The sequence below is a fragment of the Sorangium sp. So ce1504 genome (assembly GCF_051521635.1).
Lineage (GTDB): Bacteria > Myxococcota_A > Polyangia > Polyangiales > Polyangiaceae > Sorangium > Sorangium cellulosum_B.
In genome coordinates this window covers 10390214-10447736 of the sequence record NZ_CP150365.1, presented here as the reverse complement: position 1 = coordinate 10447736, position 57523 = coordinate 10390214, and the positions used below count along the sequence as shown (strand labels likewise).

The window sequence follows — 57523 nt, the reverse complement described above, 5'->3', positions numbered from 1 at the left end:
CTTGTCCCGCTTGTCGCGCGGGAGGTCGAGGGCCCGAGCCAGTCGAGTGCGGAGCATGCGCGTGTAGATCATCTCGTCTATGAAGCCGAGCTCGGCCGCCTTGTACGAGGCGGCGAATTTCGCCTTGTCGTCGCCGACGAAGCGTGCGCGGGCGACGGCCGGGTCGGCCGCTTGCTGGATCTCGCTGCGATACACGATGCTCTCGGCGCCTTCCGGGCTCATGACCGCGAGCTCGGCCGTCGGGAAGGCGAGGTTGTAATCGATCCCGATGTGCTTGGAGGCGATGACGTCGTAAGCGCCGCCGTAGGCCTTGCGGGTGATCACCGTCGCCTCGGGCACGGTGGCTCCGGCGAACGCATAGAGGAGCTTCGCTCCGTGAGTGATGATCCCGCCCTATTCCTGGTCGAGCCCCGGGAGGAAGCCGGGCACGTCGACGAACGTGACGAGCGGGATAGTGAAGCCGTCGCAGGAGCGAACGAAGCGCGCCGCCTCGACGTCGAGGCAGCCGGCGAACACCTGGGGCGGGTTCGCGACCACCCCGATGGGCGCGCCTCCGATCCGGGCGAGCCCGACCACGATGTTCTGCGCAAAGCGCTCGTGGATCTCGAGGCGGCGGCCGTCGTCGGCCCCGGCGCCCCATCATGCCCCCCGGAGGGATCGAGATCCCGCCGCGCGCGACCGCGCGACGCCATGGCAGGGCGACGATCCCTTGCAGCCTGTACGCCAAGGGAGCGAGGCCGGCGGAACCGTGCGAACCGTGCGAAACATGCGAACCGTGCGAAACATGCGAAACATGTGAAACGCGCGCGACCTGGAGACGCGGGGACGTGCGAGGCGCGCGGGACCTGCGACGAAAAATGACCGCGGTCCTCGAGCGGCTCCGCCCTACTCTCTTGCGCGGGCGAGGGGACACCACGTACGCTGAGCGGCGCTCAGCTGCCGATGGTAAATGCAGGAATTCCCGATACGTAGACCATCTGAAGACCGGGACGCGGGGGCCGCCATCGCCGCTGCGGACCCGCCGCGCCGCGACTTCGAACGGGGCAGCTCGGGCCGGCGTGGCAGCAGAGCGGTCGCCTGCCACGGCAACTGACGTGCGGCGCCTCGTGAGATGCGCACGGAACAGCGTCACCGGCAGCCCTCGATCGTTCGCGGGAGCGCCACGCGCTCCTGGCTCGCGGCGCCTTGCGCTCGACGGCCTCAGCGTGGCCTTCCGCCTCGCGTCGCGGGGTGAGATCGTTTCGGACGAGAGGTCGCTCGAGTGAAGCTCGCTCAGACTCGTGAGGCTCGTGCCCTGGCCGTCGCCGCCGTGGCGCGAGGGCTCATCGAGCCCAACGCCCTTTGGGATATGGCTTGCCGATGGACCCTCGGCGGCGCGTCGACGCCCCAGGAGCTCTTCGAGGGGATCCTCACGCCGGAGCAGCTGGCGGCGCTGCCGGAGCTGCTCGCGCAGGAGGGCCGCAGCCCGCCCGTCGCGCGCGCCCTCTCGCCGCAGAGCGAGGACCAGGACGCGCTGCGCTTCGACACGCAGCGGGAGATCGACCTGCCCGGAGAGGACGTCGGGGCCGATTTCCCGACGCTTGCGACCTCCGCCACGCGCGCCGTGAACTCCGGCGGCACCCGGTACGAGGTGGGCGAGGCGCTCGGGGCCGGGGGCGCCGGGAAGGTGGTGAAGGCGCGCGATCGGGAGATCGGGCGCGTGGTCGCGCTGAAGACCTTGAAGCCGGGGGCCGAGGAGGACTCCGCGGTAGGCAACCGCTTCCGGACCGAGGCGCGGATCACGGCCCAGCTCGAGCACCCGAACATCATCCCGGTCTATGACCTCGGCACGCTGCCGAACGGTCAGCCGTACTACTCCATGCGGGTCGTCAAGCGGCAGAGCCTGCAGAACGTGCTGACGAACCCCGAGCTCCGCAGACAATGGCCGCTCGTCCGGCTCATCGGCGCGTTCGTGCAGATCTCCCGGGCGCTGGCCTACGCGCACCGGCGAGGCGTCGCCCACCGCGACATCAAGCCGGAGAACGTGCTGCTCGGCGACTACGGCGAGGTCTACCTGGGCGACTGGGGCAACGCGAAGCTGCTCGCGAGGGCGGAGGTGAGCGAGCCGATCTCCGTCGATCCGAGCGGGCAGGACTTCGGCCGCAGGCGGCACGAGGCGATCGCGAGCGCGCTCTCGGGCACGCCCGGCTACATCGCGCCCGAGCAGATCCGAGGGGACCACGCGCGGATCGATCACCGCGCGGACATCTTCGCGCTCGGCGTGGTGCTCTACGAGATCCTCACCGGCGAGCACCCGTTCGACGCGCCGACCGTCCTCGCCGTGATCCTCGCGACGCAGACGCGCGACCCCAGGCCGCCGCGCTCGATCGCGCCGAGCTGCCCGCTGCTGCTCGAGGACCTCTGCCTGGCGATGCTCGCGAAGGACCCTGATCAGCGGCCGCCGACCGCCGACCGCGTCGCGGCGGAGGCGGAGGCGTTCCTTGAGGGCGCCAAGGAGCGGATGCGCCGCCGCGAGGAGGCCATCAAGCTCTGCGAGCTCGCCAAGGCTCCGCTCGAGCGTGACCGGCGGCTCGACGGCGAGCGCGAGCGGCTCGTCGAGGAGGCGCGGCGGCTGCTCAAGGACGTGAAGGAGTACGAGGCGATCGAGCGCAAGCGGGCGGGGTGGCAGCTCGAGGACAGGGCCGCCGGGGTCGAGCGCGAGCAGGCGCGCGCCGCGGCGGAGGCGATCGATCTCTATACGAAGGCGCTGGCGTACGATCCGGACCTGGTCGAGGCGCGCGCCGGGCTCGCGGACCTCTACTGGTCGCGCGCGGTGCGGGCGGACCAGGAGCACCAGCACGCGGCGCGCATCTACCACGAGGCGCTCGTGGCGGAGTTCGACGTGGGCCGCTACGCCGCGCTGCTCACCGCCGATTCGGTCCTCTCGTTCGACTCGTCGCCGCCCGGCGCGAGCGTCGTCGCGTACCGTTACGTCGAGAAGGATCGCATCCTGGTGGCGAGCGACGAGCGCTCGCTCGGCCGCACCCCGCTCCGCGAGGTGCACCTCAAGCCGGGCAGCTACCTCTTCATCCTGAAGCGCGCCGGCTGTCGGGACGTGCGCTACCCGCTGCTGCTCAAGCGGGGCACCCACCACCGCGTCGAGGTGAACCTCTACACCGACGCGGAGATCGGCGAGGGGTTCGTGTACATCCCGGGGGGGACCTTCATCGCCGGCGGCGACGCGCAGGCCGACGATCCGCTCCGCCGCGCCGAGCTCCACGTCCCCGACGTCGCGATCGCGAAGTTCCCCGTCACCTTCCGCGAGTATTGCGAGTTCCTGAACGAGCTCGAGACGCGCGATCTCGATCTCGCCCTCAAGCGCGCGCCGCACGGGACGCGCGGCTCCGAGGGCTACGTCGCGCGGCCCGCCAGCAGCGGCGGCTGGGAGCCGTTGCCCAGCGTGGTCGAGGGTGACGCGCAGAAGCGGTTCCCGGCGGAGGAAGGGCACCTCTGGAACCTGCCGGTCATCCTCATCGACTGGTTCGACGCCGTGGCCTACTGCCGTTTCCGGAGCGAGCGCGACGGGATCGAGATCCGACTGCCCACCGAGCTGGAGTGGGAGAAGGCGGCTCGCGGGACCGACGGCCGGTTCTACCCGTGGGGAGATCACTTCGACCCGACGTTCTGTCTGATGCGCTCGTCGCGGCCGTTCCTGGCGCAGCCAGAGCCGGTAGGGACCTTTCCCATCGACACCTCGCCCTACGGCGTGCGCGACATGGCGGGCGGCGTGCGCGAGTGGGTCGCCGATGTGAACGGCGAGAGATCGTGGGCGGAGACGTCGGGTGAGCTCGAATCGACCGCCGACGCCGGCGGAGACGCGCCGCCGTGGCGCATCGCCCGCTCCGGGAGCTGGGCCGCGGACTCGCAGCAGTGCAGGAGCGCGTCGCGCACCCGCTTCTTCGGGATCGCGCGGGCGCTGAACCTGTCGTTCCGGGTCGCGAAGCCGCTCTCGCGGGGCCCGGGTCGCTGAGCGGGCGGCTCAGCCGCCAGGCCCCGCCGGAGGGTCGACGTACTCGACCTCGACGCCGCGGTGCGTGCGGAGGACGGTGCGCCCCGGCCGACGGTCGACGACGTAGTCGGGCCCGATGGGCACCTTGCCCATCCCGCCGGGCGTATCCACGATCAGCTTCGGCAGCGCGATGCCGGTGAGCCGGCCCTGGAGCTGATCCATGAGGGAGACGCCGGTCGCGAGCGGCGTGCGCAGGTGCGCCGTGCCGCGTACGGGGTCCATCTGGAGCAGGTAATAGGGGCGCACCCGCCAGCGCACGAGACCCCGGAAGAGCGTGGCCAGCGTCGTCGCGTCGTCGTTGATGCCGCGCAGCAGCACGGTCTGGTTCATGACGGGGAAGCCGTGATCCGCGAGGCGCTTGCACGCGCGCTCGGCGGCGGGCGTGAGCTCCTTCGGGTGGTTGAAGTGCGTCATCACCCAGAGCGGGTGATACGGCTTGAGCGCGCGCACGAGCTCTGCGGTGATCCGCTGCGGCAGCGTGACCGGCACGCGCGTGGCGATCCGGATCGTCTCCACGCTCTGGATCTGCCGCAGCCGAGCGATGAGCCGCACGACGCGGTCCGTCGAGACGGCGAGGGGATCGCCGCCGCTCACGATGACATCGCGCACTTCCGGGTGCGCCTCGAGGTACGCCATCGCCGGCGCGAGGCGCTCGAGCGCCACCGCGCCGCCGCCGTCGCCGACCATGCGTGATCGGGTGCAGAAGCGGCAGTAGACGGCGCAGCGGTCGGTCGCGAGGAGCAGCGCGCGATCCGGGTACCGCTGCACGAGGTGGGGGGCGACCTCGTGCGCGACCTCGCCGAGGGGGTCGACCAGATCGCCTGGCACCTCGGCGGCCTCGTCGGCGAGCGGCACGCACTGCCGGCGGATCGGGCACGCCGGATCGCCGCTGTCGCAGAGGCTCAGGTAATAGGGGGTGACGCGGATGGGCAGCCCCGCCTTTTCGGCGCGCCTGGCGCCATCGAGCTCCTCCGGCGTCAGCGACAGCGCCCCGTGGAGCTCATCGGCGCTCGAGAGAGCGTGACGCAGCTGCCATGTCCAGTCGCTCTTCCGCGTCTTCACGCGGGCTGGTCGCGCTCCCTGCTGCCCGCTCGCGGCGAGCGGCCCCGGTCGCTCCGGCAGCGCGACGGCGCGGGCGTTCGCGCTTTCCTCGCCGGGTCGCCGGGCGAGCCGCGCGGCGGCGACGAGCTCGCTACTTGCCCGCATCGCTCGACGGCGCCGCGACAGCGCCGGACCGCTCCGGCTGTGGCGTGCGGGGCTTCGCGGGATCGGGCTGCGCCGCGCTCCCGGTCTCCATGAGCTGCTCCGGCAGCTTGACCGAGGAGAGCGCCGCATCGTTGATCTCGACGGGGAACTTCTTCCGCAGCTCGTTCTCGAGAGCGCGCTCCTGGTCCTGCATCTTCTGCTGCATGAGCGCGACCCGGATCGAGCGTTCGGCCTCCGCGAACTCGCGCCGGTGCCCGCTGGTGAGCCCGTTCAGGCGGACGATGAAGAACCGTCCGTCGGCCTCGACGACCTCCTCGCCGACCGCACCCACGCCGCCGATGCGAAAGGCGGCCGCGCGGACCGGCTCTGGGACGCGGGGGTGGGCGCCGCGCGGATCGCCGGGCGGGCTGACGATGCCGAGCTCTCCGGCGAGATCGAGCGGCGAGGCCGCGCTCTTGTCCTTCGGCGCCGTGAGCGAGTGCTTGAGGAAGAGCTCACCCCACGCGCTGCTGCTCCCGGCCTTCTGCGCCTCCTTGAGGACCTTCTCCCCGAGCGCTCGGTCGCCGACGACGATGGCGGCGACGCGCCTGCGCTCGGGCTCGCTGAACTTGTCGGCGTTCGCCTCGTAGTACGCGCGCACCTCGGACGCGGGGATGTCGGCCGGCGCGGGCAGGCCCTTTCGCGCCCGGGCGATCATCGCCTCGCGGAGGATCTGCCGGATCGTGTCCTCGACCGCGGGGTCCTTGTCGAGGCCTCGGCGCCGGGCTTCCAGCGCGAGCAGCTCCGCGTCGATGAGCTCGCTGAGCAGCTCGCGGCGCCGTTCCTTCGTCTGGTACCGGAGCCGATCGAACTGGTCCATTCGCTCCAGCGTCCTGCCGAAGTCGCCCAGCGTGATCACCCTGTCCCCGACCTTCGCGAGCACGCGCGCCGACTGCTCGGCGGTGAGGCCGAAGACCGGATCCCCCGCGTCCGAGGGGACCTGGAGGGCGGGCTCATCGCAGCCCGCGACGAGCGCGACGAGCGAGATGGCGAGCAGGGGTCGGCGCACCGGAGCTCGGGTCATTGCTGGCTCGGGGTCTAGCACGGTTTCCGCGTGGCTCGAGGTCGCAGCGCCTCGTTCGGGCTGGCGCGTCGGCGGACGCCTCGGCTCGTCGCGCGCCCTGATCGCTCGAACGCGCGCTCAGTCGACGATCGTGCCGATCTCTTCGCCCCTGCAGACGCGGAGGATGTTGCCGCGGGTCATGAGCTTGAACACCCGGATGGGCATCTTGTTCTCGCGGCAGAGCGTGACCGCCGTCGAGTCCATGACCCCGATCCTGTCGGCGAGGAAGCGGTCGTAGCTCAGGTGCGCGAACATCTGCGCGCCTTCGTGGCGCACGGGATCGCGGTCGTAGATGCCTTCGACCTTGGTCGCCTTGAACAGCGCCTGCGCCTGGATCTCCATGGCCCGCAGCGCTGCCGCGGTATCGGTCGAGAAGAACGGGTTGCCCGTGCCCGCGGCGAAGATGACGATGCTGCCCTTTTCCAGGTGCCGCATCGCCCTGCGGCGGATGTACGGCTCGGCGACCTGCCGGATCTCGATCGCGGTCATCACGCGCGTCGGCACGCCCGTCTTCTCGAGCGCGTCCTGGAGGGCGAGCGCGTTGATGACGGTGGCGAGCATGCCCATGTAGTCGCTCTGGGAGCGGTCCATCCCCGCGCTCGCGCCCTTCAGCCCGCGGAAGATGTTGCCGCCGCCCACGACGACCCCGATCTGCACCCCCATCCGCTGGAGCTCGGCGACCTCGCCGGCCACGTGGTGGAGCGTCTCGGGACGAATGCCGAACCCCCCTTCCTCGCCGCAGAGCGCTTCGCCGCTCAGCTTGAGCACGATGCGGCGGTACTTCAGCCCGGGGGCCGGACGAGGGGGAGGGGGAAGGAGAGAGTCCTGGTCAGCGGCCACGGTGCGACCTCGTAGCCGGGACCTGCGTGGAGGGCAACGAACAACGTGAACCATCGCTCGGGCGAAGCGGCAGCGCGCGCCGCAAAGGAGGAAGAGCGGGAGGCAGAACCAGAGGCAGCAGAGGAAGCACAGAAAGCTGAGGAAGCAGAGGAAACAGAGGAAACAGAGGAAACAGAGCAGGAAGACCCGCCGGGGCGGCATGCACCTTGCGCTTGCCGGGGCGGGGAGCTAGTCTCGGCCCCCCTATGGCGCGTGTGACTGTGGAAGACTGCCTCGAGCGCGAGGAAAACCGTTTTGCTCTCGTCGTGCTCGCGGCCAACCGGACGCGGCAGCTCATGAAGGGCTCGGACGCTCTCGTGAAGACGAAGAACAAGCCTGCCGTGACCAGCCTCCGAGAGATCGCGGCGGGCAAGGTGCACTTCCACCGGAGCTCCCACGAGGTCGTATCCGAGTGGCTCCAGCAGATGAACGCTGGCGGCCAGCGCTGATGCCGCATCGGAAGAGCGCGCGTCCGGTGATGCGCGCCTCCCTAGGGGCTCCGTTTCGCAGCTCGCTCCCTTGACCGTGCCAGCGCTGCGCTTGATCTGTTGCCTCGCATGAGCGGGACGGCCACGAGGCGGCCGGCGCGCGTTTCGGGCTCCGGCCAGCGTCGCGATCCGGAGCTCGAAGCAGGGACGTCGGCCCACTACGAGGATCCGGCGTACTACGCGAAGACGTACGCGCGCCGTAAGGATGACGTCCGCTACTACGTCGACCTCGCCGTTGCGTCTGCGGGGCCGGTGCTCGAGTACGGCTGCGGTAACGGGCGGATCACGCTGCCTGTCGCGAGGGCGGGGGTCCAGATCACCGGCGTGGACCTGTCGGCGCCGATGCTCGGCGATCTGCGCGTGCAGCTTGGACGCGAGCCGCGCGGTGTCTCCTCTCGCGTGAGCCTCCGGCGGGGCGACATGCGGGCGCTGCGGCTAGGGCGCCGCTTTCCGCTCGTGATCTGCCCGTTCAACGCCTTCTTGCACCTGTACACGCGCGTGGATGTGGAGCGGTTCCTCGCGCGAGCGCGCGAGCATCTGACGCCGAAGGGCGAGCTCGTCTTCGACGTTTCCATGCCCGAGCCGGCAGAGCTCGCGCGAGATCCGGATCGCGCCTATGCCACGCCGCGGTTCCGGTACCCCACGAAGGATGGCCCTGGCGAGTTCGTCCGGTACACGGAGCGGTTCGACTACGACAAGGTCCGGCAGATCCTGTTCGTCTCCATGGAGTTCTCGCCCGTCGACGGCGGCGAGCGCTGGATGACGCCGCTCGCCCATCGTCAGTTCTACCCGCAGGAGCTCGAAGCCTTGCTCCACTACAACGGCTTCGAGCTCACGGAGCTCCGCAGCGATTTCTGCGCCGAGCTGCCCGACAACCAGACGAGCATGCTGCTCTATCATTGCCGGCCACGCCGTTCTGCCAGGGCTCGCCGCCCTGGACATGACGGGGGCCGCTGAGGGCGCGCGAACGCCCGGCGCCTGCTGCGCCTCGCGCCGCCCTGCGGCATCAGGCCATATGCGACGTGTCCGCGCACGAGCACGCGTGTGCCCCTCGGTCCTGCCGCACCGAGCGTGCGCCAAGTGCCGCCGTTGCCTGGAGTCTCAGACCCCGATGTAGAGGCGGTGGGCGAAGTTGCGCTCGAGCTTGGCGCGCAGCACCTTCTCGGCCGCTGTCTCGATATCGTACTCGACGCGCTTGAACTCGAAGCGCTTCGTGTCGCTGTCGTAGACCGTGTAGCTCGCGCGGTTGTCGTAGTCCCGCGGCTGTCCCACCGAGCCGACGCTCACGATGTACTTGCGACCCTGCTCAAGCTGGAAATCCACCGCAGGGAGCTCCTCGACGCTGTTCGGTGTGAGCGCGAACACCTTGCAGAGGTGGGAGTGGCCGATCAGCGTGATGTGACCGAGCTCGTTCCACATCGGGAGGCACTCGCGCGCCTGCTCGGGGGCGAAGATGTACTCGAACTCTTCGAGCCGGACGGGCGAGCCATGGCAGAGGTCGACGTTGATGTCCGTCAACTTCTCCTGGTACGTGAGGCTCCGGAGCCAGGCCGCGTTCTCGGAGGACAGCATCGCTGCGTGGGTGTCCAGCGCCTGCCGGGCGGCCTCGTAGTAATACGAGTAATCCATCCGACCCGCGACGGCCGCGTCGTGGTTGCCGAGGATCGTCTTCTTGGCCACCTTGCGGACGAGATCAGCGCACTCGTTCGGCGAGCCGCCGTAGCCGACCGTATCCCCGAGGCAGTAGTAAACGTCGATACGTTCGTGGCGGTAGGACTCGAGCACAGCGCTGAGCGCCTCGTAGTTGGCGTGCGTATCGCTGAAAATCCCGAGTCTCATTTCGACGCGAGGGCGGAGCTTAGCACGAAGGCCTCGACTTCCGTTAGGAATTCAAACCTGGATCCACAGATGGGCCGGTAGGACCGGCACCGAGCTTTGTCGGCTCGTTGGCGTTGTGTCGGCTGGCTCGTCGGTTCCTTTGGCTCCGGCGGCTCCGCTAGCTCCGGCGGTTCCATCGGGTCCGTCAGTTCCATCAGTTCCGTCGGTCTCGTCAGCTTTGTCGGCTCCGGTGGAGCGTGCTTCCGCTGCGCCCGGGGATCTGCAGAGGACGGTCGAGGGCCGGACACGGTCCTTGCGGAGCTTGCCGAGGCGCTCCCAGCACGACCACGTTGACGAGCGGCCACCCGCACCGGAGAAGAATAGCGTGGAGCCCATGAATACCAAACAGAACGGTGCAGGGACGTCTCCGATTTCTGCGGAGCAGCCGGCCGAGTCTGCGCTGTCCGCTGCAGCTGTCGAACCTGTCGCGCCGCCGCCGTCCAACGTGGAGGATCTCGCCGATGGGTGCGTGCGGTTTGTGGAGCGCGCCCTCGGCGTACGGCTTGACTATCGGCCGGAGACCTTGCCCCTGCTCGACCACTACCTCGAGCAGGCGCGTGGTGCGACGTCGGAGCGGGTCGAAGCGTTGCCGATGATCGCGCACATGGCAGGCGCATACTTCGGCGAGGTGATCCGGCGCCGGCACGCGTCGTGGTGGCGCCTGGATGGCGAAGACCCGACCTACTGGCAGGTGCAGTTCGGCTCGGTTTACCTCGCGTTCAGCCCCGTCCTCTTCGTGCGCGAGGCGCTCACGCGCGGACATCGAGCCGACGCCGTGCTGGACCTTGCAGAGGACTCCCTGAGCGGCGATCCGGCGGCGCTCGAGCTGGAGGAAGGCGATCGCGAGGCGGTCGCGGCCAGGCTCGCGGAGCTGCCGTCGGTCTCGGAAAACGAGTACTACGCCCCCTCGACGCGGCTCGAGGTGATCGACATCGCCGTGGACGCGATCCGTTCGCGTCGGCTCGAGGCCGGCGAGGATACCGACGCCGCGCTCGAGCCGGGCGACTACGAGCGCGGCGGCGGCTGACGCGGGGATCGCGGCGCGCGGGCGCCCACGCTCGCTCGGCGGCGCCGCGTGGACGTGCTCCGGAAGCGGCGACCGGTGGTATCGTCGCTTCCGTGTTGTGGGTCCTCTTCGGGCTGTTGTTCCTCATCTCGTGGGCGGCGTTCTTCACGTTCGACCTGCCCACCGCGATCCCGATCGCGACGAGCGTCGTCATCGCGCTCGCCGCGATCGCGCTCTTCGTGTACCGCCGGATCAACGCGCGCCGCGCCGCGTCTGCGCTTGAGCGGGCCATCGTCCGGCAGGGAGCGCAGCAGGCGCTCAACGCTCGGCCCGAGCGCCGCGCCGAGATCCAGGAGCTCCAGCGGCAGGTCCAGGGCGGCATCAGCGCCCTGAAGAGCTCGAAGCTCGGCAAGGGGAAGGAGCACGGCAACGCCGCGCTCTACTCGCTGCCCTGGTACGTCATCATCGGCCCGCCCGGGGCGGGGAAGACGACGGCGTTGAAGCACTCGGGCCTCGTCTTCCCGTACGCGCACCCGAGCAACGGCGGCGGCGTGCGCGGCGTCGGCGGCACCCGCAACTGCGACTGGTGGTTCACCAACGAGGCGATCCTCCTCGACACCGCGGGGCGCTACACGACGGAGCAGGACGACCACGAGGAGTGGATCGCGTTCCTGCAGATGCTCCTCAAGCACCGCGCTCGCCGCCCGCTCAACGGCATCCTGGTCGCCGTGAGCGTGGCGGATCTCATCGACGCGAGCGAGCAGCAAGTCGAGCTGATGGGGAAGAAGCTCCGGGCGCGCATCGACGAGGTGATGACGCAGCTCCACATGGTGCTGCCCGTCTACCTCCTGTTCACGAAATGCGACCTCATCGCGGGCTTCTCGGAGTTCTTCGGCGACATGCGCAAGAGCGACCGCGCGCAGGCGTGGGGAGCGACGCTCAAGCTGAGCGCGGACAAGGCGAACCCAGGGAGGCTCTTCGACGCCGAGTTCGACGCCCTGGCGAAGCAGATCCACGGCCGCTCGCTGAAGCGGCTCGTGATGGAGCGCAGCCGCGAGGCGCGCGAGCGCGTCTACCAGTTCCCGCTCGAGTTCTCGGGTATCCGGCGGAACCTCTCCGATCTGGTCTCGACCGTCTTCATGGTCAACGCGTTCCAGGGGACGCCCATCTTTCGCGGCTTCTACTTCACGAGCGGCACGCAGGAGGGCAGGCCGCTCGACCGGGTCCTCCAGCGCATGGGCCAGGCGATGGGGATCCGCACGCACGAGGCCGCGGCGCAGCAGAACGTGGAGTCGAAGAGCTACTTCCTCCACGACGTCTTCATGAACGTCGTCTTCCCGGACGGGGACATCGCCGCGAGGAGCGCGAGCGAGATCCGGCGTCAGCGGCTCGTTCGCGGCGCGATCAGCGCGGCGGCCGCGGCGCTCGGGGTCATCCTCGCGATCCCCAGCGTGGTGTCGTTCGCCAACAACCGCGCGTTCCTGCGCGACGTGGAGGCGGACGCGCGCACCGTCAGCGCGCTCCGATGGGAGGACACGCGACCCCTCTCGGAGAAGCTCGCCGCGCTGCGGCCTGCGCTGGATCGGCTGAAGGAGATCGACAAGGCGCGCGAGGAGGGGCCGCCGGACGGGAAGGGGTGGACGATGTTCCAGGGCGAGACGGTGTACCCGCCGCTCGTGCACGTCTACGTCGCCAGCCTCCAGAACGGCTTCGTGATCCCGTGCAAGCAGCGGCTCGAGGATCGCCTCAAGCTCGCGAAGGGCGACCACTACCTCCGCGAGCGGAACGACCTCAAGCTGTACCTGATGCTGAGCGACGTCGAGCACCTCGACGTTCCGTGGGCGAAGGACAGGTTCACCTCGCTCTGGGCCGAGGTGCTGCGGGCGACCTCGAACCTCACCGAGAGCGAGCTGAAGAAGCAGCTCGAACGGCACGTCGAGTACTACCTGACGCTCATCAAGGAGAAGCGGGTCACGCCGATCGCGCGCAAGGAGGATCTGGTCGCGAGCGTGCGCGCGACGCTCCAGGCCGTGCCACCGCGGAAGCGGTACTACGACTTCTTCGTCAACGCGATCATCGAGGAGAAGTACGACGAGACGGGTGACAACAGCCGCGCCAACCGCAAGTACCCTCCGCACACGCTCGGCGACATGTTCGCCGACCGCCCCGCCGTGCTGAAGATCATCGGCAGCAAGCTGTACGCGAAGGAGAAGCGCTGGAAGGAGGTGGACGGTCCGTACACCGAGAGGGGGCACTTCGCGGTGCTCGAGAGGCTCGAGAGCGGCGCCGGCAGCTTGATGGCTGAGCGGTGGGTCGTGGACCTCGCGCCCGGCGAGGAAGCCTCGATCAACAAGAACCTGGACGGCCTCGCGGCCGACTACGACGTCAGCTACATCGCGCAGTGGACCGACTGGATGGCGGACCTCACCGTGCGGCTCCCGGCCAACCTGAAGGAGGCGAAGGAGACGTACCAGGCGCTCACCCAGGCGGATTACCCCTACCTCCGCATCATCCGCGCTCTCGAGGACAACACGCAGTGGAAGCGGGATCGCAGCGCGATCGAGGACTCGGCCCTGGCCAAGCGGGGGAAGGAGTACCTCGATCGAAAGATCGAGCAGAAGACGAGGCTGAAGGTCCCCGTCAACGTGAAGCTCATAAGAAACCGGCCGAGCTCGGTGCCGGATGAGTTCAAGCGGACCGTCGAGTTCGGCGTGCCGGCCGCGCCGAGCGGCTCGGCGCCGATCACGGACACGCCCCTGGCGAGGTACATCTCGTTGCTCAGCGCGCTTCGCGACGAGATCCAGCGCCTCGAGGATCTGAACCCCAACGTCGACGCGCGCCTCATGGCCGATCGGTTGGTCGAGGCGACGCGACAGGCCGACGCGCTCCTCCAGCCCTTCGACGAGCGGGCCAAGACGCTGCTCCGGCCGCTGTTGCTCACCCCGATGCAGGTGGTGGCGGCGCGGCTGCCGCCGCTCGCCGCGGTGTCTCGCTTTCCCGCGGCGGCGCCTGCTGCGGGCTCGCGCTGAGCCACGCGGTGCGGTTCAGATCTCGATGCGGATCTCGTCGCGGCCTGGTTGCACCGCGCCGGTCGCTGGATCGAGCGTGAGCACCATCTCGATCGCATCCTCGCCGTTGTCGCTGTAGTACCGAGGGCGTACCCCCATCGCGGTGAAGCCGAGCTTCCGGTAGAGCCGGATCGCTGCCCGGTTCGAGCGGCGCACCTCGAGCAGGATCAGCCGCACTTGCTGCTGCTGCGCATACTCGAGCGATCGATTCATCAACGCCGTCGCGAGCCCGCGCCGCCGCGCGGCCGGGCAGGTGGCCACGTTCAGCACGTGGAGCTCGTCGGCGACGTGCCACGCGATGAGGAAGGCGAGCGCGCGCCGCTCTTCGCGCGCGACCCAGCAGCGCGTCCAGGGGCGGCGCAGCTCTTCTCGCGCGGAGAATTGCGGGACGTCGAAGGCCGCGGACGCGACGGCGTCGATCTCGTCGAGCGCAGCCTCGTCCGCAGCGTCGGCCGTCAGCTGGCTCAGCGAGGCCGAGGGCCTCGTCGCGTCGCGCTTCACCTCGCCACCTCCGTGGGACAGCCGGAGACGATCTGGACTTGCCCCACGCGCCCGCTCTTGAGCTTCGTGCAGGCTTCCCCGAGGAGCTCGACGACCGCGGGCGACTTCCAGCGCCAGCCGTTCTCCGGGTCGTAGGCGACCAGCTCGTCGTCCAGGTAGACGTTCGTCTGTCCCGCCTCGGGAGGCGGGTCGACCAGGTCGAACTCGCAGGAGACGACGATGCTGGCGATCTTCGAGAGGACGTTCCCCAGCGTGTCGAGGTTGTCCACCTTGAAGTAGAACGGGCTCACGAACTGCGCCGTGCCGCCGGCGAGCGCCATCTGGTCGAGGACATCGCCGTAGAACTCGCTCCCCGGGATGCCGACGACGTAGACCTCGATCCCGCTCGCCGCGAGCCGCTCGATCGCGGCGACCGTATCGTCGCGATCGAGGCACCCTTCGGGGCCCGAGGGGCCCAAGGGCGAGCAGCAGTTCTCCTCGGGGTCGGGGCACTGCTGTTCGATGTTGGCGATGCACCCGTCGGCCTCGCATATCGCCGAGCTGTTGCAGTTCGGACCGCCGTCGGTCGCGAGCACGACGATTGTCTTGCCGGGGAGCTCGACGAGCTTCGGCGTCAGCGCCGCGAGGGTCGCCGCGGTAGGCGTGCCGCCGAGGGGCGTGGCCCGCGTCGCCGCGCGGAACCGCGATGTCGTCGTGGAGCCCTCCTGTCCCTCTGCGAAGGGAGCCCCCGGGGTGACAGCGAAGACCTCGCCGCCCGGCCTGCACGGCGCCTCGTCGGTCGCGTCCAGGGGGAACACGGCGGCGCCGACGTTGATCAGCGGGCCCAGGTTGCGCACGAGGTCGACCGCGGCATCATGGACCCGGTCGTATCGGGTCGCGTTCGAGCTCGAGGAGGCGGGGCTGAGCATGCTGCCCGACGCATCGAGGACGAAGTAGATGTTCGGCGCTTCGGTGATCTCGACCTGGTGGATCCGGTTGCCGCAGAGCCCTCCCGCATCTGCGGCCGGTGGTCCGCTCGGCTCTTCGGTGTCCGGATCGAACCCGCCCTCCGGCTCCTGCGCCTCCTGACCGGCGCCGCTGCGCGGACGCTGCTTCGTGACCTCGTCCTCGCATGCGGTCATCGCCGCGCCGCCGAGCGCGAGCGCGGCTCCGATGCAGAGGAGCATGCCGCAGGCGCCGGCTCGCTGCTTCACGGCCGTCTTCATGGCGAGCAGCGTATCACGCCCGTTCGAGCCGGCAGCGCCAGCGCGGGCGCCGCCGCGCGCGTTCAGGGCTCGCGGTAGAACCTGGGCACGCGGCGCGAGATGCTGGTCAGCACCTCCCAGGCGATCGTCCCCGTGAGCCCCGCGATCTCTTCAGCGCTGATCGTGCCGCGCCCGAGCGGCCCATCCTGCGTTCCGAGGAACACCACCTCATCGCCCAGGCGTGCTCCCGGTACATCCGTCACGTCGAGCATCGTGAGATCCATCGACACGGCGCCCGCGATCGGCGCGCGTTGACCGCGCACGAGGGCGGCCCCGCGGTTCGAGAGCTGGCGGCTCAGGCCGTCGGCGTACCCCATCGGCACGGTCGCCACGACGCTCTCCCGGGAAGCTTGCCAGGTGTGGCCGTAGCCGATCCTGTCGCCCTTCGCGATCGTGCGCAGCGCGACGATCTCGCTGCGCACCCGGATGACCGGCTTGAGGTCGGGCGCGAGCCCCGCGCACGGCGATATTCCGAAGAGCGCGACCCCCGGACGGACGATGTCGAGCAGCGCCGCAGGGAGGCGCAGCATCGCCGCGCTGTTCGAGGCGTGCCGCACCCGCGGCGTGAGGCCGAAGCTCTTCGCTCGCTGCTCGATCTCCCCGAAGAGGCGCATCTGCTCGATCGTCACGCCGAGATCGTCGGCGTCCGCGCAGGCGAGGTGGGTCATGAGCCCGTCGAGCTTCACCTCCGGGTGCTTGGCGAGCGTCGCGAGCACCGCCTCGATCTCCGAGCTCGCGGCCCCGAGCCGTCCCATGCCGGTGTCGACCTTGAGATGGACGCCCACGCGACCGCGCTGCTCGAGCCGCACCACGCTCGCGAGGCGCTCGATCTGGCCAGCGTCGTAGACGACGGGCACGAGATCGCGCGCGATGATCTCCTCGAACCCGTCGCGCCGCGGGCCGTAGTAGCCGCCCATGACGAGGATGGGCAGCCGGATGCCGGCGTCTCGCAGCTCGATGGCCTCCTCGAGCAACGCGACGCACAGGCCGGGGATCCCTGCGCGCTCGAGCGTCCGTGCGACCGCCGGCGCGCCGTGGCCGTACGCATCGGCCTTGAGCACCCCCCAGATTTGCGGCTTCGTCGCGCCGGTCAACCCGCGCTCGAGGACGCGCAGGTTGTGCCGCAGGTGCGCGAGGTTCACCTCGGCGCGGGTCGGCCGCACGGCGTCCGCGGGCGCCGCTCGCCGTGGCCGCAGCACCCGCATGGGGCCTGCGCTCGCACCGAGCCCATCGAGGGGCGACGCCGTGCCGTTGCGATCAGGAGTCGTGCTGCTGAGCTCTTTGGGCGCGTGCGAAGCGGACATCGTGTACGCCGATAGCTCTACGCTCGATCGCGGGTCAAGATTCCAGGCCATCTTGGTGTGACAAGGTGAGGCATCTGCGCGGAGAGCAGACGACGTCGATCAGAAGCAGCGACGCATGCACCGCGTGTACTTGCCGGAGCATCCTTTTTCGCAGGCGGCGGATTTGCAGTCGTCCTGGCATTCCTTCCAGTCCGTCTGGCACGACGCGCTGCACTTCGCTCCCGGCGGCGCAACCTCCTCCGCGGTGTTCGACGCCGAGGCCGCAGCGCCGCCGTCGTTCGCGTCTGGGTCTGCATGGGCCTCTTCCGTTGCCGCCGGCGCGGCCACGTCGGCGGTCAGGAGCCTGGGCGGCGGAGCGAGCGCGCTGGTCGGCTCAGGCACGGCAGGGGCTCGGCTGCTCGGCGGAGTCCACTCGCCTTCGTCAAAATCACTGGCGTGGCTGAGCTGCCTGGCCCGCAGCGTGGCGTACTCCACACGGTCGCGCGTCTGGCCGAACGTACAGAACTGAAGCCACTCGTCCCAGCACGCGCGCCGCAGGGTCGGCTTGACGTCGGCCAGCGAGTCAAGCGCCATGCAGTGTTCGAAGCGTACGTCCCCCTCGTAGACCGCGTTGATGCTCGCGCCGCATGCGGTCACCGAGGCGGCGGCTAGGCAGAGGAGGGTCCTGAACCGCACGTCGTGGAACACCGATAGCAGAAAAGCTCGGCCCTGGTGCCAGGGCCTGTCCTATCCGCCGCGGGAACCTGCCGGTCGCCCGGTCGAGGTGCTCTCCGGTTGAACTTTGGCCTGTGATGCCGTACGTTGCCGCCCCTTCGCACCGGCGGCGGCGGCACGACGCCTCCGCGCCGGGCGCCTCAACGGAGCCTGTTCATGTTCCTCATGCTGTCGAAAGGTCCTCGGAAGACCACGCGCTCCAAGTCGAAGCGCCACCGGTCCAAGCTGAAGGCGAAGAACCGCAACCGGCGCAACCGCATCTATCAGCGCACCTGATCGTTGCACCGAGCGCGAGCGAGTCCACGGGCTCGCTCGCTGCGCGTTCTTCGATCCAATCTCTGGGGCCGGCCCTTGGAACCTAGGGGCCGCCCTTCTTCAGCTCGGTCAGCACCAGCTTGGCGACCGCCTTGAGCGTGTCGAACACCCCGACGCCGGTCCGCGCGACCCCCTCGAAATCGGGGACGTTCGTCGGGTTCAGCAGCGAGCGGAGCTCCTCGACGGTGCCGATCTCCGGCAGGTCTCGCTTGTTGTACTGGATGACGTACGGGATCTTGTCCAGCGAGTAGCCCTGCTCTGCCAGGTTCGTGCGGAGGTTCTCCACCGACTCCTGGTTCGCCTCGATGCGGCCGAGCTGCGAGTCTGCCACGAAGACCACGCCGTCGACGCCTTTCAGGATGAGCTTGCGGCTCGCGTCGTAGAAGACCTGCCCCGGCACCGTGTACAGGTGGAACCGCGTCTTGAAGCCGCGGATCTCGCCCAGCGCGAGCGGGAGGAAGTCGAAGAAGAGTGTCCGGTCGGTCTCCGTGGCGAGGGAGATCATCTTCCCCTTCGCGTCCGGGTTGGTGCGCTCATAGATGTACTGCAGGTTCGTCGTCTTGCCGCAGAGACCCGGGCCGTAATAGACGATCTTGCAGTTGATCTCGCGCGCCATGTAATTGATGAAGCTCATCGACCGCGCTCCTAGTCGTTGAAGAGGTTGTCGATGTCCTCGTCGGTGATCTCGGCGAACGGCGAGTCGGCGCCCGGCTCCTGCACCTTCTTGAGCAGCGCTTCGAAGATGTGGTTGAGCTCCTCGCTCGCCTTTCGCACCCGGAGCCTCACCAACCCGAGGCTCGACTTTGAGTCGAAGATCACCACGAGGATGACGCGGTTCCCGACCAGCTGGATGTGGATGTTCGCCTTTTCACCCTCGTGGAACTGAGTGGCGAACTCGTTCTCCTTGAGGAGCTTCGCCATCCCGCCCGTGGCGGCGATGTTCCCCGCCGTCAGCGAGGCGAGCGACGTGGTGTCGAGGTTGTCGACGTCTCCGCTCGCGGCGATCAGTTGCCCGTTTTTGTCAACGATGAAGACGACCTTCGCATTGGCGTCCTTGACGAGGCGATCCACCACGCTCTGGATCTGATTGAATTCCTCCTCGTACATCACCATCTGAGGGTTGACCATCGTTCCTCCGCCAGCGCTCTCGCGATGGGGCCCTGGGCATTGCGGGCTCTGTCGCCCTTGTCATCACCGGGCGCCGCACGTGCGGTCCCCGACCATCGTCATCCAACTGGCTTCCCGCTGCGCGGGCTTGCCTTACCACCGGTACCACGTTCGCGGCGTGACGCTCACTGCCTTGGGACTTGCATGGCTGGTTCGCAGCGCGCAGTGCGGCTGCTCATCGACCGTGCACCCGTACATCTTGGGACGTTTCTATCCGAAGCAGGTGCGGCGGAGCAAGGCGGCCCTTTCTGGAAGTTGGAGGATCGCACGGCCGAACCTCGCCGAGCCTTGTCGGGCCCCGACGGAGCTCGCTCCCCCTGCCCCCAGGGGAGGCTTGGTTCCGGACCTTTTCCAGGCGCCCGTCCGCCCAGAAGGCCTGCATGATAAATATCGAGAATTGTTATTGTTTCCTTCGTTGAATGCGGTCGGACGGCGCTGCGTCCTCCTCCGAGGGCGCTGGTGTGGGGCGCGCTGCGTGTGATCGCTCTGTACCCGCAGAAGATCGACGAAATTCGGAGGATCGGCGCGCGCGGCGCGGCGAGCTCATGAAGCGGCCCGATGAACGCGGCCTTGGGGGACGACCTCCTGCCGGCGTGCGTTCCGCCGGCTCGTGGGCAGCACCCCCTTGACCTCGGCCGGTGCGACGCCTCTGCAGCCATGGCTTGTGCTTGACCGATGGCTTCGGCCACGGGATAGCGCCTCGGATGCGTGACGTGCTCAGCCGGGCCGAGCCCCGTGAGATCGAGCTCAACCCGGGGACGACGAGGGGGCGCTCCTTCTGCGCGCTCACCGTGGGGACGGCGGCCTTGGCGTGCGCCATGTCGCTCGGCGCCGACGCGCGCGCGGAGCTCGGCGCGGTTCACCCTGAGGTGCTCTCCGCGCACGTGGCTGTCCGCGCGGCGAGGGGCCCCGAGGTCTACGGCGCGTTACGTGAGCTCTGGCGCACGTGGGACCGCGCGGATCCGACCCAGGTCGAGGAGGCGATCGCGTCGATCGCTGAGGCCGGCGCGACCAGCGCGCCCACCCAGGTCTATGCGGAGCTCCTCTCGGCGTACGCGCGCAGGCGTCGAGGTGATCTCGACGGAGCGGTCGCGAGGATCCAGAAGCTCGGGTTCATCGGCCGCTGGGCGACGATCGGACCGTTCGACAACGAGAACAAGGGGGGCTTCGAGCGGGCGTTCGGGCCCGAGGAAGATCTCGAGCAGCCGGTGGCTGCGGGCAGGACGTACGACGGCAAGGCGCGCGCGGTCCGCTGGCGCGTGCCCCCCGAGGCGCCGCAGTACGGGTGGTTTGATTTCGGCGATTTCATCCGTCCGGTGGAGAGCGTCTGCGGCTACGCGACGACGTTCGTCCGCGCGAAGGCTGGGACGCGCGCTCCTCGGCCGATCTCGATCTGGGTCGGGGCAGACGGGGCGTTCAAGCTGTTCTGGAACGGCGCGAAGGTCCTGGCCGATCCGGGGTACCGCGAGCTCGACATCGATCGGTTCGCCGCGCCGGTGACGCTGCGGCCCGGCTACAACCGCTTGACGATCAAGGTCTGCGGAGGTGCGTCGGCGCCCAAGTTCGCGCTGCGCATCGGCAACGAGAAGGGGGCGCCGGATCTTGATCTGGATGTGACCTCGGACATCGGAACCCAGGTCACGGCGCCTCAGGGGGAAGCGGCTGACGCGAGGCGCGCGGGCGGGGCGCGGGCGCAGGCCGAAGGGTCAACCTCCGGCGCGAAGCTCGCCGCGCGCGCGGCTGCCATCGAGGGGCCGATGCAAGCGTTCGAGCGAGCCGCGGGCGCCGCTCGACCTTCGCCCGCCGTGTTGGAGGCGTTCGCGCGGTACCTCATGCTCACCGGCGGCGACGCCGAGGGGGAGCACAGAGCGCGCGATCTCGCTCGGCGCTCCGCCGAGGCCGAGCCGAGCGTGCGTCGCTACCTGCTCGCGGGTCAGCTCTCCGAGGACAGGAACCAGCAGCGCGCGTGGATCGAGCGCGCCGCCGCGCTCGCGGGCGGTCGTGAGGACATCGACGTCCTGCTCTCGCAGGCTCGGCTCGCGCAGACGAGCCCGAACTGGCGGGAGGCGGCTCCGATCTACGAGCGCATCCTGGCCTCCGATCCCGATCATGTCGCGGCCGTCCTCGGGCTCATGGACCTCTACGTGGAGGCTGGGCTGAAGCGCACCGCGCTCGCCACGCTGGAGCGGGCGCTCGCGCGCCAGCCGAGCAGCGTCTCGCTCCTCCGCGCCTCGGCGGCGCAGCTGCGCGCGCTCGGGCGCGACACGGAGGCCGCCGAGATGGAGGCGCGCTACGCCGCGCTGCGGTTCGACGACTCGAGCTTCCTTCACCAGCAGGTCGAGCTCGCGGTGGCGCGCCGCGACCCTGCCGGCGCGGAGCGCTGGATCGAGCGCTTCCTCCGCAGCGAGCCTGACTCCGTCTGGGCTCGCACGGTCGCGGCGCGCACGTACCGCGCGCTCGGCCAGGGCGATCGCGCCCTCGCGGCCCATCAGCGCGCGCTCGCCATGGCGCCCGAAGACATCGGAACGCTGCGCGCTCTCTCGGACCTCTACGGCGAGGAGGGAAACCGAGAATCGCAGCTGGAGATGCTGCAGCAGATCCTGGCGATCAGCCCTCAGGCGAAGGATGTGCGCGAGTACATCGAGCACATCGAGCCGCCGAAGCCGCGCGCTGATGAGGCCTACGCCTGGGCGCCCGACCGCTTCCTCCCGATGCGGCGCAACGCTGACCGGCAGTATCCCAAGCGCACGCTGCGCAACCTGACGGTCACCACCGTCTTCCCGAACGGCCTGGCGAGCCGATTCCGGCAGGTCGTCTTCCAGCCGCTGACGGACGAGGCTGCGGCGAGCGCCCGGCAGTACGCGTTCGAGTACCAGGCCGATCGCCAGACCGTCAGCCTCCGTGCCGCGAAGGTCTACCGAGCAGACGGCAAGGTCGACGGGGCGATCGAGAGCGGGGAATCGGGGGCGAACAACCCGGCGCTCGCGATGTACACATCGGCGCGCACGTTCTACGTCAGCTTCCCGCGGCTCAACGCCGGCGACGTCGTCGAGCTGCGCTACCGCGTCGATGACGTCAGCCCTCGCAACGAGATCGCCGATCACTTCGGCGAGATCGAGTTCCTCCAGGGGGATGAGCCGATCGCCAGCAGCGAGTATGTGCTGATCACCCCGAAGACGAGGCAGTTCCACCTCTTCGCGTCCGACCTCCCTGGCCTCGTGCGCGAGACCAAGGAGGACGCCGAGCGGCGCATCTTCCGCTTCTCTGCCGCCTCGGTGCCGCCGGTGGCGCCCGAGCCGGCGATGCCCGCGTGGTCCGAGATCCTCGCGCACGTCCACGTCTCGACCTTCAAGACCTGGGACGAGGTCGGCTCCTGGTACTGGGGCCTCGCGCGTGAGCAGTTCGATGTGGATGATGAGGTGCGGAAGCGGGTGCGCGAGATCACGAAGAACCTTGCCGACGATCGGAGCAAGGTCCGCGCGATTTACAAGTACGCGACCGAGACGCGCTACGTGGCGCTCGAGTTCGGCATCGAGGGGATTCGCCCGAGGAGGTGTGCGCAGACGCTCGCTCGTGGCTGGGGCGACTGCAAGGACAAGGCGACGCTGATCGTCACGATGCTCCGCGAGATCGGCATCCCAGCGACGATCGTGCTCGTGCGCACCCGCATGCGAGGCGACATCGGGCCGGAGCCCGCGAGCCTTGCTCCGTTCGACCACGCGATCGCGTACGTGCCGTCGCTCGACCTTTACCTCGACGGAACGGCGGAGCACTCGGGCTCGACCGAGCTTCCGATCATGGATCGCGGAGCGATGGCGCTTCAGATCAACGAGGGCAAGCCGAAGCTCGTTCGCCTCCCGGAGCCTGCTCCCGAGGCCTCGGTCGTGCACCGGAACGTCGACATCGCGGTCAGCGCCGACGGATCAGCTCAGCTCGGGGTCGACATCCAGGTGGCCGGTGCGTCCGCGCCGGAGTGGCGGACCCGCTACATGGCGGAGGGGACGCGCCGCGACCGAGCAGCTCGTGACCTCGCCACGGATTTCGGCGCGGTCGAGCTGGCCCCCGGGAAGGCCGGGGTCGAGGTGAACGATCTCGAGGACATCGAGCAGCCGGCGAAGCTGCGGGCTCGAGGAAGAGCCGTCGCGCTCGCTCGAAGGGAGGGCGACAGCCTGTCGGTCCCGGCTGTCCCCACGCAGCGTCTCGCCACCGAGTTCGCCTCCCTCTCGGCGCGCACCCGCGACGTGATCATCCCCGCGCTCACCACGCGCCGGGACGAATGGACCATCCGGATCCCTGCCGGGTGGCGTGTCACCAGGGCGCCTCTGCCCCAGGACGTGGACACCCCCTTCGGCAAGTTCTCGCTCTCGGTCGAGCAGTCCGCGGGGAAGATCGTCGTCCGCAGTCAGATCTCCCTCACGAAGTCCCGGATCAAGCCGTCCGAGTACATGGCCTTCCGAACGTTCTGCGAGACGGCGGACCGCGTCTTCGGTCAGCGGGTGGTGTTCGGAAAGTGAGCGACTGAGCGACGCCCTGACCCCCGGCCCGTCGGCGCGCCGACCGGCCCCTAGCCGCTGCCTGGGCACTTGACAACCCCACGCCGGATCGCCATAAAGCGCCCCCTCTACGCATCCCTGCGGCGCAGAACAGCCTCTCCGGTGGTTCGGAGCGGTGGCCGCCGGGAGCGATAGGCATTCGGATCGAGGGCATCATGCCGAAGATGAAGACCAACCGCGCCGCGGCCAAGCGCTTCAAGGTGACCGGCTCCGGCCGCATTCGCCGCAGCAAGGGCGGGCTCAACCACTGCATGCAGGAGAAGAGCAAGAAGCGTCTGCGTCGTCTCCGCAAGAACGACATGGTCGATTCGGCGATGGAGAAGCGCGTCAAGTTGCTTCTTCCCTACGGCTGACCCTGGAGCAGTGAGGTAAATTACCGATGCCGCGTGTAAAGAGAGGCTTCAAGGCCCGTCGCCGTCGCAACCGTGTCCTCAACCAGACCGAGGGCTACTTCCTCGGCCGAAAGAACCGCTTCCGCCAGGCGGTTGAGGTGCTCCGCCACGCCTGGGAGTACGGCTACATCAGCCGCAAGCTCAAGAAGCGGGATTTCCGTCGCCTCTGGATCACCAGGATCAACGCTGCCGCGCGCCTCAACGGCACGACTTACTCCCGCCTCGTCAGCGGGCTCAAGAAGGCAGGCATCGCCCTCGATCGGAAGATCCTCTCGGAGATCGCGATCCACGATCCTGCGTCGTTCGGCGCCGTGGCGAAGCTCGCTTCGCCCGCAGCGGCGAAGTGACGGCTCCGCGGGGGTGGTCTTGAGCCCGCCGTTCGACCACCCCGATGCGGAACGGTCGAAATTGGCCAAGGCCGCCTCCCGTTCCTTGTCAGTGCCCGATTATCCTAATATTTCGTATATTTGACTCGCCTCCGTTGCGAGCGCTCCCTTGGGTTGCATCGCAGACGTAGAGTTCGGGTGCATCCCTCAGGCGGGGACGTGCGGCTGCCGTCGCTGACGCTGATCAGCATCATCAGTGTGAGGCAATTAGGCACCGAGCAAATGCGCAGCGTGCATTCCGTGCGCACCTGCTATGCACCACCGATGGCACCCTATGATCGTGCGATCAGGGTAAACTCCGACCCAGCCCAGTCCGCTGGCGACTGGCCGACCGTTCGTTGTCTCTCAGGGGCTCTGCGTCCCCAGCCGAGGCCTGACCGACCTAAGGCGTGATCCCGGTCCCCTCCCAGGGGACAGACTTAGCGATAAATTCCGCTGAGGCTAAACAATTTGCCGGAATTTCTAACTTTCCAGGCGATCTGTCGCGAAAAATAACCTTCTCCGCCTTCGTCCGTCGGGTGAGGGCTCGACATTGCCATCGGGAGGCCCAGGTTCAGGAAACATCGAAGCTCACTGAGAGAACGGCCTCAGCGGCTAGGTGCGGGTTCCTACACGCTGGAAAAGACAGCGAAGTTCCCCTGCCTGTGCTTGCGAGGGCGGACCCACCGAACCGCGGAACGCTGGCGAGCTCGAGGTGTCCCCAAGGAGAACAGGTTGCCGATGTTGTTGCGTCCCCGAAAGCGTACCCAGCCATGCAGTTCGGCTCGGTCGCAGCGAAATGTCTCGCTCGACAGGACATGGACAGCGCCTTCCGCTCTACATAGCGCACCCAGGCCGAGCTCTCAAACAGGAGAAGCGGGAACGCACGCTAAAAAAGGCACTGTTTTTGCTTCTGGAGCTGGGCTGCTACCGGGGACTGGCGCAGGAGCATCATTCTGCAAGAGCAGACCTGCCTCAGGTGAGAAGAGTTCGACCGGAATCAAAAGAAAGCACCAGCGGTTGCCAGTTTCAACAGGGGCTCCTTCGGTCAGCTCCTCCCCTCTGTTTGGCACGAAATCGTCTCGCCTGCCGTCAAAAGGTGGCGAGACATTTCAATCTCGCAAGGTCAGCCGTTTAGAAGTGAACGCCGACACAAAGACCAAGATGAGCACGTCGACCGCCCGCCGTCCAGAAACTGCGCGGAGAAACGCCAAGTCCTCTGTTGTAGGTGCCTCTGCGCGGCTCGCGGCATCCAAGAGCTCGCAGGGGGCCGAGACCGCATCGGCTCCCCGGCGGGGGGCATCGCAGACCACCGAGTTGGAGGTCTCCGAGGTCGAAGATTTCGGGGACAACCAGTCGCCGCGCTCGCACTTTCAAGGAGCTACCACCGTGGAGGGAGCCGCCATGAGGTCGACCAAGAGCAACGCCACTGTAGTGAAGGGCGACCCGCTCGCTCAGGGTGGGACGGCCACGCCGGAAATCGCAGCGCTCGGCCTTCTGGAAGACGACCAGACGGAGGAGACGGCTGTGCGACCCCGCCCGGCCGAGATCCTCGATGAGGAACGGGCGGCTGACTTCATCGATCTGGACCTTGGACCGCTCGATCGGCTGCCTCAGCCCGAGCGCGCGAGGAACCAGGATCGGGAGCTGAAGGATGTCGAGGACGGGGGCGGTGACTCGATGCTCGCCCGCTATTTCCGCGACATGGCGCTCCACCCCGTCATGGGGCCGGACGAGGAGCTCGACACCGCGCGGGCGGTCGAGCGCACGGAGGTGGAGCACTGGGTGGCTCTCCTCTCCTACCTGCCTGCGGCCGAGTACATCCTCACCGCGCTCGAGGAGGATGTCGCCAAGGCGGGTGAGGACGAGGTGAAGGCTCCTCAGATCGCGGAGATGCAGAAGCTCGTTCGCCTGGCGAAGAAGCAGAAGGGAAAGCTGCTCGCCGAGCAGGAGAAGCCGTGGACCCAGCTCTCCGAGGAGCTCGCTGCGGCTGTCCGTCTGCCTGACTCGGATCGCCTCTGGATGGCGCGTGCCTTCAGCATCGCGCGCGATCTCGTGCGCGAGCCCGACTTCGAGGACGACGTGAGCGATCCCGAGGAGACCCGCCCCACGCGGCCGAGGCTCCCGATGTCTGGCTCCTACCGCCGTTACCTCGATCGGGTCGAGCGATCCTTCCAGGCGCAGCACGACGCGAAGAACCGCTTCGTGAAGGCCAACCTGCGGCTCGTCGTGTCGATCGCGCGGCGCTACAACCGCGGGCGCCTGCCGCTCATCGATCTGATCCAGGAAGGCAACATCGGCCTGATGAAGGCGGTGGAGCGCTTCGACCACAGCCGTGGCTACCGCTTCTCGACGTATGCATCGTGGTGGATCAGGCATGCGATCAGCCGCGCCTTGGCCGACAAGGGCCGCGCGGTCCGCATCCCGGTCCACATGCTCGATACGTACAACCGCGTGGCGCGGGCGACGCAGGCGATCATCGCGCGCACGGGGCATGAGCCGACCATCGAGGAGCTCGAGAAGGAGACGGGGGTTCCGCGCGAGAAGCTCGACAAGGTGAAGGACTTCTACGCGGAGACGCCTTTCTCGCTCGATCGTCCGGTCGGTGACGAGGATGGACGCAAGTTCATCGACTTCCTCCAGGAGGAGAACGCGCTGTCGCCGTTCGATCACCTGGCCAACAGGAAGTGGAGCGACGAGGTCCGGCGTCTCCTCACCACGCTCACGCCGATCGAGTCGCGGATCATCCGCTGGCGCTTCGGCCTCGACGACGAGGACGAGCTCACGCTCAAGGAGATCGGCGACAAGTACAACCTGTCGCGCGAGCGCATCCGTCAGCTCCAGGAGCAGGCGCTCGGGAAGATCCGCAAGCAGATGCGCGACTACTGAGCGACGGGCTCAGCACGAGTCGGTGAAGCGGCCGCGCGGCGTCATGCTGCGCGGCCGCTTTGCGTGAGCCGCCCGAACACGCACCTGCGTGGGGGCGCGCCGAGGTGAGCGGGAGCCGGAGCTCACCGCAGCCCAGCGGGCCGACACGAGACAGCCCGCGCTCTCACGGCGTGCGTGCGTCCTTCCAGAGCTCGTCGGCGAGCGACTCGACGAAGTGGTCGATGGTCTTTCGCGCGGGGTCGATCTTCCCTGGGACGTCGGAGGCGAGCACGGCGAAGGCGATCGGGGAACGACCAGGGGGCGCGAGGATGTAGCCAGACAAGGCGACGACCGAGGCGAGCGTTCCCGTCTTGGCACGGATGGCGCGCTCCTTCGACCACCCACGGAAGCGGCTGCGCAAGGTGCCGTCGACACCGCCGATCGCGAGCTGCGCGGTGAAATCTGCGCCGAGCGCCGGATCGAGAAGCGCGGCGCGCAGCAGCCGGACGATGGCCTCCGGCGATGCGCGAGCGGCGTCGAACAAGCCCGAGCCGTTCCTCAAGACGACGTCCTGTCCGAACGCATCGAGCTCCCTGAGGGTCTCGCCGACCACCTCCGCGGCACCCTCGGCTGTGCCGGGGCGCCCGCGCTTCTCTGCGGCGAGCGTCTTGAAGATCGTCTCCGCGTAGAAGTTGTCGCTGTCCTTCCCGAGGGCGGAGAGGAGCTCGCCGAATGGCGCCGAGCGGTGGGCCACGAGGAGCCGCTTCTGGCGCTCACCGCCGAGCCGCACCCCGCCGGAGACGTCGACGCCCACCTCCAGCAGCATCTCCTTGAGCGCATACGCTGCGACCAGGCGGGGATCGTCGACTCGCCTCGCCAGGCTCACCGCGCGGCCGCCCTCTGGGATGTGCCCGCTGAGGTGCGCGACGAGGCGCTCGCCGTTCGGTTCGAGCCGGACCCCGAGCTTCTCTGGTGTGCCGCGCCTCGCGGTGGTCACCGTGCCCTGGAGCAGCGTGAAGCCCGGGGGATCGATCGCGACGGAGGCAGCCTGCCCCGCCTTCGACGGGCGCACCGTGAAGAGCAAGGCGTTCGCGTTCAGCGAGGCTGCCGCGACCGGGGCGCGGAAGGCCGCCCACTCCTCCGGCTGCTGTTCGAAGGCCGGAGGCACGTAGCGCGTGTCAAAGTAGCCCTGGTCGATCGCGATCGCCGCGACCTTCCGGACGCCGGACGCCCTCAAGGAGCGCGCCATCTCCCAGAGATCACGCGTCCTGAGGGAGGGATCGCCCGAACCCCGGAGCACGAGCTCGGCGACGGTTCCGTTCGACGCGTCCCCATAGAGGCCGGTCAGGTAGCGGTAGCTCGGTCCGAGCAGGCGAAGCGCGGCGGCTGCCGTGAAGAGCTTCGCGTTGGATGCAGGGTTGTACAGGCCGCGCTGATCGAAGGCCGCGAGCGCTGCGCCGCTGGCGACGTCGAGGGCGAGCACGCCGACCCGTCCCCCCAGGCGGCGCACGTCGGTAACGAGCGTCTCGACCCGCGCTCGAGCGCGCTCAGGGTCGATTTTTCGAGGTTCGTGCGACGCGAGGGGCGCTGGGGGCGCGCTCGGAGAGACGGGGGCTCCCTGGGTCGGCCTCGCTGTGGGGGTCGAGCGGTCAGCGGGAGCGGCGCCGCTGTCGAGCGGCTGGGAGCCGCCGGGGCGGGCGAGGAGCGACGAGAGCACGAGCGCGACCGCGGAGACTGTACGGCGGGGATGTCGAGGCATGAGATGTCTCCGCCTCTACAACGCCTCCACCGCGGACGCCTCCTCCGGTCGACCGGTCGTCGCAGCCCGGCGTCGCTCATCGGTGCGCGCGTGTGCGCTCGGGGTTGTCCTCGGAAAGGAGAGCTTGCTAGGGTGCGCGCAGACGCTCCTTCACGCTCTGTTCGAAGGGAGGACACCGTGTCCCAGCAGCATTCGACCCGCGCGCTCTTGCCGCTCATCATCCTCGCGGCTGCAGCATGCTCCGGCGCCAAGCCCAAGCAGGCAGGGGAAGACTACAACTTCGATCAGGCACCGTCTGATGTTGCCGCACCCGCTGAGACGGGGAGCTCCGGCGCCGAGGCGGGGAGCTCCGGCTCCGAGGCGGGCGCGTCGGCGGACAGCGGAGGCGGGCTCAACCCCGATCAGAAGAAGCAGATGGAGATCGCCCTGCGACGCGGAGGGGACAAGGCGGCGAACTGCGCCGAGGTTGTGTCCAACGCGCCGACGGGCGAGGGAGAGGTCAAGGTCGTGTTCGACGGTCAGAAGGGACGCGTGACCGACGTGTTGGTCGGGCCGCCCTTCGCAGGGACGCCCGCCGAATCCTGCGTGAAGCGCGCCTTCGTCGGAGAGATCGTGCTGCCGTTCGAGGGTGATCCGCTCGAGGTCCCGTACACCGTGAAGCTGCCGTCCAAGAAGTCGGGCGCCGGAGCTTCCGGAACGAAGACGCCATGAAGTTCGCCTCGATCGCCGTCGTCGCCGCGCTGGGGTTGGCCGCTGCCTCTGCCGGCGCGGAGGAGCCGGCGGCGCCTCCGCGGTACCCGCCGTCCTCGGCACGCGTGAAGGTCATCGTCGGCGGGGTGGCCGTGACGGCGCTCGCCTACGGCGCGGCGTTCCTCGCCGCATCGTCATGGCCGGAGGTCCCTGGGGCGAGCGAGCTGAAGATCCCGATCGCTGGTCCATGGCTCGCGCTCGCCAAGAACGGCTGCGCCGCGGACGATCCGGACTGCGGAGCGACGCTGTACGTTCGCGGGGCTCTCACCGCCATCGGTGGGCTCGCGCAGCTCGCCGGTCTGGGTCTCGTCGGCGAAGGGATCTTCATGACCACGGAGGCGCGCTCGGCGCAGCCTTCGACCCCTGCGGCGCTGACGGTGCGGCCGGCCCCGGTGATCACCGCGACCGGCATGGGCATCGGCGTCGTCGGCACGTTCTGAGCTACCGAGAACCGCGCGGTGATGCGCCGACGCTCGCTCACCGGCGGCGCCATGGCAACAGCGCGGGGCCGCAGACGGGCTTGCCCGTCATCCGTCCGATGCGCTCGATCATCAGCTCGACGCTGGCGCCGTACGGTACGCGCTGATCAGCGCTCCCACCGAAGACGCGGCCCGCTCCGATCACGTCGCCCGCGCGCAGCTCGATGTGGTTGCTGATGTACGCGACGGACTCCGCCAGCGAGAAGGTCCACTCGCCAACGCGCGAACAGGAACGCGTCTCGGCGTCGACGCGGACCTGGGTCCGCAGCGCCTCGACCGAGCCGAGCTCGTCGGGCGTGACGAGGACCGGGCCGAGCTGCGTTGCAAAGTCCTTCGCCTCCGACGGTGGGAGCCCGCGCACCAGCGACCGCGCCTCCAGGCTGCGCGCGGTCCAGTCGTTCAGCACGGTGTAGCCAGCGATCGCGCGCTCCACCTCTTCCGGGGTGGCGCGCCGCAGATCCTCGCCGAGGACCACCGCGAGGTTCAGCTCGTAGTCGGGCCTGTCCTCGAGCGGGGGGAAGGGGATCTCGGCAGCATGTCCAAGCAGCGCGCGGCTGTTGCCGAACCGATACCAGGGGCGCTCGGCGCCGTGCGCGTAGGGGCCGAGCTGGATGTACGCCGCGCGGTCGGTGGCGCAGGGAGGCAGCCACAAGATCGTGGCTGGGTGCAGATGCGTCGACGCGGGACGATCTCCGCTGAGCAGCCGATCATCCAGCGCGTGAAGGCCGGCGCAACGGAGCGCCACCACGCGCGTGTGAAAGTCCGACACGCCGCGGATGTCCGCGAGCTTCGTCCCGAAGTGGCGCTCTAGCTCCGCGACGTCGTAGAGCGCTCCGTCCCGTTCGAGCGCTACGATCGGGGTGGACGTCGCGAGCTGGAGCACGTGCGCGATTCTCATGGCGTGACCAGGCCCGCCGGGAGCCGGCGGAGCGTACCATCCCGGTCCGCCGAAGCTCTCAGGCCGGCGGAGCCCCCAGCACCTACGCCTGCGGCCGGCGGTCGGCGTCCGATCCCGAGGGACTCGACCCTTCTTGGGACATCGGATTGTCCTTTGCATTGACGCGCTGGGAGAGCGGCCTAGAATGCCGGCGGATTCAGAGCGGCATCACGTCGCGCAGGCTTGCCGTGGGTCCCTGCCGGTTGCAGATGGGCTCGTACGGCAGGTCAGGTTCTGTTGCCGGCGCGGGGTTCCCCGTCGCGGGGTTTCCTCCGGCTTCGGTCCTGCTGACGGGGCCGTGCGGCTTGTAAGCCGGGCAAGGTATTTGCCGTGGACAGCCGACCCTCGGCGGCGCTCACCTTGGAGCGCCGCTCGAGGGACTGGTTACAGGCGCGCACACGGCGCAGCGGAGCGATGGGTCATGAGCAAGCGGACCAAATTCGTCTTCGTCACAGGCGGAGTCGTATCGTCGATCGGCAAGGGACTGGCTGCGGCCTCGATCGGGGCGCTGATGGAGTCCCGTGGGTTGAAGGTCACCCACCTCAAGCTGGACCCGTACATCAATGTCGATCCCGGCACGATGTCCCCCTACCAGCACGGCGAGGTCTTCGTCACAGACGATGGGGCGGAGACCGATCTCGATCTCGGGCACTACGAGCGCTTCACGCTCGCCCGGATGAGCCGCCAGAACAACTTCACCACCGGCCGCGTCTACGAGGCGGTCATTTCGAAGGAGCGCCGCGGCGAGTACCTCGGGGCGACGGTGCAGGTGATCCCGCACGTCACGGACGAGATCAAGCTGCGCATCCGTTCTGCTGCGGACGGGGCTGACGTCGCGATCGTCGAGGTCGGCGGTACCGTGGGTGACATCGAGTCGCTTCCGTTCATCGAGGCGATCCGCCAGCTCAAGGTGGAGTCGGGCGCGCAGAACGCGATCTCGGTGCACGTCACGCTGGTGCCGTTCATCGCGACGGCGGGCGAGCTGAAGACGAAGCCCACCCAGCACTCGGTGAAGGAGATGCGCGAGATCGGCATTCAGCCGGACATCCTCCTCTGCCGCTGCGATCGGCCGCTCCCGCGCAGCATGAAGGAGAAGATCTCCCTCTTCTCGAACGTCGCCGTCGACTGCGTGATCGCGGCCGTTGACGTCGACTGCATTTACGAGCTCCCCCTCGTGCTCCATGCCGAGGGGATCGACGAGAAGATCACGGAGCTGCTCAACATCTGGGCGAGGCAGCCGGACCTGTCGCCGTGGCAGCGCATCGTCGAGCGATTCAAGAAGCCGTCCCGCGGCATCGTGAAGATCGGCGTCGTAGGCAAGTACGTGCACCTGCGCGACTCCTACAAGTCGCTGCACGAGGCGCTCGTCCACGGCGGGCTCCACAACGACGTGCGGGTCGAGCTCGAGTACATCGACTCCGAGCAGATCGAGGCGCGCGGCGCGCCCGAGCTGCTGTCGAACCTGGACGCCATCCTCGTGCCCGGCGGCTTCGGCGATCGCGGGACCGAGGGGAAGATCGAAGCCATCCGCTACGCGCGTGAGGAGAAGATCCCGTTCTTCGGGATCTGTCTCGGCATGCAGCTCGCGGTCGTCGAGTACGCGCGCCACGTCTGCGGCATGACGGGAGCCAACTCCGTGGAGTTCGATCGCAACGCGGCCGACCCGGTGATCGATCTGATGCCCGACCAGAAGGGGGTCGTCGAGAAGGGCGGGACGATGCGCCTCGGCGCGTACCCGTGCGTCCTGGACAAGGGCTCGATCGCCGCGGAGGCGTACGGGCAGACGAGCATCAGCGAGCGGCACCGGCATCGGTACGAGGTGTCGAACAAGTACCGCGAGGCGATGGTGCAGAAGGGGCTCGTGCTCTCCGGGACGTCGCCCGACCAGCGCCTCGTCGAGATGATCGAGCTGCGTGAGCACCCGTACTTCGTGGGCTGTCAGTTCCATCCCGAGTTCAAGAGCCGCCCCCATAGCGCGCACCCGCTCTTCGCGCGCTTCGTGCGCGCCGGTCTGGAGCGCCAACGCGAGCGCAACAAGGCCGAGAAGCCGAAGCCCGGCGATTCTGCCGCCGCCCACACCCAGCAAGCTGCCTCGTCCGTCAACTAGAGCGGGGTGCACGGGTTCGTGCGCTACGGGCTCAGTCGCTAGGCGGGCGAGTGAGGCGTACGAAGCTACGCCGCAGCGAGCCGAACGACGCGGATGAGCGCGCAGCGCACGAAGATGCGCCTGCGCTCTAGCGGCCGGCGCCAGAGCTCACGAGGGTCTCTGGCCGCCGCATCGACGGCGAGACGGGCGGCGCTGCGATGGTCGTCGAGGGATTTGTCGCGAGCTCTTGCGGACGAAGGCGGCCCTGCAGCCTCCGTCCGCAGATCATCGATGACGAACGCCGCGCGCGATCAGACGTCGCCGAGGCTCGGCCGGCCCAGCGGCGGGGCGTCAAGGGGCTCGGCGTTTGCTGCCTGAGGGGCGAGGAGCGGCGAACGCTCACCGACCTCCTTGATCAGGTTCCGCTGCAGCACGTGCGCCGGCGCGGTCCTGAGCTCCCAGATCAGGCCGAGCTTCTCCATCGCGCGCAGGACGTAGAAGCTGACGTCGATCTCCCACCAGAAGAAGCCCTGGTTCGCGCTGCTCATGTAGTGGTGGTGGTTGTTGTGCCAGCCCTCGCCGAGGGTGATCAGCGCGAGCCAGAAGTTGTTGCGGCTCGTGTCGGTCGTTGCGTAGCGCCGCGAGCCAAACACGTGTGCGAGGGAGTTGATCGTGAACGTGCCGTGCATGAGCGCGCACGTCGACACGACATAGCCCCACAGGAACGCGTCGTAGCCGCCCACCGCGAAGAGCAGCGCCATCATGCCGAGCGGCCCGACCACGTGGTAGCGGTCCAGCCAGCGGAGCTCAGGGAAACCCGCGAAGTCAGGGATGCGCTTCAGGTCGAGCTCCTCGTGCTCGCGGCCGAGCCACCAACCCATGTGCGCGTACCAGAACCCCCTGCGGAGCGGGCTGTGGACGTCGCGCTCGGTGTCCGAGTACTTGTGGTGGACGCGGTGCGTCCCCCCCCACCACAGCGGGCCCTTCTGGGTCGCCGTGGTGCCGAGCAGCGCAAGCAGGAATTGCAGGCCGCGGCTCGTCTTGTAGCTACGGTGCGAGAAGTACCGGTGGTAGACCGCCGTGATCGCGAACATCCGGACGACGTACGTGGCCGCGGCGAGCGCCGCGAGCTTCCACGTGGCACCTCGGAGGATGGCGACCACGGTGCCCACGTGGATCGCAGTGATCCCCAGCACGTTGAAGATCTGGCCGAGGCTGGGGCCAGGTTTCGGTACGACGACTCGTGTAGGGCTCGATGCAGGCGCTTGCGTCATGGGTTCCAAAGTGGATGGAGCATCGAGCACGCGCGTCACTGGGGCTCACGACGCTGGTCATGATTCCGTCATGCGATGCGGCAGCCGGCTCGCCGACGGATCGGCGCAGGGCGTCGACGAGCGCGCGATCTCAGGGGCGCAGGGAGAGGACGTCGATGGCTGGCCCGGCGGAGACCCGGATCTTGCTCGCTCGGAGGGGATCGCCGTCGAGGATGTAGGGGCCGTCGCCGAGCGAGGTCGCGCGGGCCTCGGCGCCGAACCGGACCGTGAAATCTTGGACGAGGTCGTCGAAGTGGTCCTTGCCGCCGATCCGGCGGCCCGCGAGGACGAGCGGAGCGCGCGGCCCGAGCTCTCGAGGGGGCAGGGCGCTGGCGACGAGGTGAGGGCGATCGAGATCCTCCCCTGCCCGGTAGGTGACCAGCATGTGGATCCCGAGGTCACGCACTGCAGACGAGCAGATGAGCGACCAGGCGCGTGGGGCGAGCTGCCGCCCCTCCACCTCGATCGTGCAGGGCAGCGGGTCGAGGACGCGGCGCGCGTAGGCGCCGCCGTAGAAGGACTCGATGAACACCCGCGCCACGATGCGCGCAGCGGCGCCGTAGCCGTCGCCTCCGCGCTCGTAGTAGACATCGAAGAAGCTGGCCACGAGCCCGGTGCCGAAGATGAAGCCGATGCGCTCCTCGACGCCGCTGCGGGTCGTCGCGCGCACGCGCAGGGTGGGCCGGCGGACGGCGCCATGGATGGCCGCGCCGCTCGGGAGGCCACGAACCTCGCTGACCGTCCGCGCGAGGAGCACAGCCGGATCGCCGGTCATGCCCCAGTTCCGCGCGACGGTCGCCACGGTGCCGCCTGGCAGCAGGACAAGCGGCGGCAGCGAGCGATCGCCGAAGGCGCGCGCGAGGGCCGTGACGCCGGCCATGAAGCTGCCGTCGCCGCCCGAGAGCGCGACGAGATCCGTGCCTCGCCGGGCGAGTCGCTCGCAGACCTCCGCGAGCTCCCCGACGTTCGAGGTCGGGTGGAGCTCCGCCGCGCCAGCGCACGCGGCCGCCATGCGGTCGATGAGCGACGGCCTCGCCCGGTACCGGCGCGCCGTGGTGTTGACGATGACGTCGATACGCATGGTGCCGGAACGTGACCGCCCTATAAAACGGATTCCCCGGGTGGTCGAGCCGAAGGGGCTTCGAACGTGAACTTCGGCGCGGTAAGAGGCGCGTCATGCGCCGCGTGCTCTCCCGGTCGATCCTCGCCGGCCTCCTCTCGTTCGCCGCCGTCACCGGCTGCGCGAGCTCGGCCTCCCTACGCGCAGCCGAGGCGGGCAGGTTCGACGAGCTGCGCCGCACGTTGAGCGACGAGCTCCGCCGCGGCACGCTGGACAGCGACGACGCACGAGCGATCGCCCGCGCGGTCGCGCAGGGGGAGATCGCGCGCGCGACGCCGCCATCGGGGGCCGATCGGCTGCGCGAGCTCCGGACGTGCGCGCGCGCGCTGGAGGACGCGCTCGCCGAGCGCGCCGCGGGCTCGGACGCGATCGCCACCGCCGCGGCGATGATCCTCCTCGAGGCGGGGCTCACCGACCCGGAGAGCGTGAAGCGGTACGCAAGCGACGCGGCGGCGGGGCGATACCCCGGCAAGGACACGGCGCTCCGCGCGCTGGAGACGCGGGCGCTCATCACAGCCGAGGACGGCGCGATGCGCCGCTCGCGGATGCTCGACGGAGATCAGGAGGTTCGCGTCTCGGCGCTTCGCGCCGCCGTCGCCGCGGCGGACCCGAGCGATCGGGAAGCGCTTCTCGAGGCGGCGCGGCTCGATCCTTACCCGCTCGCGCGGACGCTGGCGATCCGCGCCGCCGGGGCGCTCGGCGGTCAGGACCTCGTGCTGGCGCTGCGCGATGTCTGGACCCTCTCGGATGAACCCGGGCGCGAGGCGATCGCCGAAGCGTGGGCGACGCCGCGCGCGCTGGACGGCGGCGGACGCGCGCAGCTGCGCTGGGCGATCTCCACCCAGCGCGGCGCGCCCGCGATCGCCGCAGCGCGCGCGCTGGTCCGCGCGGGAGGCGAGGGCGCCGGCGAAGCGGTCTCCGTCCTCATCGGCTCCATCCGCTCCAGCCAGAGCCGGGATCGCGTCTACGCCATCCTCTCCGCGCCGCTCCAGGACCCGGCGGTGCGATCTGCGCTCATCGAGGCGCAGGGCGATCCGGATGAGGCCGTGGTCTTCGCCGTCCATAGCCGCCACGTCGACGCCGCGCCGCGGGACGTCGCGGCGCGCGAGCGCTCCGCGGCCGTCGCTTGGCTGATGAAGCTCGCCGCGGGGACGTCGACGCGCGCGGTGCTCGCGCGGGGAGTCCTCGCACGTGCGGGAATCCGCGCGGTCGTGCCGCTGCTGGAGCGCGACGTCCGATCCCGCGAGATCCCGGTGCGCGAGGCGGCGGGGGCGGGCTTGGTCGCGCTCGGCGAGATCCCGCGCGCCGCATCGCTCCTCGCCGACGCCGAGCCCCAGGTCAGGACCTCGGTGGCCTGCGCCATCCTCGAGGCGTTCTGAGCGTTGCCGAGGCGGCGCCCGAGGTGGTCCGGTCGCTCAGAACCTGGAGACGAGCTCGAGACGCGCCCCCTCGAACGGTGGGAAGTTCCGGCACACGCCCGAAACGCAACGTAGCCCCGCGCGCCGCTGCCCGACGAAGAGCTGCACCGTGTCGACGACCTGGTCGAGCGCTGTCTCCCTCGACCCGGCTTTCCACTGAAGTCCCCCGTTGAAGTAATGGCAGAGCTCGCTGCCCTTGCCCGGCGCACACCCAAGCGCGTTCGTGTACTCGTAGCCAAAGATCGCAGCGAGATGGGGCGACCACTGGAGCGCGACGTAGTTGTCCCCTTCGACCCAGGACGATTCGAAATTCTCTGGCCTGTAGCGCCGGCGGCTGTTGCCCTGTGCCTGGAGGGAGAACGCGCCGGCGAGGTGCTTCACGATGTCGTACCGGACGTAACCTTCGCTGTAGAAGACGTCGCCGGTGTCGGCCGCATCGGATTGCCGAACTCCAGCCCAGGCGCGCACGTGCGAGCGGCGGCCATCGAAGTCGATCTCGGTGCCTGCCGCGGTATCCCAGGTATCGGTCCGATTGATATCCGCCGTGTCGCAGTCGATGTTGTCCCGGCGTTCCGAGAAGCTCACATAGCGCCCGAGCCAGGCGTAAATGGCCGCGCTCCGGTTGAAGCGGTAGTCCACGCGGGCGCGACCGCCGGTCACGCAGACATTGGGGCTCCCGATCGGCTCGACGTAGATGGGCTCCGCCGTCGGAGGCTGATTGTACGCCACGCCTGCGAACTCCGGCGCATTGAACCCCGGGTTCGACAGCGGAGAGACGTCGATGTTGGCCGAGAGCGGGAAGAACCGCCGGTAGTGCTTCCCTTCGAGGGCGACGGCGAGCGGACCTCCGCGCCCGTTCGCCGCCAGATAGATCGCGTAGCCGGATATGTCCTTCTCCGGGTTTCCATCCCGGTCGGGGCGACCGCTGCGGAGCTGCTGACCGGCCACCTCGACGTAGACGTCCCCGCGCTCCGCGATGGACGGAATGCTCACCGAGCCGCTGAAGGTGCGGATCGTGTTGCGCTGCCGTTCGGGGGCGTTGTTGACGAACTCCGGGAACTCACCAGCGCACAGGCGTTCCTGCTCCCTGCGCGCATCGACGTCCTCAATGAGCTGAGCCGCGGCCATGCATCGGTTGAACTCCTCGGTGTGTGACGTGCGCAGCAGCAGCGCGCCGTTTGCTGCGAGCTCGACGCCCTTCACACCCGCCTCCAGGCGTCCGCCGAACACGGTGTCCTCCAGGTAGTTCGGCCGGGCCCCCTCGACCGCATCGTAAGGCCGGTTGCTTTGGTTGAAGTCGATTGTGGCCAGGTCGCTCGCGCCAGGGAAGGCGAAGAAGAGCGGCGACCCGTCCCCGTGGAGCCGCCTGCCGCTCGCGTCGTCGACGCGCAGGGGGTTCATCTGTCCGGCGAAGGCGGTGGCCTCCAGCCTGAACAGCTGGAAATCCTTGTCGAGCACGAGCCTGCCGCCCCTCACGGTCGTGTCGATGGCCAGCTCGTCCATCTTCCGCACGCTGAAGACGAGGCCGCGTCCGAGCTGTGCGTAGAAGTCGCCGACCGTGGCCTCGATGCCCGGCTGCGTGTAGGTGAGCCAGAGCTTCGCCGGGTAGACCGTCGTCAAATACCGGGAGTGGAGCTCCCGCGCGGCGTCGTCCAGCTTGAACGAGACCTCTTTGTTCAGGACCTTCCGCTGCAGATCGATGTCGGTCGCCGAGGGCCTGGGCACGTAGAAGGAGCCGTTGAGCCGCATACCGAGCTGCAGGCGCCACCAGTTGAGCTGGGCGTCGAGCCGATCGACGATCTCTCCATAGTTGTCGTCGAGATAGCGCGAAGGATAGCGGCCATCGTCGTTGCGATTGTCGAAGTGGTAGCTGATGGCCGTGGTGTTCACGACATCGAGCGAGATCGGTTCGCCGCCGACGTTCGGGAGATCGACCGCCGCCGCCGGCGAGGCCGCGAGGAGGAGCGTCGCTGTCAGGCAGGAACGGACGAGGCGGAGCGGGCTGCGCACCGCCCGATCTCTACCATGGACCTCGCCGCCGTGGAGCGAGCGAGCCGTCGATCGCGCCGAGAAGGCGCGCCGGACGGCCGCCCCGGCGCTATAGGCCAAGCGCCTTCTCGACCTGCTCGGTGAGCGCCGCCTCGTCGCCGGGCTGGTACCCGCCGCGCTTGTGAAGAATTGAGCCGTCTCGGCCGATGAGCACGGAGAACGGAAGCTCGCGCTTCGGATTGTACCGGGCGGCCACGGTCGTCTCCTCGTCGAGGAGCACAGGGAAGATCATCTCCCTGTCGTGGACCGTGCTGCTCACCTGCGCCCGCGACTCCGGTCCGTCGAGCGACACGGCGAGTACGACGAACCCCTTATCCCTGTGCTTCTTGTAGAGCTCGACGAGGTGGGGCATCTCCGCCAGGCACGGATCGCAGGTGGTCGACCAGAAGTCGATGAGCACCACGCTCTTGCCGGCATAGTCCGAGAGCCTGACCGTCTTGCCGTCGAGGGCGGGGAGCGAGAAGTCCGGGGCCGGGCTCGCCGATGAGCCGCCTGAGGCCGCTCCGCACGAGGCGGCGGCGAGGCCGAGGACAATGAACGCCAGCGAGAGCGCGCAGCGGGTTTTTCGGTTCATTGGGTTTCCGTCGCGAAGGGGCCGGCCTGAGCGGCCGATCGGCATGAGGGCTCAACGTCGCGGGCGCCCCTCTGCGGCGCCCTGGCAGATTCTCCCTACACGCGCGCGCCGACCGGTGGTTCGACGACGCGCCCACGGCGAAGCTCGTTCAGAGCTCGCCGTTCATGATCTTCTCAAAGGTTCGCCAGAAATTGCTGTTTTCCTCGGGCACGCCAGCGACGATCTCCATGATCGTCATGTCCTGCGTCCTGACGATCATGTTCGCCGGGAACGCGTCGGCCTGGAAAAGCGCGCCGAGCTTGTACGAAGGGTCGATCGCCGACGGGTACTGCACGTCGTACCGGGTCGTCCAGCGGTACAGGTCGTTCGGGACCGCCGCCTCGCCCGGGGTCCTTCCGTCTGCGAGCTGAACAAGGAACTCGCCGCCCTGGGGTTGATACTTCTTGTAGAGCTCGGGCAGGACGGACTCTGCCTCGATTTTGCAGGGGCCGCACCATACGGACGAGACGTCGATCAGCAGCACCTTCGGCTTCGGCTCTCCCGCGCCGTAAAGCGAGCCTTCCGGAAAGACCTCCGTCCCGGTCGGGTTATAGAAATCGGCGAGCTGAATCGGCTGCATCGTGTCGTTGTGTTCGGCGGCGTTGGCGTACCCGACGAACTGATAGTTCGCGATCACCCGGTGGAGGCTCACCCCATACGGCCCAGCCGGATATCGAGCGTTCGCAGCTTGACCCGTCCCCTCGGGAAAGGGAGGCGCAGGAATGGGATCCTCTTCTGCGCAGCCGACGAGCCCTAGAGCCGCCACGACGAAAAGGCCCATCCCACCGAGAACCGCGTCGATTCGCATGATGCCACCGCCTGAAGTATGGTGTAGGAGTGCTCATTCTTCTGGGCGGCACGGGGGGCGTCAAGGGCAACCTTGGCGTCGCCGCTTCGCTCGGGAGCGCGTTTCCGCAATCTCCGGCCAGGCCCGCCGTGCCTGCCCCGATCCGCGGGTGTTTCCCGCGCTGAGGTCCTATGCAGCAGGTTGTCGCTTCTCACAGCGCCCGTCGGCCCCGTCTCCGTAGTATCCACGCCTTCCTGATGCTGTGCTGCCTGGCGAGCGGGGCGGCCATCGCGAGCGGCGCATGCTCGTCGGGCACGCCACAGGACAAATGCTTCGGGGGGGTCATCGTCGACGGCGTCTGCGAGGGCAAATGCCAGCCGGAGCTCTGCCTGGAGGGCAACACCTGCGTCGGCAACCGCTGCGTGCTCAGGTGCAGCAGCCACCGCGAATGTATTCCAGGCATCCAGGACTGTGCGCCGGCCGCGGAGGACGACACGAAGGCCGAGATCCTGGTCTGCACGCAGAAGGAGAAGATGGTGGGCTTCGGTGCGCCCTGTCCATTCGGCACCGAGTGCGGCCAGTTCGGGCGCTGCCCCGACGAGACGCCGTGCGACCCGAGCCAATGCAACGGGAACCCAGGCGACTGCCAGCGCGACACGGAGCGGTGCGGCGACGACCCCGCCTGCTCCGCCGGCAAGTGCAGCGACGGCAGCGCCTGCGTCGTCCCGGCCTGCTCTCCCGACCAGTGCACCTCGCTCGGCCTGGAGTGCCTTGGCAAGGGGCAGGGCGACGCCGAGGCCTACTGCACGATGCCGCACTGCATGGGCGATGCGGACTGCCCCGGCGGCTTCGAGTGCGCCGTGTCCCGCGATCCTCACGCGATCTGCGGCACGGACAAGGGGGATGACGGCTTCTGCGGTGAGACCGACGAGGAGTGCATCGACCCGTCCACGTTCGGGGACGGCAACACCTATGTCGAGGGCCCGGTGTGCCTGCTGCGCAGCACCTGCGTCAAGCGCACCCAGTGCGCGCCGTGCAGCACCGATTTCGACTGCTCGTTCGCCGCAGAGCAGCGCTGCGTCGCGATCGACGGCGAGCGCCGGTGCGCCAGGTCCTGCAGCGCGGACTCCGACTGCGACCTGGACTACCGGTGCGACGAGGGCGCGTGCATCCCGCGGTTCGGCGCCTGCACCGGCAAGGGCAACTTCTGCGAGCCGTGCCGCAACGACACCGACTGCGGCGACGCGGACTCCACGATGGAGTGCACCACCACGCTGCGCGGCGAGCGGGCGTGCCTGGACGCGGCGCTCCCCATCCGGTGCACCGCGGAGAACGCGGCTGAGGTCTGCCCGAAGTCGCCCAGCGGGCTCGTCGGCGCGTGCGTGTGCGTCGAGCAGAACTCGAGCGGGGACTGTGTAGACTCGCGGTGCTACCTGCCGTCGCGCCAGCTCGATCGCGGCGACCCCGATTCCAGCGTCGCTACCTGCTGGTAACGGCGCCGGCCGGGCGCAGGAACGGCCTTTGTCGCGCCGCGCCCGGCCAGGCCAGAGCGAGCGCCCTCGGCGACGCCGCGCTCGCCGGTTGACGGGAATCCCGAGCAGTCCTAACTCCTTCGCCCCATGCCCATCACGAAGGACGCCGCGCTCGCCGCGCTGGCAAAGGTCATCGCGCCGGACCTCCAGCGCCCCATCACCGATCTCGGTCGCGTCCGGGAGCTCTCGGTCGAGGGCGAGGCCGTCTCGCTCACCGTCGAGCTGACCAGCTACTTCAAGCAGCGGCTCGCGGCGGACATCGAGGCGGCTCTGAAGGGCGCCGGCGCGAAGGGCGTCCGGATCGCGTGGGACGTCGGCATCCCCGCGCGCACCATCCTTCAGGACGACCCGTCCCCGGGCGTGCGGAACATCGTCCTCGTGATGAGCGGCAAGGGCGGCGTCGGCAAGAGCACGGTCGCCGCGAACCTCACCCTGGCGCTCAGCCGCGAGGGGGCCAAGGTCGGCCTCCTCGACGCGGACATGTACGGGCCGAGCGTCCCGACCATGCTCGGCGTGATGGGCCGCCCGACGTCGGCCGATGGGCAGAAGTTTCTGCCGCTCGAGCGCTTCGGCGTGAAGCTCATGTCGATCGGCTTCCTGCTGGAAGATCCGAGATCGGCGGTCGTCTGGCGCGGGCCGATGCTCCAGAACGCCCTGATCCAGTTCATGCGCGACGTGGAATGGGGTGAGCTCGACTACCTCGTGCTTGATCTTCCGCCCGGTACCGGCGACATCGCGCTGACGATTTCCCAGAAGATGAGGACCACGGGCGCGATCGTCGTGACAACGCCGCAGGAGGTGGCCCTCCAGGACGTGTACAAATCGGTCTCGATGGCCCAGAAAGTCGGGATCGCCCTGCTCGGCGTGGTCGAGAACGAGAGCTACTTCGTGTGCGACGGGTGCAGCAAGCGGCACGAGCTCTTCGGGGCCGGCGGCGGGCAGAAGATCGCGGAGTTCGCGGAGGCGCCGTTGCTCGGCCAGATCCCGATGGATCCGGCCATCCGGGAGTGGGGCGACGCCGGCACGCCGGTCGTACAGGCTGCCCCGAGCAGCCCGATTGCGCGCGCTTTCGTGGATGTGGCGGAGCGGCTGGCCGGCCAGATCAGCGCCCACAACCTCGCGAGCGGGGGCGGCCTCCGCATCGATCGGAGCGGGGGGACCAACAAGCACCTGCCCATCATGCGGTAGGCTCTCGCGTAAACGTCCCGGATACGATATGGTTCCGGCCCCTTCCCCCATTCAACCGAGGGGGCCGCTGGAGAGAACGCGAGCACGTTTCGCCCCCATCGGCATGCGTTGTCGCGCGAGGCGCGGATGAATACCCACGAAAATACCACCACGCCGGCGGACGCGCCGGGAGCTCCGGCCGACCAGGGCGGCCCGCTCGAGTCGTCGAACGCTGCGCCCGAGCAAGCAGCCCAAGCCCATGAAGGGGGGTCCACCCCCCCAACCGAAGCGAGCCACGAGCCCGGCGGAGAAGCGTCGTCGCAGGCGAGCTCGGCCCAGTCCGAGGCGACACCGGCCGCGGCGGCGAGCGCCGCCCCGGCGCGTGATGCCGACGACGAGTGGGAAGAGCAGCCGGGCGACGACATCGGCAACCGCGTTCCAGGCCTGCCGCGGGATGATATCGGCAACCGCAAGCCGGGGTTCTCGCCCGGCAAACGGACCCCTCCGGCCGCCGCGAAGCCCGCGCCGGCCGCGAAGCCCGCGCCGGCCGGAGAGGCCGGTGCGGCCGCGCAGACCGAGGGTGGCGCTGGAAAGAAGCGCCGTCGCCGCCGTCGCCGCAAGGGCGCGGAGGAGGCCGGCCAGCCCGAGGGCGAGGCAGCTGAGGCGGCCGAGGCCAGCGGCGCGGAGGCGGCCGACGCGGCAGAAGAAGATGAGGGCGCGGAGGAGCAGGCGGCCGACGAGGCGGGCGGGCAGCCGCAGCCCGGTGGCGAGAAGCGCAAGCGGCGCAAGGGGCAGGGCGCGCCGCCGCCGCGCGAGCGCCCGGCCTTCAGCATCGGCGAGGAAGTGTTCGGCAGGGTCAGCAAGACCACCGACCATGCCATCTGGATCGACATCGCCGGGAAGGCGACGGGGCTGTTCGACCGTCGCGAGATCCTCGAGGAAGAGCCGCCCGTCGAGGGAGATCAGTTCATCGCGACGGTGGCGAGCACCGGCGTGCGCGGAGGCATGCTCCTCCTGTCGAGGGCGCCGGTGCAGCTCGATCAGGCGCGCGCGCGCGCCGAGGCTGCGCTCCAGAGCGGCGAGTCGATCGAGGGGTTCGTGACCGGGGCGGTGAAGGGCGGGCTCGAGGTCGACCTCGGCGGCCTCCGCGCCTTCGCGCCGGCGTCGCACGTCGATCTGCGCCACGGCGCCGACCTCAACTACCTCGTGGGCCAGCGGCTCGACTTCGGCGTGACCCAGTTCGCGAAGAAGGGGCGCGACATCGTCGTGTCCCGCCGCAAGATGCTCGAAGAGGAGAGCCGGAAGGCGCGCACCGAGGCGCTCACGTCGATCGAGCCCGGCTCGCTGCACAAGGGCATCGTGCGCAAGGTCGTCGCGTGGGGCGTGTTCGTCGCGCTCCCCGACGCCGGCGGCGTCGAGGGGCTGGTCCACATGAGCGAGGCGAGCCACGACCGCGGCGCCAAGCTGGCCGACCTGTTCAAGCCGGGCGCGGAGATCGACGTGAAGGTTCTCCGCGTCGACGACAAGGGCAAGCTCTGGCTGAGCCGCAAGGCCGCCACGGTCGACCCGTGGGACGCGGTGAAGGAGAAGTACGCGGTCGGCACGCGCCACAAGGGCAAGGTCGCTCGCCTGCAGCCGTTCGGCGCGTTCATCGAGCTCGAGCCGGGCATCGATGGGCTCATTCACACGGCCGACCTCTCGATGAAGCCGATCCAGCACCCGGACGAGGTCGTGAAGGTCGGTGACGACGTCGACGTTGTCGTCGCGACCTGCGACGCCGCGGGCCGGCGCATCGGGCTCCACCCTGCTCCGCCCGAGGGCGAGGAGAGCGAGCCGCGCCAGCGCGTTCAGCAGGGCAAGGCGGTGAAGGTGTCCGTCACGCAGGTGACCGAAGGGGGGCTCGTCGTCCGGGTGCTCGGCACCACGGGGCGAGCGGCTCGCGGCTTCATCCCGGCCGGCCACACCGGTACCCAGCGTGGCACCGACCTCCGGAAGGAGTTCCCCATCGGGACCCAGCTCGACGCGAAGGTCATCGAGGTGGATCCGCGCCGGGGCGAGGCCAAGCTGTCGATCCGCGCCCTCAAGGAGGACGCCGAGAAGCAGGCGTACCAGCAGTACCGCGCGGGGGTCGCGCGCGAGGCCAAGTTCGGCACGTTCGCCGACCTGATGAAGAAGAGCTGATCCCGGGGAGGCGCGCGCCGCCCGTGCGGCGGCGCCTCCGCCTCCCTCCTCCTCCAGCCACCGCCCGCGGTCCGGCGCGCTTCGCGCTACTCGCGCCCTAGCGCGTTCACGGGATCCATGCGCGCGGCCCGCCGCGCCGGGAAGAACCCGAAGACGATCCCGATCGCCGTGCTCACCCCGAGCGCGACCGCGAGCGCAGCCGGCTCGAGCCTCATCGGCCAGTCGAACGCGCGCGAGAACCCGAGGATGACGCCGTACCCGAGCGCGCTGCCGACGATGCCGCCCAGCGTGGCGAGCACGAGCGCCTCGAGCAGGAACTGCAGCAGGATGTCGATCTCCCGGGCGCCGATGGCCATCCGGATGCCGATCTCCCGGGTGCGCTCGGTGACGCTGACCAGCATGATGTTCATGACGCCGATGCCGCCCACGACGAGCGACACCGCCGCGATGCTGACGAGCAACGCCGAGAGCGCCGCGAAGATCGCGTCCTGCATGGCCTGGAACTCCGCCTGGCTCCGGACGGCGAAATCGTCCTCGTCGTTCTCGCCGATGCGGTGCCGCTGGCGGAGGATCGCCTCGGCCTGCTGCCTGGCGCGCTCCGACGTCTCGGCCGACGTCGAGCTCAGCAAGATGGCATGAACCTCCCCGGGTCGCGTGGCGATGACGTGCGACCGCATCGTGGTGATGGGCATCAGCACGATCTCGTCCTGGCTCTGCCCGAAGGGCGACGCTCCCTTCTCCTCCAGCACGCCGAGCACGCGGTACATCTGGCGGCCGATCCGCACCATCCGGCCGACCGGATCGAGCGATCCGAACAGATCGCGCGCGGTCTGAGCCCCGATCACGACGACCTTCTCGGAGAGGTTCTCCGAGGCGGGGCTCCACGGCTCTCCCTGCGCGACCTTCCAGCTCCGGATCTCGAAGTAGTTCAGGCGCGTCCCGACGAGCGTCGGGCTCGCGTTCTGGCCCTCGTGGATGACCTGGGCGCTCGACCTGAGGAACGGCGCCACGAGCCGGATGCTCGTCGACTCGCGCGCGAGCGCCTGGCCGTCGAGCTCCGAGAGCTTGGCGCCCGCGGTGCTGCGGACGCCCGAGGCGCGGGCGGATCGGGCGAAGACGATGAGCGAGTTGGAGCCGAGGTTCGAGATCTGCGCGTTGACGTTGGCGCGCGCGCCGCTCGCCAGCGCCGTGACGGTGACGACGGCCGCGACGCCGATCGTGATCCCCAGGATCGTGAGCCCGGCGCGGAGCTTGTTCCGGCGGACGGCGCGCAGCGCGATCACGACCGCCGAGAACACCCGGGTGAGCGTGGCGCTCATTCGTGCCTCAGGGCGGCGATGGGATCCTGACGGGCCGCGCGGCGGGCCGGGAAGAACCCGAAGACGATCCCGATCGTCGCGCTCGTCCCCACCGCGACGACGACCGCGCTGGCCGGCAACGTCATGTTCCAGCCGAGCGTGGCGGCGAGGGCCTTGATGACGCCGAGCCCCGCGCCGAGCCCGAGCACGCCCCCGATGAGCGACAGGGTGATGGCCTCGACAAGGAACTGGACGAGGATGTCTCCCTCGGAGGCGCCGATCGCCATGCGGATGCCGATCTCGCGCGTCCGCTCGGTGACGCTGACCAGCATGATGTTCATGACGCCGATCCCGCCGACGAGGAGCGACACCGCGGCGATCGAGGACAGGAGCATCGTCAAGGTGTCCAGGATCCGCTCCTGGGACGCGCGGAACTCCGCCTGCGTGCGGATCACGAAATTCGGCTCGTCGTCCGGCGCGATCTCGTGGCGCTGCCGGAGGATCCTGTCGATCTGCTCCACCGCGCGATCGACGGTCCGCTCGCTCGTGGCGGCGGCGACGAGCATCTGCACCCTGCCCGGCGCGCTCGGCACGATCCGCGACCGGAAGCTGCCGATCGGCATGAGCAGCCGGTCATCCTGGTCCTCGCCGAAGGGCGATTGCCCCTTCTTCGCGAGCACCCCGATCACCCGGAACGGGTGCTTGCCGATCCGGATGTACCGGCCCACGGCCTCGCCCGAGCCGAACAGGTTCTCCCGGACGGTCTCGCCGATCAGGCAGACCTTCGCCTTGAGCTGCTCGTCGGCCTCGGTCCAGCCCTCGCCCATCCCGACGCTGTACGAGAGGATCGAGAGGTAGCTCCGGGTCACGCCCATGACCTGGGTCGCGACGTTGGCCTCTCCGGCCACGACCTGCGTCGACGTCGAGCTGAACGGGCTCAGCGCGGCCACGCTCGTCGACTCCTTCAGGATCGCGATCCCGTCGGCCTCCGACATCCTCGCGTTCTCGCGGCGCTTCAGCCCCGACGCCTGCGTCGACTGCGGGAAGATGTAGATCGAGCTCGCCCCCATGCCCGAGATCTCGCCCAGGACGCGGTTGCGCACGCCCGTCCCGAGCGCCACGACGATCACCACGGCCGAGACCCCGATCAGGATGCCGAGCACCGTCAGGGCGGCGCGGAGCTTCGACCGGACGATGGCGCGCAGCGCGATCCGGACGGCGGCTAAGTAGCCGCTCATGGCGATAGCTCGTCGCTCTCCGCCGCGGAGAGCGGCAGCGCGGCCAGCGCCGCGGCCGCGTCGACGGGGCGATCGTTCCTGAGATCGCTGCGGATCTCGCCGTCGCGCATCGTGATCACGCGGCTCGCGCAGGCGGCGATGTCCGGCTCGTGCGTCACGAGGACGATCGTGATCCCGTCCCGGTTGAGCCGCTGCAGCAGCCCGAGCACCTCGTAGCTCGTGCGTGTGTCGAGGTTGCCCGTGGGCTCGTCGGCGAGGAGCAGCGGCGGCGAGGTGACGAGCGCCCGCGCGATGGCGACGCGCTGTTGCTGTCCGCCCGAGAGCTGGTTCGGCGTGTGGTGCAGGCGCTCGGCCAGCCCCACCGCGCCGAGCGCCTCGAGCGCCCGCTTGCGCCGCTCCGCCGCGCCGACGCCCCGGTAGACCAGCGGCAGCTCGACGTTCTCGAGCGCCGTGGTGCGCGGCAGCAGGTTGAAGCCCTGGAAGACGAACCCGATAAGGCGGTTCCTGACGATCGCGCGCGCGTCGTTGCTGCGCCGGGTGACGTCGAGACCGTCGAGCCGGTACGTGCCATGCGTCGGCCGGTCCAGGCACCCGATGATGTTCATCAGGGTGCTCTTGCCCGAGCCGCTCTGCCCGACGATCGCGACGAAATCGCCGTGCTGGATGGTCAGATCCACGTGCCGGAGCGCCCTTACGATGACGGCCTCGGTCGTGTAGTCCTTGCCGACGCTCGAGAGCTCGATGAGCGGCTCGTCTCGGGGCGCCGCGGCGACGCCTTGGCTCTGGGGCAGCATCACGCCTAGAACAGCCGAGGGCCGCGCCCCCTGCCGCCCGCTGACGGATCGTCGTTCTCGTCGGTGACGACCTTGAGCGGGCCGAGATCGGACCCGAGCGCGGTGAAGATGCCGTCGGTGATCCCGACGTCGACGACGCGCGGCTCGATCTTCTCCGCGCCGGGCGTCGCGTCGGTCAGCACGTAGATTCGGCCCTTCTTCGGCGGGAGCGGATCGAGGGGCGGCGCCTTGATCTCCTTGCCGTCCTTGTCCCGCGCCGGGGCGGGCTTGAACCGGAGCGCCGCGTTCGGCAGCCGCCGCACCCCCCTGGCCTCGGCGGACCGGACGCTCACCGTCGCCGTCATCCCCGGCCGGAGCTTGACGTCGGGGTTGTCGACCTCGACGACCGCCGCGTACGTCACGACGCCGGACTGGCTCAACGGGCTGTAGCGCACCTGGCTCACCGTCCCTCGGAACGTCTCGCCCGGGAACGCATCGACGCTCACGTCCGCCGTCATGCCCTCGCGGAGCCGCCCGACGTCCGCCTCGTCGATGTCGGCGAGCACGCGCATCTTGCGAAGATCCTGGGCGATCACGAAGAGGGTGGGCGCCTGGAAGCTCGCCGCCACCGTCTGCCCGGGGTCGATCGCGCGGCTGATGACGACCCCGTCGATGGGCGAGAAGATGCGCGTGTACTGGAGGTTGGTCGTGGAGGAGCGGAGCACCGCCCTGAGCTGCGCCACCTGCGCCTTCGAGGCCGCGAGGTCGGCGAGCGCGACGTCGTAGGCGCCCTGCGCCGTGTCCAGATCGGCCTGCGAGCCGACCCCCTCCGCGACCATCTTCCTCGCGCGCTCGAGCCGCTGCTTGGCGGTCCCCAGCGACGCCTCCGAGCGCACGACGCTCGCGTTGGCCGCCGCGATCTGCGCCTGGTTCGAGTCGATCTGCGCCCCGAAGAGCGTCGGATCGATCTCGGCCAGCACGTCGCCGGCCTTCACGATGCTGTTGAAGTCCACGTAGACCTTGGTGATTCGCCCCGAGACCTGGGCGCCGATCTGCACCTCGGTGAGCGGCTTGACCTGACCCGTCGACTGGACCACTTCGAGCACGTCGCCCGTGGTGATGTCGCCCGTGACGTAGCGCGGCGGCGGCGGGGGCCTCGTCCGGATCCTCCAGACGACGAGCCCCGCGACGAGCGCTGCGATCGTCGCGAGGACGCCGAGGCGAGCGAGCCAGCGCTTCGTGCCTACCCGGGAGAGCTCCTGCTCCAGGCTCTCTCCCCCGCGTCGAGGACGCGGTCCGCCCTCGCGCAGGCCCCGGGCTGCCGCGCCGCCGGGGGGCGCCGGCGCGGTCGAGGCCGGTCGCGTCTCGCCCGGCGCCGCCTCTCCGGGACGGAGGCGCTCCGTTTCCGTGGTGGCCTGCGCAGCAGGGGGCGACGCGTCGAGGGGGTCGCGACCGGTCGCCCGAGCCATGGTGTCGGCCATCGGACGTCCTCATAGCATGCTGCCGCGCAAGCGCGCCTCGCTTGAAACCGCGGAACCGCCGTGGCAGACCAACCGCCGCCCATGGAGTCGCTGCCCATCGCAACGGATACGGTCGTCACGCTGTCCTACGTCCTCTTCAACGAAAGCGGAGAGACGGTGGATGAGGCATCGACCGCAGAGCCGCTCGTCTACACGCACGGCTACGCTCAGATCGTGCCTGGGCTGGAGCGCGCGCTGGAAGGTCTGCGCGCCGGTGAGCAGCGCGAGATCACCGTCGAGCCGGAAGATGCGTTCGGCGAGCGCGATGACGCCGGCGTCTTCGAGGTGGACAAGGCGGATTTCCCCGATGGGGGCGCTGTCGAGGTCGGCGACGAATTCGTCGCCCAGGGCCCGGACGGTTCGCCGATCGCGCTCCGGGTCATCGAGATCCTCCCCGAGGGCTTCCGGGTGGATACGAATCACCCTCTGGCAGGCCAGAAGGTGCGCTTTCAGGTTCAGGTCAAGGACGTGCGCGCCGCCAGCGAGGAGGAGATCGCGCAGGCTCAGGCCGAGCTGGAGGAGCGCATCGAGGACTCCGAGGGCGAGGGCTGCTGCGGTCACGACCACGACCACGACCACGACCACGATCACAGCCACCATCACGAGCACGGCGATGGTGGGGTGCTCGTGACGCTCTCGAAGAAGTCGTCATAAGCCCACCGCGAACGGGTGGGTTGTCCGAGGAGATCACATCATGACCGTAGGTGAGAAGGGCAAGCTGACGGAGCTGCAGCTCGATCGCCGGGTGCGCGAGCGCCTCCTGGCGAGCGGGACGCTCAGCGCGGGGACCATCGAGGCGCACCTCGCGGGCTTGCAGGACCTGGAGGAGCACGCCGAGGGGATCGCCGTCGACCAGCCGGCGCTCGGCGCGTCAGCGCAGGGGTCGCGGATCGAGCCCGACCTCGACGACGAAGGGGCAGAGTGAGCGACGCGAAGAATCGGGAAGAGCTCCCTCCGCCAGGGAGCCCCCCGGAGCTGCCGACGCTCGACTTCTCGACCTTCGTGCTGTCGATCATCGGCTCCGCGTACGTGCACCTCGGCGACGCGCCCAGCCCCGACGGCAGGGAAGAGCAGAACCTGATCCTCGCGCATCAGGACATCGATTTGCTGTCGCTCCTCCAGGAGAAGACGAAGGGGAACCTCTCGGGCGACGAGGAGAGGTTGCTCGAGCAGGCGCTCTACGATCTGCGGATGCGCTACCTCGAGGTCTCGAAACGATCGTGACCGTTGGCGCCAGGGCTCTCTTGGGGGTCCTCCTCGCCTCGCTGGTCGCCTCGTGCAGCAAGGCCTCTCCGGGCCACTCTTCCAGCGCAAGCAGCTCCACCGTCCCCTCGGGCGCCGTGCCGGTGGCGACCGCGCCGCTGCCTCCGTCCGCGCCGCCTCCTCCTCCGATCGTCCGCTCCGAGGGCATGCCCGGCTCCTTCGCGCCGCTCGCGCGCAGGGCCGATCCAGCGGTCGCGACGGTCAAGGCGCGCGTCGAGCGGCAGCAGCAACCGGGCGGCCGCCGCCGTACGGTCGCCGAGGGGCTCGGGACCGCCTTCGTCTATGATCCAGAGGGCTTCCTGCTGACGAACAACCACGTGATCGAGGGCGCGACCGACATCCTCGTGAGCTTCGTCGACGGCCGCGACATCAAGGCGACCGTCATCGGCCGCGACAAACACACGGACGTCGCCGTGCTGAAGGTCGAGGAGAGGGGGCTCCCGTCGCTCCCCCTGGGCGACTCGGATACCATCGAGGTCGGCGACTGGGTGGTCGCGATCGGCAACCCCTTCGGCCTCTCCCACACGGTCTCGGCGGGCATCCTCTCCGCCAAGGGCCGCACCCGGGACGACGTGAAGGGGCTCGACCCGAGCGGCTACTTCAACTTCCTCCAGACGGACGCGAGCATCAACCCCGGCAACTCCGGCGGCCCGCTCCTGAACCTCAAGGGCGAGGTGGTCGGCATCAACGCGGCCGTGCGCGCCAACGCGAACAACATCGGGTTTGCGATCCCGATCAACATGGTCCGGCAGCTGCTCCCGATGCTGCTGCGCGACGGCAAGATCCGGCGGAGCCAGGTCGGGGTGATCGTCGACGTCCTCAACTCGATCGAGGCGGGGCGGCTCAAGCGCCCCGATCGAAAGGGGGCGTGGGTGAAGACCGTGGTGGCGGGGGGACCCGCGGACCGGGCCGGCATCGCGCCGGACGATGTGATCATCGGCTTCGAAGGAAAGACGATTTCCGACCCGAACGAGCTCCGGTGGATGGCGAGCATCGCCGGGGTGAACAAGGTCGTTACGCTCCGCGTCGCGCGGCTGGAGCGGGTCTTCGATGTCCGCCTCACGCTGGGCGAGCTGCCCGAGCTCAGCGACGAGGCCGATGAGCCGTGAGCCGAACGGCCGCTGTCCGCCGCCCGGCACGTCCGCCGGCTGCCGCGCGCCGTGCGTGGCCGCCTGCTCCGCGACCTCCCTCGTCCCCCAGCCTCCTCAGGTAAGCTGACCCCGTGGCCATTGCACCTTCTCACCCGGACGAGCTCGAGCCGGTCGCACCTCCCGGTGATCCCGGCGAGGGCGATGCGGAAGGCGACGACCTGTCCGCGGAGGGCGACCACCCCGAAACGAAGCAGTTCCACCCGCGCCTGAATAGCGCTCCCGCCCGTGCGTCCAATCGCGAGGCGAGACGGCGGGAAGCGGAGGAAGATCGTGAGCTCATCGAGCGAGCGCAGAAGGGGGACCAGGCGGCTTTCCGCTCGCTCGTGGAACGGCACCAGCGCAGGGCGTTCGCGATCGCGATGGGGCTCGTCCGCGACGAGAACGACGCGCGCGAGCTCGTGCAGGACGCCTTCCTCCGGGTCTACAAGGGCCTCGGCTCCTTTCAGGGGGGCTCCTCGTTCTTCACCTGGCTCTACAGGATCGTCACGAACCTGGCGATCGACCTCATGCGGAAGCCGGGACGCCGCGACCTCGAGCTCCAGGAGAACCAGGCGGCGGACGAGCAGTCCGACTTCCCGCTCGTCGCTCGGATCGACGGCGCGGACCCCCTCAACGTCGTCCGGCGCCGGGAGATCGCCGGGCGCATCCAGGCCGCGCTCGACGCGCTGCCGCCCTACCACCGAGGCGTGATCCTGATGCGGGAGGTGGAGGGCATGTCGTACGAGGAGATGGCTCAGGCCATGGGGGTCTCGAAGGGGACGATCATGAGCCGCCTGTTCCACGCCCGTCAGAAGCTTCAGCGCGCCCTCGCCGACTGTTACGCGGAGGAAGAGGGCAAGGCCCCAGCAGAGGACCCGGAGGAGATCGCGTGAGCACCGCCAACAGCAGCAAGGCGAATCACGGGGAAGCGAGCGCCCCGCCGACGGATCTGGAGCTGATGCTCTATGCCGACGGTGAGCTCGATGAGGCTCGCCACCGGCAGGTGGAGGAGTACGTGCTCCACGACCCGCGCTGCCGGGCGAAGGTCGCAGCGCTCGTCACCGCGGCCGACATGGTCCGGGACAGCGCGCTGGCCTCCAGCGCGGCTGACGGCATCGCCGATGGGGTGATGGCGAAGATCCTCGAAGGGCAGGCGGGCGCCGCGCGGGCCGACGGGGGCGGCGCCGCGCGGCCGCTCGCGGCGCCGCCGTCGGGCGAGCCGCCCCGCGCTCGGGCGCGGCTCCAGGGATCGCCGGCGAACGACAACGCGCGCGGGATCTTCGCGCTGACGGCGCTCGCCGTGGCGGCGGCCGCCGCCTTGATGGTCTGGGGCAAGATGGGCGTGGAGACGCCCACCGCGGAGCTGACGACGTCGGCGCCCTCCGCGTTGCTCGCCCCGCCGCCCGAGGCGCCCTCCGCGTTGCTCGCGGCGCCGGCGAAGGAGCCGGACGCCGCACCGAGCTTCGAGGGGGAGGTCGAGCCCGGCGTCGAGATCGCCGCGGTCGACTTCGGGGCACGCATGGGCACCATCTTTTACGTCCCGCAGGAGGCCGTGGCTTCAGGCCCGACGACCACGGTGGTCTGGCTCTCCGATGACGGTCCGGGAGGACAGTGATGAGATTTCTTGCGAGTGCGATCACCGCGACCATGGTCCTGGCGCTCGGCGTGAGCCCTTCCCCTGCCGTCGCGCAAGAGCAGGCGCCGGCCCCCCCGCAAGCGGCGCCGTCGGACGCCGAGGTCACGTCCGAGATCGTGATCCTCCACGCGACGAACGATGGGAAAGGCATCGACCCGAAGATCGGCAAGATGCCCGAGCTCGGGAAGCCGCCGTTCTCGGCGTACAACAGCTACAAGCTCCTCGAACGGCTGAAGGTCACCCTGCAGAAGGGGAAGCCGACCACGACGAAGCTGCCGAACGGCAGCGTCCTCATGGTGTCGCTGAAGGACGTGGTCGCCGCGAAGAAGAAGGACGAGCCGAGGCGCTTCGTCGTCAGCGCGAGCATCCAGAAGCCAGGTGGCACCACGTTCCTGCCCCTGCTCGAGGTGAACGCCAAGGCCGGCGAGAGCTTCTTCGTCGCGGGTCAGCAGCACATGGGCGGCGTGCTCGTGCTGGGCATCAAGGTCGCGCCCTGAGTCGAGGGGAGCTCGCCCCTGCTCAGCGGCGGGCCGAGGACGGCAGCGCGATCGGCAGATCCAGAGAGAAGACCGTCCCGCGCGGGGCGCGCGCATCCGCGCGGATGCTGCCGCCGTGCGAGGCAACGATGTTCCTTACGATGCTCAGGCCGAGCCCGGTGCCGGTTCCGTCGGTCTTCGTCGTGAAGAAGGGGTCGAAGATCCTCGGCAGGTGCTCGGGCTCGATCCCGTGCCCGTCGTCGCGGATCGTCACCGTGATGTAGCCGTCCTCCGGCGACATCGCGGTGGAGATGCCGAGGCAGCCGCCGCGCTCGTTCATCGCGTGCGCGGCGTTCGTGAACAGGTTCACGAACACCTGCGTCAGCGGATCAATGACGCCGCAAACCGGAGGGATCTCGTCGAAGCGCCGCTCGACGGTGACGCCCGTCTGGTCGAGGAGGTGCTCGCAGAAGACGAGCGCGCGCTCGATGATGTCGTGGAGCGAGACGGCGCCCGGCTTCTCCGTGGACGGCCGCGCGTAGGCCATCAGGTCGCGCGAGAACCGGCGGATTCGATCCGCCGCGTCGTTGATCCTCGCGAGCCGCTCGATGTCCGAGGGGTCGAAGCCGCCGCGCTCGCCCTTGCGGCGCAGGTACTCGGAGTAGGCGAGGATCGAGGTGAGCGGGTTGTTGAGCTCGTGCACGACGCCTGCGGCCATCTTCCCGAGCGAGGCCAGCTTCTCGGCCTGCATGACCTGAGCGCGCAGCGACTCGTGCGCGCGCGCCTCGCGGAGCGACGCACCCAGGGTGAGCACGAGCCGGTCGACCAGCGCCTCTACAGGCGCGCTGTCGAGGTACGCGGCGTCGTCGGCCGCGATGTGCATCGTCGAGCGACCTCCGGGCTCGATCGCCACGACGCGCTCGAAGGCGAACTCCGGGAGGAGCCGCGCCGGATCGTGGCCGTCGTCGCGGCGAGCGCGCGGCGAGACCCGGACGGCCACCTGCGCCCCCGTCGCGCCGGGGATGTAGATGCCGAGCCCGCAGGCCGTGAGCACCTTCGCGGCCGCGCCGAGCAGCGTCGATGCGCGCTGCTCGATGGAGGCCGACGGATCCAGCTCGCTCGACGCGATGAGCAGGCTGTCCACCCACTCGAGCGGGATGTCCCGGGTGAGGGGCTTCCGGAGCGTGACGGGAGCGTCGGACAATGGCTGCTCCCCCAGGCGCTCCGCGGTCTTTCCGCTCACCCGATCACCCTGTTCGGGTCGTCGCCGCTCGATCGGTCGAGATCGATGATCTTCGCGGCGCCGACATAGGATTTCGTCTCATAGCGGGTGATCTTGCCGATCTTGCGGACGATCTCCGCCATCCGCTCGGCTTCGCTGCGGATCGTGGTCGCGGCCCCCTTGATGGGGGACGCGTCGTCGATCCGGCGGCAGATCAGCTCGGCGTAGCCGAGCACGCTGGTGAGCGGCTGGTTCAGCTCGTGCGCGGCCGCGCCCGCGAGCTCGGCGATGATGGCCTGCTTCTCGCGAGCGCGGAGCTCCTCCTGCGCCTCGGTGAGGCGGGCCTCCATCCGCATCCGCTCCCGCAGGTCCGTGAAGATGCCGACGGAGCCGACCGGGACGCCGTTCTCGAAGATCAGCGCCGCGGAGAGGTGCACCGGGATCCGCGACCCGTCCCTGGCCAGGACCTCGGTCCGGTAGCCCTCGAGCCGGCCGGGACCGCCGTGCTCCTTCGCGTGGATGAGCCTCATGATGTGCTCGGCGTTGTGGTCGGGGTAGAGCGCGCGGGCGTTCATCACGCCGACGACCTCCTTCGCGTCATACCCGTAGATCCGCTCGGCGGCGCGGTTGAAGAGCAGGACGACGCCCTCCATGTTGGCCGAGACGATCGCGTCGACCGAGCTGTCGATGACGCGCTCCAGGAACTCCTTGGTCTTGGTGAGCTCCGCCTCGGTGGCGCGCTCCGTGGTGACGTCGCGGAAGCTGACCAGGACGGCGCCGCTCTCCTCGCGAAGGACGCTGCTGAAGCTGAAGCTCAGGATGAGCCGCTCGTGCTCGCCCCGCCGCACGGTGAAATCCACCATGTGCGGGAACGATCCCCTGGCGAAGCCGGCGCGGATCTCCTCGAGGAGAGGGTGCTCGCGCGCGTCGACGAGATCGGCCAGGTTCGCCCTCTCGAGGTCCTCCGCCGTGCGCCCGGTGATCGCCTGCGCGCGCGGGTTGGAGAAGAGGATGTGGCCGTCGGGATCGACGACGACGATGCCGTCCGCCGTCGAATAGAAGAAGTCGGCGTAGCGCTGGAGCGCCTTCAGCCGGCGCTCCGCCTCGAACCGCGCGAAGGTGCTCTGCTGCGTCTGGTCGCGGAGCGACTGCAGGATGCGCGCGTTGCGCAGGGCGATCGCGGTGGCGCTCGCGACCGTGCGGGCCAGCGAGAGCTCGTGCGCGTGGGGCGCCACCGGCTGCCGGCCGCGCAAGAAGAGCACGCCGAGCGGCTTGTCCTCGAACAAGATCGGCAGGAGCGCCAGCGAGCGGAACGCGTTCTCCGGGAGCTCCGCGCGCACGATGTCGAACAGCGGGTGCGCCTTCGCGTCGTCGATCACGAGCACGTCGCCCGTGCGCATGACGCGCTGGATCTCCGGGTACTTGCCGAGATCGATCGGCAGATCCCGCAGCTCCTTGTCGTCGCTCGCGGCGACCACGTAGCCGACGTCGCTCGCGTCGCGCACGAGGACGATGCTGCAGCGGTCGACGCGCGCCACCTCGGCGATGCGCCGCACGACCGTGAAGAGGATGTTCCGGAAGTCGAGCGTCGAGGAGAGCGCCTGCGTGAGCTCGAGGACCACCTTCGCGTCGTGCTCTTTGCGCGCGAGCGCGTCGACGTAGTCCCGGATCCGGAGCT

46 protein-coding genes and 1 pseudogene (2 of these 47 cut by a window edge) are annotated in these 57523 nt (G+C 69.3%); 23 read left to right on the top strand and 24 right to left on the bottom strand.

The genetic code is table 11. The annotated features are described in order from the left end of the window. A pseudogene (locus WMF39_RS39280) lies at positions 1-624 on the bottom strand (carboxyl transferase domain-containing protein) (its annotated part extends 36 nt beyond the left edge of the window); the annotation flags it as partial. Positions 625-1348: 724 nt separating this feature from the next. On the opposite strand from WMF39_RS39280, the gene WMF39_RS39275 reads away from it, so the two are divergent. Continuing rightward, the gene (locus tag WMF39_RS39275; RefSeq protein WP_437741584.1) at positions 1349-4009 is read left to right on the top strand and encodes a protein kinase domain-containing protein; all 2661 of its coding nucleotides are present in this window, start codon (positions 1349-1351) and stop codon (positions 4007-4009) included. A gap of 9 nt (positions 4010-4018) precedes the next feature. Here the strand turns inward: WMF39_RS39275 and WMF39_RS39270 are convergent, their stop codons facing one another. The 3 genes from WMF39_RS39270 to pyrH all read right to left on the bottom strand — a co-directional run bounded on the left by WMF39_RS39270 (position 4019) and on the right by pyrH (position 7196). Then, a complete protein-coding gene (locus WMF39_RS39270) occupies positions 4019-5254 on the bottom strand; it encodes a KamA family radical SAM protein (protein ID WP_437741583.1) in 1236 nt (411 codons plus the stop codon). After that, positions 5241-6317: a peptidylprolyl isomerase gene (locus tag WMF39_RS39265; RefSeq protein ID WP_437741582.1), complete on the bottom strand. Its 1077-nt coding sequence runs from the start codon at positions 6315-6317 to the stop codon at positions 5241-5243. Before WMF39_RS39265 ends, WMF39_RS39270 begins: the two co-directional genes overlap by 14 nt. 117 nt (positions 6318-6434) lie before the next feature. Continuing rightward, positions 6435-7196 (bottom strand): UMP kinase, encoded by a 762-nt coding sequence (gene pyrH / locus WMF39_RS39260; RefSeq protein WP_080599110.1) that lies wholly within the window; start codon positions 7194-7196, stop codon positions 6435-6437. Positions 7197-7441: 245 nt separating this feature from the next. Here pyrH and rpoZ point away from each other — a divergent pair, with 245 nt between their 5' ends. Then, positions 7442-7684: a DNA-directed RNA polymerase subunit omega gene (gene rpoZ, locus WMF39_RS39255; protein WP_044966694.1), complete on the top strand. Its 243-nt coding sequence runs from the start codon at positions 7442-7444 to the stop codon at positions 7682-7684. Between the two features lie 108 nt (positions 7685-7792). Continuing rightward, complete coding sequence (locus tag WMF39_RS39250) at positions 7793-8680, top strand: class I SAM-dependent methyltransferase (RefSeq protein WP_437741581.1); 888 nt, start codon at positions 7793-7795, stop codon at positions 8678-8680. A 144-nt stretch (positions 8681-8824) separates the two neighbouring features. On the opposite strand, the gene WMF39_RS39245 is transcribed toward WMF39_RS39250, so the two are convergent. Next, positions 8825-9562, bottom strand: coding sequence for a metallophosphoesterase family protein (locus WMF39_RS39245; protein ID WP_012239864.1), 738 nt, complete (start codon positions 9560-9562; stop codon positions 8825-8827). A gap of 484 nt (positions 9563-10046) precedes the next feature. Between WMF39_RS39245 and WMF39_RS39240 the strand changes: the two genes are divergently transcribed. Both WMF39_RS39240 and tssM read left to right on the top strand, forming a co-directional pair. Next, complete coding sequence (locus WMF39_RS39240; protein ID WP_437741580.1) at positions 10047-10628, top strand: hypothetical protein; 582 nt, start codon at positions 10047-10049, stop codon at positions 10626-10628. 92 nt (positions 10629-10720) lie between these two features. Continuing rightward, positions 10721-13636, top strand: coding sequence for a type VI secretion system membrane subunit TssM (gene tssM, locus WMF39_RS39235; protein WP_437741579.1), 2916 nt, complete (start codon positions 10721-10723; stop codon positions 13634-13636). 15 nt (positions 13637-13651) lie between these two features. Here the strand turns inward: tssM and rimI are convergent, their stop codons facing one another. The 6 genes from rimI to WMF39_RS39205 form a co-directional block, all read right to left on the bottom strand. Then, the gene (gene rimI / locus WMF39_RS39230) at positions 13652-14176 is read right to left on the bottom strand and encodes a ribosomal protein S18-alanine N-acetyltransferase (RefSeq protein WP_437741578.1); all 525 of its coding nucleotides are present in this window, start codon (positions 14174-14176) and stop codon (positions 13652-13654) included. Beyond that, complete coding sequence (locus WMF39_RS39225) at positions 14173-15381, bottom strand: vWA domain-containing protein (RefSeq protein WP_437741577.1); 1209 nt, start codon at positions 15379-15381, stop codon at positions 14173-14175. Before WMF39_RS39225 ends, rimI begins: the two co-directional genes overlap by 4 nt. Positions 15382-15443: 62 nt before the next feature. Continuing rightward, a complete protein-coding gene (alr, locus tag WMF39_RS39220; protein ID WP_437741576.1) occupies positions 15444-16724 on the bottom strand; it encodes an alanine racemase in 1281 nt (426 codons plus the stop codon). 99 nt (positions 16725-16823) lie between these two features. Continuing rightward, positions 16824-17297 (bottom strand): hypothetical protein, encoded by a 474-nt coding sequence (locus tag WMF39_RS39215; protein ID WP_437741575.1) that lies wholly within the window; start codon positions 17295-17297, stop codon positions 16824-16826. Between the two features lie 499 nt (positions 17298-17796). Then, entirely contained in the window at positions 17797-18387 is a 591-nt protein-coding gene (locus WMF39_RS39210; RefSeq protein ID WP_012239857.1) for a GTP-binding protein, read from the bottom strand. A gap of 11 nt (positions 18388-18398) precedes the next feature. Beyond that, on the bottom strand, positions 18399-18881 hold the full coding sequence (locus tag WMF39_RS39205) for a roadblock/LC7 domain-containing protein (RefSeq protein WP_012239856.1): 483 nt from the start codon (positions 18879-18881) through the stop codon (positions 18399-18401). A gap of 743 nt (positions 18882-19624) precedes the next feature. Between WMF39_RS39205 and WMF39_RS39200 the strand changes: the two genes are divergently transcribed. From WMF39_RS39200 to WMF39_RS39185, 4 genes are all read left to right on the top strand, one after another. Next, on the top strand, positions 19625-23434 hold the full coding sequence (locus tag WMF39_RS39200) for a DUF3857 domain-containing protein (RefSeq protein ID WP_437741574.1): 3810 nt from the start codon (positions 19625-19627) through the stop codon (positions 23432-23434). A gap of 194 nt (positions 23435-23628) precedes the next feature. Further along, entirely contained in the window at positions 23629-23826 is a 198-nt protein-coding gene (rpmI, locus tag WMF39_RS39195) for a 50S ribosomal protein L35 (RefSeq protein WP_012239854.1), read from the top strand. A 26-nt stretch (positions 23827-23852) separates the two neighbouring features. Then, positions 23853-24212: a 50S ribosomal protein L20 gene (rplT, locus tag WMF39_RS39190; RefSeq protein WP_012239853.1), complete on the top strand. Its 360-nt coding sequence runs from the start codon at positions 23853-23855 to the stop codon at positions 24210-24212. 1422 nt (positions 24213-25634) lie between these two features. Then, complete coding sequence (locus WMF39_RS39185) at positions 25635-27119, top strand: sigma-70 family RNA polymerase sigma factor (RefSeq protein ID WP_437741573.1); 1485 nt, start codon at positions 25635-25637, stop codon at positions 27117-27119. A 163-nt stretch (positions 27120-27282) separates the two neighbouring features. Here the strand turns inward: WMF39_RS39185 and dacB are convergent, their stop codons facing one another. Further along, positions 27283-28857, bottom strand: coding sequence for a D-alanyl-D-alanine carboxypeptidase/D-alanyl-D-alanine endopeptidase (gene dacB / locus WMF39_RS39180; RefSeq protein ID WP_437741572.1), 1575 nt, complete (start codon positions 28855-28857; stop codon positions 27283-27285). Positions 28858-29034: 177 nt separating this feature from the next. On the opposite strand from dacB, the gene WMF39_RS39175 reads away from it, so the two are divergent. Together WMF39_RS39175 and WMF39_RS39170 are read left to right on the top strand one after the other, a co-directional pair. Next, on the top strand, positions 29035-29568 hold the full coding sequence (locus WMF39_RS39175; protein WP_437741571.1) for a hypothetical protein: 534 nt from the start codon (positions 29035-29037) through the stop codon (positions 29566-29568). Further along, on the top strand, positions 29565-30047 hold the full coding sequence (locus WMF39_RS39170) for a hypothetical protein (protein WP_437711171.1): 483 nt from the start codon (positions 29565-29567) through the stop codon (positions 30045-30047). Before WMF39_RS39175 ends, WMF39_RS39170 begins: the two co-directional genes overlap by 4 nt. Before the next feature lie 37 nt (positions 30048-30084). Here the strand turns inward: WMF39_RS39170 and WMF39_RS39165 are convergent, their stop codons facing one another. Next, positions 30085-30984, bottom strand: a complete 900-nt coding sequence (locus WMF39_RS39165; RefSeq protein ID WP_437741570.1) for a fumarylacetoacetate hydrolase family protein — start codon at positions 30982-30984, stop codon at positions 30085-30087. A gap of 460 nt (positions 30985-31444) precedes the next feature. Between WMF39_RS39165 and WMF39_RS39160 the strand changes: the two genes are divergently transcribed. Next, the gene (locus tag WMF39_RS39160; protein WP_437545102.1) at positions 31445-33130 is read left to right on the top strand and encodes a CTP synthase; all 1686 of its coding nucleotides are present in this window, start codon (positions 31445-31447) and stop codon (positions 33128-33130) included. 290 nt (positions 33131-33420) lie between these two features. Here WMF39_RS39160 and WMF39_RS39155 read toward each other — a convergent pair whose 3' ends face one another. Together WMF39_RS39155 and WMF39_RS39150 are read right to left on the bottom strand one after the other, a co-directional pair. Further along, positions 33421-34383, bottom strand: coding sequence for an acyl-CoA desaturase (locus WMF39_RS39155; protein ID WP_437741569.1), 963 nt, complete (start codon positions 34381-34383; stop codon positions 33421-33423). A gap of 130 nt (positions 34384-34513) precedes the next feature. Continuing rightward, positions 34514-35503: a diacylglycerol/lipid kinase family protein gene (locus tag WMF39_RS39150; RefSeq protein WP_437741568.1), complete on the bottom strand. Its 990-nt coding sequence runs from the start codon at positions 35501-35503 to the stop codon at positions 34514-34516. Between the two features lie 95 nt (positions 35504-35598). Between WMF39_RS39150 and WMF39_RS39145 the strand changes: the two genes are divergently transcribed. After that, positions 35599-36921, top strand: a complete 1323-nt coding sequence (locus WMF39_RS39145) for a hypothetical protein (RefSeq protein WP_437741567.1) — start codon at positions 35599-35601, stop codon at positions 36919-36921. Positions 36922-36957: 36 nt separating this feature from the next. Here WMF39_RS39145 and WMF39_RS39140 read toward each other — a convergent pair whose 3' ends face one another. From WMF39_RS39140 to WMF39_RS39130, 3 genes are all read right to left on the bottom strand, one after another. Continuing rightward, positions 36958-38970, bottom strand: a complete 2013-nt coding sequence (locus tag WMF39_RS39140) for a hypothetical protein (RefSeq protein WP_437741566.1) — start codon at positions 38968-38970, stop codon at positions 36958-36960. A gap of 88 nt (positions 38971-39058) precedes the next feature. Next, a complete protein-coding gene (locus tag WMF39_RS39135; protein WP_437295034.1) occupies positions 39059-39583 on the bottom strand; it encodes a TlpA disulfide reductase family protein in 525 nt (174 codons plus the stop codon). A 148-nt stretch (positions 39584-39731) separates the two neighbouring features. After that, the gene (locus tag WMF39_RS39130) at positions 39732-40430 is read right to left on the bottom strand and encodes a TlpA disulfide reductase family protein (RefSeq protein ID WP_437741565.1); all 699 of its coding nucleotides are present in this window, start codon (positions 40428-40430) and stop codon (positions 39732-39734) included. A gap of 236 nt (positions 40431-40666) precedes the next feature. Between WMF39_RS39130 and WMF39_RS39125 the strand changes: the two genes are divergently transcribed. The 3 genes from WMF39_RS39125 (at position 40667) to WMF39_RS39115 (ending at position 45289) form a co-directional block, all read left to right on the top strand. After that, positions 40667-41902, top strand: coding sequence for a hypothetical protein (locus WMF39_RS39125; RefSeq protein ID WP_437741564.1), 1236 nt, complete (start codon positions 40667-40669; stop codon positions 41900-41902). 126 nt (positions 41903-42028) lie between these two features. Then, a complete protein-coding gene (locus WMF39_RS39120) occupies positions 42029-43129 on the top strand; it encodes a P-loop NTPase (RefSeq protein ID WP_437741563.1) in 1101 nt (366 codons plus the stop codon). Positions 43130-43255: 126 nt separating this feature from the next. After that, entirely contained in the window at positions 43256-45289 is a 2034-nt protein-coding gene (locus WMF39_RS39115; protein WP_437741562.1) for a S1 RNA-binding domain-containing protein, read from the top strand. An 86-nt stretch (positions 45290-45375) separates the two neighbouring features. On the opposite strand, the gene WMF39_RS39110 is transcribed toward WMF39_RS39115, so the two are convergent. Genes WMF39_RS39110 through WMF39_RS39095 form a run of 4 tightly spaced genes read right to left on the bottom strand, consistent with a single transcriptional unit; the run spans position 45376 to position 50079 of the window. After that, positions 45376-46608 carry an ABC transporter permease gene (locus WMF39_RS39110; RefSeq protein WP_437741561.1) on the bottom strand — a complete coding sequence of 411 codons (1233 nt, stop codon included), beginning with the start codon at positions 46606-46608 and terminating at the stop codon, positions 45376-45378. Continuing rightward, on the bottom strand, positions 46605-47825 hold the full coding sequence (locus tag WMF39_RS39105) for an ABC transporter permease (RefSeq protein WP_437741560.1): 1221 nt from the start codon (positions 47823-47825) through the stop codon (positions 46605-46607). Before WMF39_RS39105 ends, WMF39_RS39110 begins: the two co-directional genes overlap by 4 nt. Further along, positions 47822-48619, bottom strand: coding sequence for an ABC transporter ATP-binding protein (locus WMF39_RS39100; protein ID WP_437741559.1), 798 nt, complete (start codon positions 48617-48619; stop codon positions 47822-47824). The genes WMF39_RS39105 and WMF39_RS39100 overlap by 4 nt, the downstream gene beginning before the upstream one ends. Positions 48620-48624: 5 nt before the next feature. Continuing rightward, the gene (locus tag WMF39_RS39095; RefSeq protein WP_437741558.1) at positions 48625-50079 is read right to left on the bottom strand and encodes an efflux RND transporter periplasmic adaptor subunit; all 1455 of its coding nucleotides are present in this window, start codon (positions 50077-50079) and stop codon (positions 48625-48627) included. A 60-nt stretch (positions 50080-50139) separates the two neighbouring features. Between WMF39_RS39095 and WMF39_RS39090 the strand changes: the two genes are divergently transcribed. From WMF39_RS39090 to WMF39_RS39060, 7 genes are all read left to right on the top strand, one after another. Then, entirely contained in the window at positions 50140-50772 is a 633-nt protein-coding gene (locus WMF39_RS39090; protein ID WP_437741557.1) for an FKBP-type peptidyl-prolyl cis-trans isomerase, read from the top strand. 40 nt (positions 50773-50812) lie between these two features. Next, positions 50813-51043 (top strand): hypothetical protein, encoded by a 231-nt coding sequence (locus WMF39_RS39085; protein WP_437741556.1) that lies wholly within the window; start codon positions 50813-50815, stop codon positions 51041-51043. Next, complete coding sequence (locus WMF39_RS39080; protein ID WP_012239831.1) at positions 51040-51342, top strand: DUF1844 domain-containing protein; 303 nt, start codon at positions 51040-51042, stop codon at positions 51340-51342. The genes WMF39_RS39085 and WMF39_RS39080 overlap by 4 nt, the downstream gene beginning before the upstream one ends. A gap of 20 nt (positions 51343-51362) precedes the next feature. Next, on the top strand, positions 51363-52490 hold the full coding sequence (locus WMF39_RS39075; protein ID WP_437741555.1) for a S1C family serine protease: 1128 nt from the start codon (positions 51363-51365) through the stop codon (positions 52488-52490). Positions 52491-52603: 113 nt separating this feature from the next. Beyond that, positions 52604-53404 carry a sigma-70 family RNA polymerase sigma factor gene (locus WMF39_RS39070; RefSeq protein WP_437741554.1) on the top strand — a complete coding sequence of 267 codons (801 nt, stop codon included), beginning with the start codon at positions 52604-52606 and terminating at the stop codon, positions 53402-53404. After that, the gene (locus tag WMF39_RS39065) at positions 53401-54126 is read left to right on the top strand and encodes an anti-sigma factor family protein (protein WP_437741553.1); all 726 of its coding nucleotides are present in this window, start codon (positions 53401-53403) and stop codon (positions 54124-54126) included. Before WMF39_RS39070 ends, WMF39_RS39065 begins: the two co-directional genes overlap by 4 nt. Then, positions 54126-54644 carry a hypothetical protein gene (locus tag WMF39_RS39060; RefSeq protein WP_437741552.1) on the top strand — a complete coding sequence of 173 codons (519 nt, stop codon included), beginning with the start codon at positions 54126-54128 and terminating at the stop codon, positions 54642-54644. Before WMF39_RS39065 ends, WMF39_RS39060 begins: the two co-directional genes overlap by 1 nt. A gap of 22 nt (positions 54645-54666) precedes the next feature. Here WMF39_RS39060 and WMF39_RS39055 read toward each other — a convergent pair whose 3' ends face one another. Both WMF39_RS39055 and WMF39_RS39050 read right to left on the bottom strand, forming a co-directional pair. Then, positions 54667-55866, bottom strand: coding sequence for a sensor histidine kinase (locus WMF39_RS39055; RefSeq protein ID WP_437741551.1), 1200 nt, complete (start codon positions 55864-55866; stop codon positions 54667-54669). Next, positions 55863-57523, bottom strand: partial view of a PAS domain S-box protein gene (locus WMF39_RS39050; RefSeq protein ID WP_437741550.1) — the 3' portion only. The gene runs 361 nt beyond the window's last position; the window shows 1661 of its 2022 coding nt (coding positions 362-2022); the start codon falls outside the window, past its right edge; it ends in the stop codon at positions 55863-55865. The genes WMF39_RS39055 and WMF39_RS39050 overlap by 4 nt, the downstream gene beginning before the upstream one ends.

Bases quoted from the DNA above. Each gene is read 5' to 3' on its own strand.
- WMF39_RS39275 (WP_437741584.1), top strand. From the start codon at position 1,349: ATGGCTTGCCGATGGACCCTCGGCGGCGCGTCGACGCCCCAGGAGCTC.
- WMF39_RS39270 (WP_437741583.1), bottom strand. From the start codon at position 5,254: ATGCGGGCAAGTAGCGAGCTCGTCGCCGCCGCGCGGCTCGCCCGGCGA.
- WMF39_RS39265 (WP_437741582.1), bottom strand. From the start codon at position 6,317: ATGACCCGAGCTCCGGTGCGCCGACCCCTGCTCGCCATCTCGCTCGTC.
- rpoZ (WP_044966694.1), top strand. From the start codon at position 7,442: ATGGCGCGTGTGACTGTGGAAGACTGCCTCGAGCGCGAGGAAAACCGT.
- WMF39_RS39250 (WP_437741581.1), top strand. From the start codon at position 7,793: ATGAGCGGGACGGCCACGAGGCGGCCGGCGCGCGTTTCGGGCTCCGGC.
- WMF39_RS39245 (WP_012239864.1), bottom strand. From the start codon at position 9,562: ATGAGACTCGGGATTTTCAGCGATACGCACGCCAACTACGAGGCGCTC.
- WMF39_RS39225 (WP_437741577.1), bottom strand. From the start codon at position 15,381: ATGAAGACGGCCGTGAAGCAGCGAGCCGGCGCCTGCGGCATGCTCCTC.
- alr (WP_437741576.1), bottom strand. From the start codon at position 16,724: ATGTCCGCTTCGCACGCGCCCAAAGAGCTCAGCAGCACGACTCCTGAT.
- WMF39_RS39215 (WP_437741575.1), bottom strand. From the start codon at position 17,297: ATGGCGCTTGACTCGCTGGCCGACGTCAAGCCGACCCTGCGGCGCGCG.
- WMF39_RS39210 (WP_012239857.1), bottom strand. From the start codon at position 18,387: ATGAGCTTCATCAATTACATGGCGCGCGAGATCAACTGCAAGATCGTC.
- WMF39_RS39205 (WP_012239856.1), bottom strand. From the start codon at position 18,881: ATGGTCAACCCTCAGATGGTGATGTACGAGGAGGAATTCAATCAGATC.
- WMF39_RS39200 (WP_437741574.1), top strand. From the start codon at position 19,625: ATGCGTGACGTGCTCAGCCGGGCCGAGCCCCGTGAGATCGAGCTCAAC.
- rpmI (WP_012239854.1), top strand. From the start codon at position 23,629: ATGCCGAAGATGAAGACCAACCGCGCCGCGGCCAAGCGCTTCAAGGTG.
- rplT (WP_012239853.1), top strand. From the start codon at position 23,853: ATGCCGCGTGTAAAGAGAGGCTTCAAGGCCCGTCGCCGTCGCAACCGT.
- WMF39_RS39185 (WP_437741573.1), top strand. From the start codon at position 25,635: ATGAGGTCGACCAAGAGCAACGCCACTGTAGTGAAGGGCGACCCGCTC.
- dacB (WP_437741572.1), bottom strand. From the start codon at position 28,857: ATGCCTCGACATCCCCGCCGTACAGTCTCCGCGGTCGCGCTCGTGCTC.
- WMF39_RS39170 (WP_437711171.1), top strand. From the start codon at position 29,565: ATGAAGTTCGCCTCGATCGCCGTCGTCGCCGCGCTGGGGTTGGCCGCT.
- WMF39_RS39165 (WP_437741570.1), bottom strand. From the start codon at position 30,984: ATGAGAATCGCGCACGTGCTCCAGCTCGCGACGTCCACCCCGATCGTA.
- WMF39_RS39160 (WP_437545102.1), top strand. From the start codon at position 31,445: ATGAGCAAGCGGACCAAATTCGTCTTCGTCACAGGCGGAGTCGTATCG.
- WMF39_RS39155 (WP_437741569.1), bottom strand. From the start codon at position 34,383: ATGACGCAAGCGCCTGCATCGAGCCCTACACGAGTCGTCGTACCGAAA.
- WMF39_RS39150 (WP_437741568.1), bottom strand. From the start codon at position 35,503: ATGCGTATCGACGTCATCGTCAACACCACGGCGCGCCGGTACCGGGCG.
- WMF39_RS39145 (WP_437741567.1), top strand. From the start codon at position 35,599: ATGCGCCGCGTGCTCTCCCGGTCGATCCTCGCCGGCCTCCTCTCGTTC.
- WMF39_RS39135 (WP_437295034.1), bottom strand. From the start codon at position 39,583: ATGAACCGAAAAACCCGCTGCGCGCTCTCGCTGGCGTTCATTGTCCTC.
- WMF39_RS39130 (WP_437741565.1), bottom strand. From the start codon at position 40,430: ATGCGAATCGACGCGGTTCTCGGTGGGATGGGCCTTTTCGTCGTGGCG.
- WMF39_RS39125 (WP_437741564.1), top strand. From the start codon at position 40,667: ATGCTGTGCTGCCTGGCGAGCGGGGCGGCCATCGCGAGCGGCGCATGC.
- WMF39_RS39120 (WP_437741563.1), top strand. From the start codon at position 42,029: ATGCCCATCACGAAGGACGCCGCGCTCGCCGCGCTGGCAAAGGTCATC.
- WMF39_RS39115 (WP_437741562.1), top strand. From the start codon at position 43,256: ATGAATACCCACGAAAATACCACCACGCCGGCGGACGCGCCGGGAGCT.
- WMF39_RS39110 (WP_437741561.1), bottom strand. From the start codon at position 46,608: ATGAGCGCCACGCTCACCCGGGTGTTCTCGGCGGTCGTGATCGCGCTG.
- WMF39_RS39105 (WP_437741560.1), bottom strand. From the start codon at position 47,825: ATGAGCGGCTACTTAGCCGCCGTCCGGATCGCGCTGCGCGCCATCGTC.
- WMF39_RS39100 (WP_437741559.1), bottom strand. From the start codon at position 48,619: ATGCTGCCCCAGAGCCAAGGCGTCGCCGCGGCGCCCCGAGACGAGCCG.
- WMF39_RS39095 (WP_437741558.1), bottom strand. From the start codon at position 50,079: ATGGCCGACACCATGGCTCGGGCGACCGGTCGCGACCCCCTCGACGCG.
- WMF39_RS39085 (WP_437741556.1), top strand. From the start codon at position 50,813: ATGACCGTAGGTGAGAAGGGCAAGCTGACGGAGCTGCAGCTCGATCGC.
- WMF39_RS39060 (WP_437741552.1), top strand. From the start codon at position 54,126: ATGAGATTTCTTGCGAGTGCGATCACCGCGACCATGGTCCTGGCGCTC.